Origin of the sequence: Micromonospora sp. NPDC049903, from assembly GCF_044460945.1 — a bacterium.
Taxonomy (GTDB): domain Bacteria; phylum Actinomycetota; class Actinomycetes; order Mycobacteriales; family Micromonosporaceae; genus Micromonospora.
The window spans coordinates 160983-217349 of the sequence record NZ_JBITKL010000002.1; the positions used below are offsets into that span (position 1 = coordinate 160983).

General features: G+C 72.1%; 53 protein-coding genes, 4 tRNA genes and 1 pseudogene (1 of these 58 cut by a window edge). 16 read left to right on the top strand and 42 right to left on the bottom strand.

Features of this window, described 5'->3' with window-relative positions; all coding sequences use genetic code 11:
- Positions 1–138: 138 nt before the first annotated feature.
- The 10 genes from nusG to ACIBO1_RS05545 all read right to left on the bottom strand — a co-directional run bounded on the left by nusG (position 139) and on the right by ACIBO1_RS05545 (position 6433).
- On the bottom strand, positions 139–861 hold the full coding sequence (nusG, locus tag ACIBO1_RS05500) for a transcription termination/antitermination protein NusG (RefSeq protein WP_131052801.1): 723 nt from the start codon (positions 859–861) through the stop codon (positions 139–141).
- A gap of 38 nt (positions 862–899) precedes the next feature.
- Complete coding sequence (secE, locus tag ACIBO1_RS05505) at positions 900–1298, bottom strand: preprotein translocase subunit SecE (RefSeq protein ID WP_350692899.1); 399 nt, start codon at positions 1296–1298, stop codon at positions 900–902.
- A gap of 213 nt (positions 1299–1511) precedes the next feature.
- Positions 1512–1584, bottom strand: a tRNA-Trp gene (locus tag ACIBO1_RS05510).
- Positions 1585–1710: 126 nt separating this feature from the next.
- Positions 1711–2103, bottom strand: a complete 393-nt coding sequence (locus ACIBO1_RS05515) for a MaoC family dehydratase (protein WP_396741712.1) — start codon at positions 2101–2103, stop codon at positions 1711–1713.
- Position 2104: 1 nt separating this feature from the next.
- Positions 2105–2551, bottom strand: coding sequence for a MaoC family dehydratase N-terminal domain-containing protein (locus tag ACIBO1_RS05520; protein ID WP_396741714.1), 447 nt, complete (start codon positions 2549–2551; stop codon positions 2105–2107).
- A 123-nt stretch (positions 2552–2674) separates the two neighbouring features.
- The gene (rpmG, locus tag ACIBO1_RS05525; protein WP_007073056.1) at positions 2675–2842 is read right to left on the bottom strand and encodes a 50S ribosomal protein L33; all 168 of its coding nucleotides are present in this window, start codon (positions 2840–2842) and stop codon (positions 2675–2677) included.
- 131 nt (positions 2843–2973) lie between these two features.
- Positions 2974–3046 (bottom strand) — tRNA-Met (locus ACIBO1_RS05530).
- Positions 3047–3071: 25 nt separating this feature from the next.
- Positions 3072–3144 (bottom strand) — tRNA-Thr (locus ACIBO1_RS05535).
- Between the two features lie 92 nt (positions 3145–3236).
- A complete protein-coding gene (locus ACIBO1_RS05540; protein ID WP_396741716.1) occupies positions 3237–5768 on the bottom strand; it encodes a putative bifunctional diguanylate cyclase/phosphodiesterase in 2532 nt (843 codons plus the stop codon).
- A 515-nt stretch (positions 5769–6283) separates the two neighbouring features.
- The gene (locus ACIBO1_RS05545) at positions 6284–6433 is read right to left on the bottom strand and encodes a hypothetical protein (protein WP_396741718.1); all 150 of its coding nucleotides are present in this window, start codon (positions 6431–6433) and stop codon (positions 6284–6286) included.
- 320 nt (positions 6434–6753) lie between these two features.
- Here ACIBO1_RS05545 and ACIBO1_RS05550 point away from each other — a divergent pair, with 320 nt between their 5' ends.
- On the top strand, positions 6754–6900 hold the full coding sequence (locus ACIBO1_RS05550; RefSeq protein ID WP_396741720.1) for a hypothetical protein: 147 nt from the start codon (positions 6754–6756) through the stop codon (positions 6898–6900).
- A 690-nt stretch (positions 6901–7590) separates the two neighbouring features.
- Positions 7591–7812 carry a helix-turn-helix transcriptional regulator gene (locus ACIBO1_RS05555; protein WP_396741722.1) on the top strand — a complete coding sequence of 74 codons (222 nt, stop codon included), beginning with the start codon at positions 7591–7593 and terminating at the stop codon, positions 7810–7812.
- A 450-nt stretch (positions 7813–8262) separates the two neighbouring features.
- On the opposite strand, the gene ACIBO1_RS05560 is transcribed toward ACIBO1_RS05555, so the two are convergent.
- The 6 genes from ACIBO1_RS05560 to ACIBO1_RS05585 form a co-directional block, all read right to left on the bottom strand.
- Complete coding sequence (locus tag ACIBO1_RS05560; protein ID WP_396741724.1) at positions 8263–8595, bottom strand: hypothetical protein; 333 nt, start codon at positions 8593–8595, stop codon at positions 8263–8265.
- 245 nt (positions 8596–8840) lie between these two features.
- Positions 8841–9467 carry a hypothetical protein gene (locus ACIBO1_RS05565; RefSeq protein ID WP_396741726.1) on the bottom strand — a complete coding sequence of 209 codons (627 nt, stop codon included), beginning with the start codon at positions 9465–9467 and terminating at the stop codon, positions 8841–8843.
- A complete protein-coding gene (locus ACIBO1_RS05570; RefSeq protein WP_396741728.1) occupies positions 9464–9802 on the bottom strand; it encodes a hypothetical protein in 339 nt (112 codons plus the stop codon). Before ACIBO1_RS05570 ends, ACIBO1_RS05565 begins: the two co-directional genes overlap by 4 nt.
- 388 nt (positions 9803–10190) lie before the next feature.
- Positions 10191–11117: a tyrosine-type recombinase/integrase gene (locus ACIBO1_RS05575; RefSeq protein ID WP_396741730.1), complete on the bottom strand. Its 927-nt coding sequence runs from the start codon at positions 11115–11117 to the stop codon at positions 10191–10193.
- A gap of 154 nt (positions 11118–11271) precedes the next feature.
- Positions 11272–11511, bottom strand: coding sequence for a hypothetical protein (locus ACIBO1_RS05580; protein WP_396741732.1), 240 nt, complete (start codon positions 11509–11511; stop codon positions 11272–11274).
- Between the two features lie 420 nt (positions 11512–11931).
- Positions 11932–12015 (bottom strand) — tRNA-Tyr (locus tag ACIBO1_RS05585).
- A gap of 148 nt (positions 12016–12163) precedes the next feature.
- Here ACIBO1_RS05585 and ACIBO1_RS05590 point away from each other — a divergent pair.
- The gene (locus ACIBO1_RS05590) at positions 12164–12658 is read left to right on the top strand and encodes a YajQ family cyclic di-GMP-binding protein (RefSeq protein WP_161594942.1); all 495 of its coding nucleotides are present in this window, start codon (positions 12164–12166) and stop codon (positions 12656–12658) included.
- A gap of 205 nt (positions 12659–12863) precedes the next feature.
- Here ACIBO1_RS05590 and ACIBO1_RS05595 read toward each other — a convergent pair whose 3' ends face one another.
- Positions 12864–13685, bottom strand: coding sequence for an SDR family NAD(P)-dependent oxidoreductase (locus tag ACIBO1_RS05595; RefSeq protein WP_396741734.1), 822 nt, complete (start codon positions 13683–13685; stop codon positions 12864–12866).
- Between the two features lie 124 nt (positions 13686–13809).
- Here ACIBO1_RS05595 and ACIBO1_RS05600 point away from each other — a divergent pair, with 124 nt between their 5' ends.
- Positions 13810–14439, top strand: coding sequence for a TetR/AcrR family transcriptional regulator (locus ACIBO1_RS05600; protein WP_396741736.1), 630 nt, complete (start codon positions 13810–13812; stop codon positions 14437–14439).
- 25 nt (positions 14440–14464) lie between these two features.
- Here ACIBO1_RS05600 and ACIBO1_RS05605 read toward each other — a convergent pair whose 3' ends face one another.
- From ACIBO1_RS05605 to ACIBO1_RS05640, 8 genes are all read right to left on the bottom strand, one after another.
- Positions 14465–15724, bottom strand: coding sequence for an MFS transporter (locus ACIBO1_RS05605; protein WP_396741738.1), 1260 nt, complete (start codon positions 15722–15724; stop codon positions 14465–14467).
- 156 nt (positions 15725–15880) lie between these two features.
- On the bottom strand, positions 15881–16756 hold the full coding sequence (gene htpX, locus ACIBO1_RS05610; protein WP_396741740.1) for a zinc metalloprotease HtpX: 876 nt from the start codon (positions 16754–16756) through the stop codon (positions 15881–15883).
- 126 nt (positions 16757–16882) lie between these two features.
- Positions 16883–18343: an NADH-quinone oxidoreductase subunit N gene (locus ACIBO1_RS05615; RefSeq protein WP_396741742.1), complete on the bottom strand. Its 1461-nt coding sequence runs from the start codon at positions 18341–18343 to the stop codon at positions 16883–16885.
- 13 nt (positions 18344–18356) lie between these two features.
- Positions 18357–19895 carry a NuoM family protein gene (locus ACIBO1_RS05620; protein ID WP_396741744.1) on the bottom strand — a complete coding sequence of 513 codons (1539 nt, stop codon included), beginning with the start codon at positions 19893–19895 and terminating at the stop codon, positions 18357–18359.
- Positions 19892–21811: an NADH-quinone oxidoreductase subunit L gene (locus ACIBO1_RS05625; protein WP_396741746.1), complete on the bottom strand. Its 1920-nt coding sequence runs from the start codon at positions 21809–21811 to the stop codon at positions 19892–19894. Before ACIBO1_RS05625 ends, ACIBO1_RS05620 begins: the two co-directional genes overlap by 4 nt.
- Positions 21808–22176, bottom strand: coding sequence for an NADH-quinone oxidoreductase subunit NuoK (gene nuoK / locus ACIBO1_RS05630; RefSeq protein WP_396741748.1), 369 nt, complete (start codon positions 22174–22176; stop codon positions 21808–21810). Before nuoK ends, ACIBO1_RS05625 begins: the two co-directional genes overlap by 4 nt.
- Positions 22173–22742 (bottom strand): NADH-quinone oxidoreductase subunit J, encoded by a 570-nt coding sequence (locus ACIBO1_RS05635; RefSeq protein WP_396741750.1) that lies wholly within the window; start codon positions 22740–22742, stop codon positions 22173–22175. The genes nuoK and ACIBO1_RS05635 overlap by 4 nt, the downstream gene beginning before the upstream one ends.
- Entirely contained in the window at positions 22739–23404 is a 666-nt protein-coding gene (locus ACIBO1_RS05640) for a NuoI/complex I 23 kDa subunit family protein (protein ID WP_396741752.1), read from the bottom strand. Before ACIBO1_RS05640 ends, ACIBO1_RS05635 begins: the two co-directional genes overlap by 4 nt.
- 159 nt (positions 23405–23563) lie before the next feature.
- On the opposite strand from ACIBO1_RS05640, the gene ACIBO1_RS05645 reads away from it, so the two are divergent.
- Positions 23564–24595, top strand: coding sequence for a glutathione S-transferase family protein (locus ACIBO1_RS05645; protein WP_396741754.1), 1032 nt, complete (start codon positions 23564–23566; stop codon positions 24593–24595).
- A 150-nt stretch (positions 24596–24745) separates the two neighbouring features.
- Here ACIBO1_RS05645 and ACIBO1_RS05650 read toward each other — a convergent pair whose 3' ends face one another.
- Complete coding sequence (locus ACIBO1_RS05650; RefSeq protein ID WP_131057418.1) at positions 24746–25708, bottom strand: complex I subunit 1 family protein; 963 nt, start codon at positions 25706–25708, stop codon at positions 24746–24748.
- The gene (locus tag ACIBO1_RS05655) at positions 25708–26517 is read right to left on the bottom strand and encodes an NADH-quinone oxidoreductase subunit C (protein ID WP_396741757.1); all 810 of its coding nucleotides are present in this window, start codon (positions 26515–26517) and stop codon (positions 25708–25710) included. Before ACIBO1_RS05655 ends, ACIBO1_RS05650 begins: the two co-directional genes overlap by 1 nt.
- Positions 26518–26673: 156 nt before the next feature.
- On the opposite strand from ACIBO1_RS05655, the gene ACIBO1_RS05660 reads away from it, so the two are divergent.
- A complete protein-coding gene (locus tag ACIBO1_RS05660) occupies positions 26674–27720 on the top strand; it encodes a glucose 1-dehydrogenase (RefSeq protein ID WP_396741759.1) in 1047 nt (348 codons plus the stop codon).
- A gap of 15 nt (positions 27721–27735) precedes the next feature.
- Here ACIBO1_RS05660 and ACIBO1_RS05665 read toward each other — a convergent pair whose 3' ends face one another.
- Positions 27736–29049: a DUF2252 domain-containing protein gene (locus ACIBO1_RS05665; protein WP_396741761.1), complete on the bottom strand. Its 1314-nt coding sequence runs from the start codon at positions 29047–29049 to the stop codon at positions 27736–27738.
- A gap of 91 nt (positions 29050–29140) precedes the next feature.
- The gene (locus ACIBO1_RS05670) at positions 29141–29785 is read right to left on the bottom strand and encodes an NADH-quinone oxidoreductase subunit B (RefSeq protein ID WP_396741763.1); all 645 of its coding nucleotides are present in this window, start codon (positions 29783–29785) and stop codon (positions 29141–29143) included.
- Between the two features lie 134 nt (positions 29786–29919).
- Here ACIBO1_RS05670 and ACIBO1_RS05675 point away from each other — a divergent pair, with 134 nt between their 5' ends.
- Positions 29920–30474, top strand: coding sequence for a SigE family RNA polymerase sigma factor (locus ACIBO1_RS05675; RefSeq protein ID WP_396741765.1), 555 nt, complete (start codon positions 29920–29922; stop codon positions 30472–30474).
- On the top strand, positions 30471–31667 hold the full coding sequence (locus ACIBO1_RS05680) for a hypothetical protein (RefSeq protein WP_396741767.1): 1197 nt from the start codon (positions 30471–30473) through the stop codon (positions 31665–31667). Before ACIBO1_RS05675 ends, ACIBO1_RS05680 begins: the two co-directional genes overlap by 4 nt.
- Positions 31668–31725: 58 nt before the next feature.
- On the opposite strand, the gene ACIBO1_RS05685 is transcribed toward ACIBO1_RS05680, so the two are convergent.
- Genes ACIBO1_RS05685 through ACIBO1_RS05695 form a run of 3 tightly spaced genes read right to left on the bottom strand, consistent with a single transcriptional unit; the run spans position 31726 to position 35008 of the window.
- On the bottom strand, positions 31726–33201 hold the full coding sequence (locus ACIBO1_RS05685) for a pyridoxal phosphate-dependent decarboxylase family protein (protein WP_396741769.1): 1476 nt from the start codon (positions 33199–33201) through the stop codon (positions 31726–31728).
- Complete coding sequence (locus tag ACIBO1_RS05690; protein WP_396741771.1) at positions 33198–34661, bottom strand: MFS transporter; 1464 nt, start codon at positions 34659–34661, stop codon at positions 33198–33200. The genes ACIBO1_RS05685 and ACIBO1_RS05690 overlap by 4 nt, the downstream gene beginning before the upstream one ends.
- 32 nt (positions 34662–34693) lie before the next feature.
- Entirely contained in the window at positions 34694–35008 is a 315-nt protein-coding gene (locus tag ACIBO1_RS05695; RefSeq protein ID WP_396741773.1) for an MGMT family protein, read from the bottom strand.
- Between the two features lie 13 nt (positions 35009–35021).
- On the opposite strand from ACIBO1_RS05695, the gene proB reads away from it, so the two are divergent.
- Both proB and ACIBO1_RS05705 read left to right on the top strand, forming a co-directional pair.
- A complete protein-coding gene (proB, locus tag ACIBO1_RS05700; protein ID WP_396741775.1) occupies positions 35022–36179 on the top strand; it encodes a glutamate 5-kinase in 1158 nt (385 codons plus the stop codon).
- A gap of 94 nt (positions 36180–36273) precedes the next feature.
- Positions 36274–37518: a glutamate-5-semialdehyde dehydrogenase gene (locus tag ACIBO1_RS05705; RefSeq protein WP_396741778.1), complete on the top strand. Its 1245-nt coding sequence runs from the start codon at positions 36274–36276 to the stop codon at positions 37516–37518.
- 69 nt (positions 37519–37587) lie between these two features.
- Here the strand turns inward: ACIBO1_RS05705 and ACIBO1_RS05710 are convergent, their stop codons facing one another.
- The 6 genes and pseudogenes from ACIBO1_RS05710 to ACIBO1_RS05735 all read right to left on the bottom strand — a co-directional run bounded on the left by ACIBO1_RS05710 (position 37588) and on the right by ACIBO1_RS05735 (position 44597).
- The gene (locus ACIBO1_RS05710) at positions 37588–38460 is read right to left on the bottom strand and encodes a prenyltransferase/squalene oxidase repeat-containing protein (RefSeq protein ID WP_396742447.1); all 873 of its coding nucleotides are present in this window, start codon (positions 38458–38460) and stop codon (positions 37588–37590) included.
- Positions 38461–38562: 102 nt separating this feature from the next.
- Positions 38563–39814, bottom strand: a pseudogene (gene moeZ, locus ACIBO1_RS05715) (adenylyltransferase/sulfurtransferase MoeZ).
- A gap of 63 nt (positions 39815–39877) precedes the next feature.
- A complete protein-coding gene (locus ACIBO1_RS05720; protein ID WP_396741780.1) occupies positions 39878–40696 on the bottom strand; it encodes a DUF3152 domain-containing protein in 819 nt (272 codons plus the stop codon).
- 60 nt (positions 40697–40756) lie between these two features.
- Positions 40757–41671 carry a DUF3152 domain-containing protein gene (locus ACIBO1_RS05725; RefSeq protein WP_396741782.1) on the bottom strand — a complete coding sequence of 305 codons (915 nt, stop codon included), beginning with the start codon at positions 41669–41671 and terminating at the stop codon, positions 40757–40759.
- Positions 41672–41676: 5 nt separating this feature from the next.
- Positions 41677–42651 carry an alpha/beta fold hydrolase gene (locus ACIBO1_RS05730; RefSeq protein ID WP_396741784.1) on the bottom strand — a complete coding sequence of 325 codons (975 nt, stop codon included), beginning with the start codon at positions 42649–42651 and terminating at the stop codon, positions 41677–41679.
- Positions 42652–42674: 23 nt separating this feature from the next.
- Positions 42675–44597 (bottom strand): hypothetical protein, encoded by a 1923-nt coding sequence (locus tag ACIBO1_RS05735; RefSeq protein ID WP_396742449.1) that lies wholly within the window; start codon positions 44595–44597, stop codon positions 42675–42677.
- Between the two features lie 1066 nt (positions 44598–45663).
- Between ACIBO1_RS05735 and ACIBO1_RS05740 the strand changes: the two genes are divergently transcribed.
- Positions 45664–46302, top strand: coding sequence for a TetR/AcrR family transcriptional regulator (locus ACIBO1_RS05740; RefSeq protein WP_350692955.1), 639 nt, complete (start codon positions 45664–45666; stop codon positions 46300–46302).
- Positions 46303–46365: 63 nt separating this feature from the next.
- Positions 46366–46596, top strand: a complete 231-nt coding sequence (locus ACIBO1_RS05745) for a DUF3107 domain-containing protein (protein ID WP_350692957.1) — start codon at positions 46366–46368, stop codon at positions 46594–46596.
- 3 nt (positions 46597–46599) lie between these two features.
- On the opposite strand, the gene ACIBO1_RS05750 is transcribed toward ACIBO1_RS05745, so the two are convergent.
- Positions 46600–47253, bottom strand: coding sequence for a ferritin-like fold-containing protein (locus tag ACIBO1_RS05750; RefSeq protein ID WP_396741787.1), 654 nt, complete (start codon positions 47251–47253; stop codon positions 46600–46602).
- A 358-nt stretch (positions 47254–47611) separates the two neighbouring features.
- On the opposite strand from ACIBO1_RS05750, the gene ACIBO1_RS05755 reads away from it, so the two are divergent.
- The 3 genes from ACIBO1_RS05755 (at position 47612) to ACIBO1_RS05765 (ending at position 51161) form a co-directional block, all read left to right on the top strand.
- Positions 47612–49327, top strand: a complete 1716-nt coding sequence (locus ACIBO1_RS05755; RefSeq protein ID WP_396741789.1) for a DEAD/DEAH box helicase — start codon at positions 47612–47614, stop codon at positions 49325–49327.
- A 144-nt stretch (positions 49328–49471) separates the two neighbouring features.
- Positions 49472–50626, top strand: a complete 1155-nt coding sequence (locus ACIBO1_RS05760; protein WP_396741791.1) for a class I SAM-dependent methyltransferase — start codon at positions 49472–49474, stop codon at positions 50624–50626.
- A 118-nt stretch (positions 50627–50744) separates the two neighbouring features.
- Positions 50745–51161, top strand: a complete 417-nt coding sequence (locus ACIBO1_RS05765; protein ID WP_350692964.1) for a helix-turn-helix domain-containing protein — start codon at positions 50745–50747, stop codon at positions 51159–51161.
- Here ACIBO1_RS05765 and ACIBO1_RS05770 read toward each other — a convergent pair.
- The gene (locus ACIBO1_RS05770; RefSeq protein ID WP_396741793.1) at positions 51158–52159 is read right to left on the bottom strand and encodes a hypothetical protein; all 1002 of its coding nucleotides are present in this window, start codon (positions 52157–52159) and stop codon (positions 51158–51160) included. The genes ACIBO1_RS05765 and ACIBO1_RS05770 overlap by 4 nt on opposite strands.
- 131 nt (positions 52160–52290) lie before the next feature.
- A complete protein-coding gene (locus tag ACIBO1_RS05775; protein ID WP_396741795.1) occupies positions 52291–54450 on the bottom strand; it encodes a DEAD/DEAH box helicase in 2160 nt (719 codons plus the stop codon).
- 345 nt (positions 54451–54795) lie between these two features.
- Here ACIBO1_RS05775 and ACIBO1_RS05780 point away from each other — a divergent pair, with 345 nt between their 5' ends.
- A complete protein-coding gene (locus ACIBO1_RS05780; RefSeq protein WP_396741797.1) occupies positions 54796–55584 on the top strand; it encodes a hypothetical protein in 789 nt (262 codons plus the stop codon).
- Positions 55585–55665: 81 nt separating this feature from the next.
- Here ACIBO1_RS05780 and ACIBO1_RS05785 read toward each other — a convergent pair whose 3' ends face one another.
- Positions 55666–56367, bottom strand: partial view of an LPXTG cell wall anchor domain-containing protein gene (locus tag ACIBO1_RS05785; protein WP_396741799.1) — the 3' portion only. Its footprint extends 573 nt past the window's final position; 702 of the gene's 1275 nt are visible here — the last part of the coding sequence; its start codon lies off the right edge, out of view; its stop codon occupies positions 55666–55668.

The following is a 56367-nucleotide window of genomic DNA, read 5'->3' on the forward strand; positions in this document are numbered from 1 at the left end:
TGGCGGCTTATCCGGGGCCGCCGCGGGCCACGCCCCCGCCTTACCCCCGGCCCCCCCCGGGGGGCGCGCCCCCCCCCCCGCCCCCCCCCCGGGGGGGGCCCCCCCCGCGGGGGGCCCCCCCCCCACGCCTCGACGCGATCAGATCTTGGCGACCTGGTTGAAGTTCAGCTCCACCGGCGTCTCCCGGCCGAAGATCGACACCAGCACCTTGAGCTTCTGCTGGTCGGCGTTGATCTCGCTGATCGTGGCCGGCAACGACGCGAAGGCGCCGTCGGTGACCGTCACCGAGTCGCCGACCTCGAAGTCGAGGACCTTGATCTCCGGCTTGGCCTTCTTCTGCTCGGTCTCGACGGACGGCGCCAGCCACTTCAGCACCTCGTCGAGGCTCAGCGGGGCCGGACGGTCGGCCCGGTCCGTGGCACCCACGAAGCCGGTCACCCCGGGCGTGTTGCGCACGCAGGAGTAGGACTCGGCGGTCAGCTCCATCCGGACCAGGATGTAACCCGGGAAGACCTTCGCCTGGACCTGGGACCGCTTGCCGTTCTTGACCTCGACCTCTTCCCGGGTCGGCACCTCGACCTGGTAGATGTAGTCCTCCATGTCGAGGGACGTGATCCGGGTCTCGAGGTTGGTCTTGACCTTGTTCTCATAGCCGGCGTACGAGTGCACCACGTACCAGTCGCCCGGCGCGTAGCGCAGCTTCTGCCGCAGCTCCGCAACCGGGTCGTAGTCCTCGTCGGGTGCGGGCTCCGTGGTCGCGAACTCCGGCTCGCTGGCGGCCTCGACCGACTCGTCGTTCGCCGCCGTCGCCACCGTGGACTGCTCGTCCGGGGTCTCGGCGGTCTCGTCGTACTCAGGCACGCTTGCTCACTTCCGTCACTATCGGCACAGTCAGCCGGTCAGCTGGGGTTGCCGAAGACCCACAACACGCCCTTCGCGAAGGCGTAGTCAAGGCCGGCCACGATCGTCAGCATCATCGCGACGAATGCGACCACCACGGCCGTGTAGGTCAGCAGCTCCTTGCGCGTCGGCCAGATGACCTTACGCAGTTCGGCCACGACCTCGCGGATGAAACGCGCGACGCGGCCGAACAGGCCCACCTTCTCGGCATCGGCCCGCGTCTTGGACCGGCTGTCGGCGGAATCCGCCTTGGCCCGCTCACGGGTGGCGGTGCCGCCCCGCGATACCGGCTCGTCCGCGTCGGTGGCGTCGTCGTCGGCACCGTCACCGTCGTTGACCACCTCGTCGTTCAGGCGGTCGTCGTCGGCGTCCTCGCCGCGCCGCTTGTTGTCGGCCACTTCGCCCTCCGTCGCGGGATGTCGGGGTCGCACGCGGTACGCGCGTACGCGGCGCTGGTCACGCCGGCCGGACCAACCGTCCCGGGACGGGCCGCGGCCGGCGGATCAACCGGAGGGGCCCCGATGCCTCGGAACCTCTCCGCCGATGCCACCACCACGGGCCGCACGCCACCGGTTGATGACGCGACCCACGGAACGGTCAGGCCTGAGGCGCAGGGGTGACAGGACTTGAACCTGCAGCCTGCGGTTTTGGAGACCGCTGCTCTGCCAATTGAGCTACACCCCTGTGCGGCAACGCTCGTCCCACCAGGTCACACGACCAGGCAGGAGTCACTTGCCCCACGGCGGACCAGTGTACGGGTACCGACCCGACTTTCCCAACCGGTCTGCCGATCGTGGTGGACGGTGCCGGTCAGCCGGCCGTCCGCACGATGGCCCGGGCCTGCGACAACACCTTCTCGCCCTGACAGGTGGCGGTGATGTCGAGCCTGGTCAGGCCCTCCTCGGTGACCTCACGGACCACCGCGGACACCACGATCTCGGTGCCCTGCTCATCGTCCGGCACCACCACCGGGCGGGTGAACCGGACGTTGTAGTCGACCACCGCGTCGGGCCCACCGGCCCAGGCGGTGACGGCCCGGCCGACCAGCGCCATGGTGAACATGCCGTGCGCGATCACTCCCGGCAGACCCACCTTGGTGGCGAACCGGTCGTTCCAGTGGATCGGATTGAAGTCGCCCGAGGCGCCGGCGTAGCGGACCAGGTCCGCCCGGGTCACTCGGAACGTCTGGTTGGTCAGCTCCATGTCAGGCCTCCCCGCGTACGACGAGCTTGGACCAGACCGTGACCACCGGCTCGCCGGTGGTCGTGCTGACCTCGGTCCGGGTGGTCAGGAACTCGTGGCCACCCCGGCTGGTGATGTCCTCCACGAAGTTGACGCAGACCAGCTCGTCGCCGGCCACCACCGGGCGGGTGTACGCGAAGCGCTGGTCGCCGTGGACGACCCGGCTGTAGTCGACGCCGAGGGCCGGGTCCTCGACGATCTGGCGGCTGGCGGCCATGGTGATCACCACGGGGAAGGTCGGTGGCGCGACCACGTCGGGATGGCCGAGGGCTCGGGCCGCCTCCGGGTCGTGGTAGGCGGGATCGGTGGCCCCGATCGCCGTCGCGAACTCACGGATCTTCTCGCGGCCCACCTGGTAGGGGGCGGTCGGCGGGAAACTGCGGCCGACGAAGGAGTGGTCCAGGGACATGCCGCGAACCTACACGCAACGCACGATCGCCGATCCGAGCGGTCGACGTCGGCCCAGGGCCGCGCCGCCGCACGAACCGGCGATCGTGGTACGCGTCGATCCGGGCCGAGTAGCCCGGACGGATCAGCGGGTCTCGCGGTGGACGGTGTGCCGACCGTCCCGGGGGCAGAACTTCTTCAGCTCGATGCGGTCCGGGTCGTTACGGCGGTTCTTGCGCGTGATGTAGTTGCGCTCCTTGCACTCCACACACGCCAAAGTGATCTTCGGCCGGACATCGGTCGCCTTCGCCACGGCGGAGTGCCTTCCTCGCTAACGGATACAACTACAGCGCTACAGCGTACGCACCACCAGGGCGGACACGCAAAGCGGGCGCCTATGGCGCCCGTCCCACCGACCGCCGGAATGCTCCGGACGGACGAGAGTAGCGGTGGCCGGACTTGAACCGGCGACACAGCGATTATGAGCCGCTTGCTCTACCATCTGAGCTACACCGCCGTGGTGGGCCCAGCCGGACCCTCTGAGCCCCCTTACGGAATCGAACCGTAGACCTTCTCCTTACCATGGAGACGCTCTGCCGACTGAGCTAAGGGGGCCTGCGCGATCACTCGGTGGCCGCGCAGAGGTAAGAGTACACGGCCCCACCGCGCTGGTGAAATCGGATCCCCCGGGACGTCGTACGCCCAGCTCAGGGGACCACCCGCAGGCGCGGCAGCTCGTTGTCGGTGATCGATTCCGGATCGACCTGGGCACCGAACCAGGCCTCCAACCGCTCGTACGGCAACGGGCGGCTGAACAGGAACCCCTGGCCGATCTCGCAGCCGATGTCCTGGAGCAGTTCCAGGGTCAGCTCGCTCTCCACCCCCTCGGCCACCACGGTCAGGCCGAACTGCTGGGAGAGGGTCACCACGGCGTTGACGATCGCCAGGTCGCCGGGATCGGTCGCCATGCCCTGGACGAAGGAGTGGTCCACCTTCACCTCGTGCACCGGCAGGCGGCGCAGGTGGGCCAACGAGGAACTGCCGGTGCCGAAGTCGTCCACCGAGAGCCGAACGCCGAGGTCCCGCAGGCGGCGCAGGGTCGGGATGGGCCGGTCGGTGCCGTCCAGCACCCCGGCCTCCTCGATCTCCAGGGTCAGCAGCTGCGCCGGTACGTCGTACTCGGCCAGCAACTCGCGGACCCGCTCCGGGAAGTGCTGGTCGTTGAGCGTACGCGCGGAGATGTTGACCGCGACGGCGAGCGACTGGCCGCCGTGCGCCCAGTCGCGGCTGTGGCGCAGCCCCTCCCGCAGCACGAACTCGGTGAGCCGGCCGAGCTGGCCGGTGTGCTCGGCCACCGCGACGAAGTCCTGCGGGGCGACCGTGCCGTGGGTGGGGTGTTCCCACCGGGCCAGGCACTCCACCCCCACCAAGCGCCGGTCGCGCAACGTCACCTTCGGCTGGTAGTAGATCTCCAGCTCGCCGTTGTCCAGGGCGCTGCGCAGGTCACCGGCGAGACCCAGCCGGTGCAGCGCACGCGACTCCAGGGCCGGCGTGTAGAGCTGCACGCTGCCCGGGACCGACTTCGCGGCCGACGCGGCCACGTCCACCCGTTGCAGCAGCGTCGCCGGGTCGCTGCCGTGATCCGGATGCACCACCACGCCGACGGCGGTGTCCACGTCCAGCGTGAGGGCGTCGAAGACCATCTCGTCCCGGATCTGCTCGCGCAGTTGGCCGGCGAGTTCCACCGCCGCCTCGGCGCTTTCCAGACGCAGCGTCACCAGGAACTCGTCGCCGCCGGCCCGCCCGACCAGGGCCGCCGAGGGTACGCATCCACGCAGCCGGTCGGCGACCTCGACCAGGACCTTGTCCCCCGCGGCGTGCCCGAGGGACTCGTTGACCTGCCGCAGGCGGTCGACGTCGAAGAGCAGCAGCGCCACCACCTCGCCGGGCGCCCGGATCCGGACCGCCTCGGTCAGCGCGCCGAGGATCCGGCGACGGTTGGGCAGCTTGGTGAGCCCGTCGTGGTACGCGTCGTGCCGCAGCCGGTCGACCAGGCGCGAGTTCTCCAGCGCGACCGCCGCGTGCGCGGCGACCGTCTCGAAGACCGTCACGTCCGCACCCCGGAACGAGTTGGTGTCGCCGAGCCGGTTGGTCACCTCAAGGGTGCCGATGACCGCCTTGCCGGAGCGCAGCGGCACCACGATCACGTCCTTGACCGAGGTCGACTCCAGCGTGTCGCGCAGCTCCGGGTCGTCGCCACCCAGTCGACTGCTGACCGCCACGGTCTCCTGCCGGGCCACCGCGACGTCCCGCAACGCGGCCGGGCTGTGCGTGGAGTCCAGCAGGCCGGGCTTGCCCTCCTGGGCGGTCAGCAGCACCTCCGGGTGGCGGCCCTGGGCCGGCAACCAGAGGGTGGCGGACTCCGCCTGCATCAGGCTGCGGATCCGGACCAGCAGGGCGTCGATGAGGTTCCCGTCCGGACCGCTCTCGGTGATCCCCTTGGTGAACTCGTACATCTCGGCGACCGTGCGGTGCTGCCGGAAGAACTGCGCGTACGAGCCGTAGACCAGGGCGAAGGCGATGCCCAGACCGGCGAAGAGGAACACCGCCCAGGGTGTGCCCTCCAGCGCGATGATGATCACCAGGCCGATGGCGAGGTTGATCGTGACCGCGAGCAGCATCGGCGGCGCCGCCCGCAGCATCTCCCGCCCGGCCTGCCAGCCCTGCACCACGGAGACCACCGCGACCACGGCGGCCAGCGCGACGAGGGTGTGCGTACCCACGGCGGCGGTCAGCACCGCCCAGGTACCCGGGCCGACGCCACCCGGCTGCGGCAACACGTGGTAGACCACGGTCGCCAACGATGTCGCTATCGCCGCGAGCGCGACGTTGAACCAGAACTTCGCCGGCAGCAGCTTGCGCCGGATCTGCACCACGATGGCGGCGGCCGTGTACGCCAGCACCACCGACAGCGGTGGCAGCAGATAGAGGGCGACGACCAGCGGGATCTCGGTCGGCGTGGCGGCGAGCGCCTGACGCCGCACCACGACGTTGATGGTCGGCAGCGCGGCGGCCACCATCGCCGCCGTGAGCAGCAACGTCATCGGCCAGTCCCCCAGGGCGGGGGACGTCGTCAGCCCGAGGATCAGCGAGAAGACGACAGCACCGAGCGCCAACGGCCCGGTGACCAGCCAGGCGTACTCCGTCCGCCGTCGGATGGGGCGGGGGCGAGGCGTCATGGCTCCCCTAGCGGCCTGAACTCAGCGGAACCCGGAGGTGCCCGGACGCGGGAAGTCCCGTCAGGGGATCAGCGACCCTAGCGTCGGCATGTTCCACTCGAGACCATTCGCCCTGACATCGAACTCCGCGACCGTGCTCGTCGCGAGAACCAGGCCGGTAACCAGCAAGAGGGAGCCGAGTAGCCGGCCCAAACGTCGAGCAGACATCTGTGCTCCTGAGTGGGGTGATGGGAACGCGATGGAGGTCCCACGATGGTGCCACAGCGAGTCCGCCGGTGGAAAGTTCACAGACCTGATGTTGGTCCGGTTGTCGTCCGGCACGGCACGTACGTACCCGTGCCGTACAACGTCCGGGCAGGTCAGCGCTGGCAGGGCCGTTGCCACTAGAGAAGAAGACACCAACCACCCATTCCCTACTTAGGCGGCGTAGCGGATCTAGCGGACAATGGCGAAGAATACTTTTGACCGGATAATGCGGAATGGCGGAAGACCTCCTATCACGCCATCGTGAGCGATCAGTCACCCCGCGTCTGTGACCGCTCTTCCGCCCTGCGCCGGTCCGCGTCCTCCATCGCGTGCCGAACAGCCAGCCGGATCACCAGGTAGAGCACCGCCAGCCCGGCGCCCCACCCGGCGAGGGCGGACGGCACGCTGTCGAGCTGCACGAACCCAGAGTAGGCCGAACACACCATCGCAGTCACCCCCATGGATGGCCGAATCGTGCCAACCTGCACGAAGGTGCTGCTCACGGGTGCGGCGAAGAGAGATGTCGGGTATCCGCTCCCGCTGTCGAGGACATTCGGCGTCCTCACTGACCTGCCAGCGGACGGAAAATTCCGCCTGCCCCTGACACCGCCAACCGACCCTGGTCCGGCGGACTCGGGGCCCATTGAACGACTCCTGCACTATTGAGCGGATTCGGTGCGCCTATTCCGTACTTCGATAAGGCGTGGACTCGCGTACGGGTCGGCACGACCATGGAGCGATGCGCGCCGAGAACGCACGTGCCAACCTCCAGGAGGCCGCCACCTTCTGGATCGTCGGATCCCGCACCGCAGCCGACGTGATCGAGGCCGCCTGCGACTGTCTCGTGGCAGGCGTGGACAGCCCGACCCCCTCCGGAACCAGGTAGGACTCGCATCGAGCTGATGGCGGTGCCGAGTTTTCACTGATGGCTGTCGCGGGTGGTTGGCGGGCTGCCCAGACTGAGCGGCAGAGGCAACAGCGGGCTCATCGACGAGGCGCTAGCTGTGCGACTCTGCGGGCCAATGCGGCTTAGCCCAGCATGGTGATCGGGTTGACGCGGCTCCGGGCCAGCCGGATGCCACCACGCGTTCGGCTGAGACTTCTTCATGCTCAACACCGGTCCGAAGTTGACCCCGTCAGGGAATTTGATCACCCGCAGTCCCGGGCTTCCGAATCCAGCCGATGAACCGCACATAGAAGTACAGCGGGTCAGGTGGCGCGCCGAGGCGAGTTAGGTCGGCTGTTGCTTCTTGGAGCAAGTCGGCCATGTCCAGCCCGAGCAGCCTCCCGATGCCATAGTCCGCCAGCAGATCGATCCGAGCCTGCCGGCAGGGCCAGCCGTGAGCGCACGCGGCACTAAGCCAGAGGGGCCGTACGGGTGCATGTCGTTGCAGGTACATCGAGGTTCCTCCCGGGGCGCGAGACGGATGGCACCCCTGGCAGCCGGGCACGGCCTCCAACAGCCAGGGGGCCCGGCCTGATCCCACCCCGACACAGATCTGGTTGTCAACCGATCGGGGACCCCCTTTCGGGGACCCCTGCCCGGGGAGCCCAACGCGCACATACCTTCGGCTCTATGGGTGCTGGGAATGGACCGGGCGAACTGGTCGGCCCGTGGGAGATCGCCAAGATGCTCGGCGTGACCAGGTCGCGTTTCCAGCAGATCGCGCTGCGACCCACCTTCCCCAAGCCGTACCAGGAACTACGGGCCACCAAGGTCTGGCTCAAGGTCGACGTGGAAGCCTGGATCGCCGAGTACCGACAGCCACGTCCGGCGGATGACGACGCGGAGGCATAGCCGAAGGGCGGCCCCGTGCAACAGGACAAGCCAAAGGATCCTGACCTGACGCCTGCGAGTCCCGCATTCGTTGAGAAGCCCGCGCCTCGACTCGCACAGGCGGTACGAAAGCCGACCAACTCGGCCCGGCAAGCCGCTCTGGGCAACCGTCTGCCGCGCCAGCCCAAACCCCGGACTGGCTTGCCATCGGCCCGCCTCCCGCAGTCACCGACCGCCTCAGCCGTCCAGACAGCGCCGTCCGCAACGCCAGCGCCGAGCCATGGCACGGCTTGATCAATCCGCCTACGATGTGCCCACGGCGAGCCGCAACGGGCTCGACTCAGCGGGACCAAGCCAGCTCAACGGGAACCGCCCCCGATCGGCATTTCTGCTGTTCAAGGGCGTGAATCAACAGGCGCAAGCCGTCGGAAGATCGTTCATCGGAGCGGTAGCCGGGGTGCGTGCTGCCGGCTACAGGTACCTGATGCCTGCCTCGGTGATGTGAGCCGCCAGCACGCCGTTGGCCGAGCCATCGAACCATACTTCGACGCGCCCGATCTCCCGCAGAAGATCGTCACCGGCTACCGGGACACCTCGTTCCCAACGCGCTGGCCAGCCGTCGAAGCGGCGCACCTCGATGAAGCCGCGGGCCACCAACGAGACCAGGCCCGGCCCGAGGACCGCAGCCACCCGCTGCCGTGACGGCGCCTCAGCCCAGCCGAGTTCCCACAGGGGTAGCGGTGCATCTTCCAGAGGACAGAGGACCAGTTCCTCTGCGAGGTCCAGCCCTTCGTCATCGTCCATGGCATCCCGCCCTCGACGGATCCTGTGGGAGCATCACGACGAAAGCCCCTGATCTGCGTTTCAGCAGTTCAGGGGCTTTGCCGTTGCCTGGTGGCGGGTAGAGGATTCGAACCTCTGAAGCTTTCGCGACGGACTTACAGGGCGTCCGCGATCTTGGCTGGCCCAGGACCTGCTACCTGCCGATACGCCCCGCTGAGCAGGTGCCATACAGAACCCCGCCCACCATCTGCCCACGCCCCACCGGGTCAGGGTGAGGCAGTATCGAGCGGCACCGGCCCGTTCTCGTCCTCGTGCTGGCATTGCACGCTCGCGGGCGCGCAGACCGCCATGTAGCTGGGCAAGAAGACTTTGCGCTCCTTACCATCGATCTCGTAGGTGACGTTCATGCCACGACGGACCGTGCGGCCCTCACCAACGAACTCGTAGCCGAGCAGGATCTCGATGTGCACCGTGCCGTCCGGATGATCCACCGGATCAACGGCACCAGGGTCGGGAAGAACGAGCCCGACCGGATCTTGCGCGCCATCAAGGTCAGGATGGCTCGGCGGCCAGCCCTCGGAGTCGACCACCGGTGCTCCACGGGCCGCAGTGAGCACCCGCACCTGAGCACCAAGAAGACGGGCCGAGTCGCCATCCATGACCGGTTCGACGCTCTTGATCGTTACCGGCCCCTTGCTGATCCGGACGATCGTGACACCGTCGGTGAGCCGGTACCCGACATCGAAGGAGTTTCCCCAGCCATAGCTACTCGGCTGGGTAAACACGTCGTCACCCGGCTGATCAGAGGACGAGAACGAGGCATCGCAGCCGGTAACGGCGAGGACCCCCGCAAGGGCCCCCGCCATTGCCGCTCGGACGAGCCGAGTGGTCACGCAACCTCCTTGACCTTGTCGACCTCGGTGGGATATCCACCTTGGCCACACAGCTTGTAGGTTCCACTCACCGGTAGATAGCTCTTCTTGTGACTCGCGGTGTTCTTCTGTGACGAGTCGAGGAAGAAAGTCCAAGCAGCGTTCGCCGCAGGAGTGCCGCTCTCGTCGACAACAGTTCCAGTCAAGGTGAACGACGACGTGTTCCGAGCTGGGTCGGCATCAGTCGTCAGACGGTCCAGCATCGGCGACCTAGCGAGCGCCTCGGAATCAACGTTGCCAGCGTGGGCGGATGGTGCCGCGCCAACTGTCGTTGCGGACACCGTCAGCACCGTCAACGCGATGGCTGTAGCCAGTCGCCGACGTCTATCGACAAGCAGACTCGTCTCCCCCTGATGAGTAGCGCGGTCCAGGCCCCCCGTGGACCCAGTTCCGCGAGGTGCATTCGTCTTTCGGTGGCGGGAGGAGACGTTAGAGGACAACCTGCAGGACGGCTGCCCCGGTCGATGTCTTGAATCCGACAGGAGATCGTCTACCCGTGGCCAAATCATCGTGCTGCAAAGCGAAGCCGACGGGCATGACTGTGCGACGGGGATTCACGACACGGTCACCCGCCTTCGCGTAGCCGTCAGCCTGGAATATCGAAGTCTGCGCGCGACACCGACATGATCGACAAGGCCGATGGGAGTCCCGAGCAGCAGGCGTGGGAACGATTGACCGCGCCGTTCATCCGAGCGCGTCGCCGATCTTGTCGTTCATGGTGTCGTCGCCGCCGTCGATGCAGTTGGCGTAGACGCGGAGCAGGACGGCTACGCCGTGGCCCAGGCGGCGGGCTACCTCGGTCGGCGGGACGCCAGCGTTCAGCCAGAGTGAGGCCGCCGCGTGGCGGAGGTCGTACGGGCGACGGGCCAGCGGCGAGGCGGTCTGGGCCTCGGTCAGGGCCTTGTCTCGGGCGAGCTTCCACCACCGGTCGTAGACCGACTCGGAGAGCGGGCCGCCGTGCAGACCTCGGAAGAAGCGACCATCCGGACCAACGCCGTGATTCTCGACGTGCGCGCAGAGCAGCTCGACGAGGCGAGGCGGGATCGGGACCGTACGAGTTTCGGCCCTCACCCGGTGCTTGAGGCCGCGCCGCTCGTGGGAGCCGCCGTCATCGGTCCAGTGGGAGCCGGCGCGCGGGGAGGTACCGACGAGGACCAGGCGGCCCCTGCGATATTCGATCTTAGGGTGATCGCAGGATCGGGAGGGCTTGACGGACGCCAGGTCGTCGAAGTCGGTGCCGCAGCCGGCGCAGCGGCCGGAGAGGTCGCAGTCGTCGCGCCGGAGGTCGGCGGCCTCGGAGGGGCGCATGCCCGCGTAGTAGAGGCAGCCGAAGAAGGCGGTGACCTTGTCGGCGCGTTTGCCGAGAGATTTGACCGCCTCCAGCAGCGCGGCAACCTGGGCGGGGCTTGCCACCACCCGGCGGTCGATGGACTGCGCGACCTCGGGGGCGGTCCACTGGACGCGGTCGACAGGGTTGGAGTCGATCAGCCCCAGCTCGACGGCGTACCCGAGGGCGTTGTAGAAGGTCGCGCGCTTGCGCTGGTCGGTGGAGGCAACAGCGGGTTTGCCGTCGAGGCGTACGCAGTGGCTGTCGAGGTCGCGGCGGACCACGGCGGATGAGTCCAGCTCGACGACGGGGAGGGAGGCGGTGTCAAGAGCGCCGCGCGCTGCGCGGCGCGGGCGCGGTCGACCGCCCGGCGGTGAGCCGCCGGACAGCCGCGCCCGCCCTGAGTGCTGACCGGCATCGGGCCTCACCTCCTGGACGTCACCGCAGCCAGAGCTTGCCCTCGCGCATCCTGTCGACCATCCACCGGCTGTAGCCGCTTGCCCGTACGACGGGCTCGATCTTCGAGGCAGGCGCGTGCGACGGCAGGAGTTGCGTAACGAGTCGGGCGATCGCGTCCCGCGTGTCCGCCAGCTCAGTGGTCATCCGGCGCTCGGCATCGCCCAGCCGCCGCAGCTCGTCGTAGCGCCAGTCTTCAGGCGGCTCGGGAGAGTCAGACACGGAACAAACCGTAAATGAGGGAACAGCAGGGAGTCCTCTCATTTGCCGCCCGGTGCCCCGACGCCAGGCGGTACGGAAGCCGGCGCGGCTGGCCGTCGTCGAGGTCTGGGCTTCCGACTGCCGTGCCAGGCCAAGAACGGGACTGGCTTGCCCCCGAGCGTCCCGCTGACGGCCCGTACCGCCGCGCCCCACCATCGACCCGCCCCGCGCCCGTACGCCGTCCGTAGCCGCCCAGGACCAACCCGCCCGACCCCCGGAAGCCCGCGCCCAGGCCCCGCCGTCGACCGCCAGGACCAAGACCGACCCGCCCACTATCTGCCCACTGGGAGCTGTAGACGGCCGGATCTTGCTGGACTGAGTGAGACTCAACGAGATCAGCCCCTGACCCAGGAATCCCAGGTCAGGGGCTGATCTCGCACCTGGTGGCGGGTAGAGGATTCGAACCTCTGAAGCTTTCGCGACGGATTTACAGTCCGCTCCCATTGGCCGCTCGGGCAACCCGCCAGGGCGTGCCACCGCGCCGTGGCGCAGCAGCGGAAGCAAGGATAGCGGCTACCCCCGGCTCGGCCGCAACCGGGTACCGTCAGGGAGTCGTACCCCTGGGCATCGGGGGCAAAGGATCCCAAACCAGCCAGACAGCAGGAGCATGAGCATGGCAGCGAACCCGTCGTTCGACATCGTGAGCAAGGTCGACCGCCAGGAGGTCGACAACGCCCTTCGCCAGGCGGAGAAGGAGCTCGCGACGCGGTTCGACTTTCGGGGGACCGGCGCGGAGATCTCCTGGTCGGGCGAGGAGGCGATCAGCCTTCAGGCGGAGACCGAGGAGCGGGTGAAGGCCGCGCTGGACGTCTTCAAGGAGAAGTTGGTCAAGCGCAACATCTCGATGAAGTCGTTGGACGCGGGCGACCCGCGCCCGTCGGGCAAGATCTTCAAGATCGATGCCAAGGTGATTCAGGGCATCGACCAGGAGAAGGCCAAGGCGATCAGCAAGAAGATCCGCGACGAGGGCCCCAAGGGGGTCCAGGCGCAGATTCAGGGTGACCAGCTTCGGGTCACCGGCAAGAAGAAGGACGACCTGCAGGCCGTCATCACGCTGCTCAAGGGCGAGGACTTCGGCGTCGCCCTGCAGTTCAACAACTACCGCTGAGGCAGCGGCCCGCGCTGTCGGCCGCCCCCGAGGAAGACCCGGGGGCGGCCGGCGGGGCCTGTTCCGCCGAGCTGGTGCCGCGCCCACACCGCCGCCGCCCAGCCGGTCGGGCCGGCGAGGTCGGCGTCGACTGTCCCGCCTCGCACCGCACCGCCGACCTGGCCGGACGCGAGGCGTCGCCGTGGGGTCAGGTGTACGCGGCGGGTCAGCCGGGTGCCTGGCGGCTGAGAGTCTCCCAGGCTCGGTACTCGTCGACTCTGGCCTGCTCCATCTGCCTGACGATGTCGTACGAGCTGCTGCCGACGATGAGGCGTAGCGGCGGCTCGGGCAGGTCGACCAGCTTCATGATGACCGGTGCGGCGGTCTCGGGCGGTGGGCCGGCGTCGTCGCCCCAGAGTTCGGCCAGCTCCGCCCGCAACGGCGCGTACGCCGGTCGGGGCTCGGTCGTGGTGGTTCCCGTCGTGTAGAGGCCGGTGTCGTAGCCGCCCGGCTGCACGATGCTGACCGTGATGCCGAAGGGCGCGAGTTCCATCGCCAGAGATTGGCTGAGCGCGTCGAGTGCGGCTTTGCCGGCCGCGTAGAAGCCGACGGAGGCCACGCCGCCGCCGCTGCCCATCGAGGTGACCTGGAGCAGGCGACCGCCGCCCTGGGCGCGCAGGTGCGGGACGACGGCCTGGGTGACCCAGACGGCGCCGAAGAAGTTGACGTCGAAGTGCTGGCGGATCTGTTCCTCGGTGGCTTCCTCCAGCATGCCCAGCAGCATCCCGCCGGCGTTGTTGAGGACGACGTCGAGCCGGCCGTACGTCTCGGCCGCGCGGTCCACCGCCCCCGTGACGGCGGACCGGTCGGCGACGTCCAGGCACAGCGTGGCCAGCCGGTCGGGGTGGCGCACGACCAGCTCGGCCAGCGGCCCGACGTCGCGAGCCGCCCCGACGACCCGGTCCCCTGCGGCCAGGGCGGCTTCGGTGACCGCCCGGCCGAGGCCACGGGTGGCCCCGGTGATGAACCACACGCGAGAATCCGCCACCTCGCACCTCCCCTGATCAGATGAGACGAGACGGATCGTCTCGCTTGATGGTTCGAGTGTGCTCGGCCAAAACCAATCCGTCAAGACGGACCGTCTCGTCTCACTGTCGATATACTCCGACCCCATGTCCCCGGCCCCGAGAAACACCGACCCGGCACCCGAGACGGCCTCGAAGCGCCCGGACCCGGCGCGCCGCAGTGAACGGTCCCGACAGGCCGTGCTGACGGCCACCCGGGAGCTGGTCTCCGAGGTCGGGTACGCGAAGCTCTCCATCGAGGCCATCGCGGCGCGGGCGAGGGTCGGCAAGCAGACGATCTATCGGTGGTGGCGGTCCAAGGGGGCGGTGGTCTTCGACGCGTTCCTGGCGTTGAGCGAGGAGGCCGGCAGTGTGGTGCTGCCGGACACCGGTGACATCGAGGCCGACCTGAGAACGGTGCTGCGGGCGACCGTCGCGGAGTTCGCCGACCCGGCGTTCGAGGCGCCGATCCGGGCGCTCAACCTGGAGGTCGCGGCCGATCCGGAGTTGGCCGCGCAGTACCGGGAACGGCTGGCGGCTCCGGTGGACGAGGCCAAGCGGGAGCGGCTGCGCAGCGCGCAGCGGGCCGGGCAGATCCGCGCCGACGCCGACCTGGACCTGGCGCTCGAACTGCTCTACGCGCCGTTGTACCAGCGGTGGCTGCTCCGCCTCGGGCCGCTCACGGACGAGTACGCCGAAGCGCTGGTCACGCACGCGCTCCGTGCGTTGCGCCCCTGACCGTGAGCGAGTGCCCGGGACAGGGTCAGACGGCGGCCGGGGCTTCCAGGCGTACCGTGTCGGCTTCGGCGCGGGCGATGGGGCCGGCGGGCAGGGCCGCGACCCCGGCCCCGACGGCGACCGCCGCACCGGCGAACAGGAAGGCCCAGGGCACTCCACCTGCCTGGTCGACGATCAGGCCGGCGACCGCACCGCCGGCCGCGCTCGCGCCGACCGACATGGTCACCACCCAGGTGTACGCCTCGTTCAGCATGCCCAGCGGGGAGATCCGCCCGACCAGAGTGTTCTCCAGGGTCAGCGCGGGTGCGATGGCGGCACCACCGATCACCAGGGCGACGCCCAGCGCGCCCGCCGTGGGCATCAGGGCGAACACCACGAAGCTGCTCGCCACCCCGCCCAGCAGCCAGGCGAACTGGCGGGTCATGTTGAGGGCCGGACGGCGCAGGCCGAACCAGAACCCGCCGATCGCGCTGCCGATCCCCCAGACGGCCAGCAGCACACCGGCGAGGCTGTCCGGATCGTCGGCGGCGTAGCGGGTGGCGAACGCCGGCACGGTCACGCCGGTCGCGCCGAACGCGATGCCGAGGCTGGCCACGCAGAGCAGCAGCGCCGGGAAGCCGGGGACCCGCAGCGGGCCGAGTCCTCGGGTGCGGTGCTCACGGGAGTGCGGCTGCCAGCCCCGCATGGTGCTGCCGAGTGCCACCGCCACGGTGCCGACGAGGGTGACCACCGCCGCGCCGATCAGTGCCGCCCCGGCGTCGGCGAACAGGATGAAGCCGGCGACGAGCAGTGGGCCGAGCACGAAGACGATCTCGAACAGCGTCGTCTCCGCGGCGAGGGCCGTGTTGCGCAGGTGGTAGCGACCCGAGGAGACGCTGGTCAGGTCGTTCCAGGCGCCCCGGATGGCGGCGGTCAGCGGCGGGTACGACCCACCGGCCAGCGCCGAGGCCACCAGCACCCACGCGAAGGGCGCAGTGTCGGAGCGGGCCGACAGGAGCAGCCCGATCAGCGCCAGCGGGTGGGCGATCGCGGTGCCGACCAGGACCGGGGTGGGGCCGATCCGGTCGGCGATCCGTCCGGCGACCGGACTGAGCGCGGCACCGGTGAGGGCGTAGCAGCCGCCGGCCAGGGCGGCCAGCGAGTACCGGCCGGTGACCTGCTCCACGACGAGCAGCAGCGCCAGCGGCGTCATGCCGATCCCGAGTCGCCCGAGGATGCCGGTGACCAGCAGGGTCGGTGCCCCTGGGATCTGCCAGACGCTCAGATACCGGCGCAGCCCGACCACCCTTAACCCCCACCGCAGATGTAATGAGCCAGATTCGTTTAGACCCTAACGCCCCGACAGCGCCGGGCAACATGGTTATCGCGCTCACACGGGCGTACCCAAGCGCCGCCCGCGCCAGGTGACCCGGCGCGGGCGGCGAAGGGGTTGGGTGGTGCGTCAGCGCTGGTAGCGGACCGGGCCGGTCTGGGCGGCCATCCGCTCCAGTCGGGCCACGCGCTCCTCCATCCGGGGGTGCGTGGCGAACAGGGCGGAGATGCCGCCGCCCTTGAACGGGTTGTCGATCATCAGGTGGGCGGTGCTGGTGAGCTGACCCTCGGCCGACAACGGCCGACGCTGGGTGCCCATGTGGATCTTCCGCAGCGCGCTGGCCAGGGCCAGCGGGTCGCGTGTCAGCTCGGCGCCGGAGGCGTCCGCCTGGAACTCCCGGTTGCGGCTGATCGCGAGCTGGATGACGGTCGCGGCGAGCGGGCCCAGAATGATGGTGAGCAGCAGCACGACCGGGTTCGGGCCGTCCTCGTCGCTGTTGCCGCCGAGCGGGATGAACAGGGCGAGGTTCGCCAGCATGGTGATGATGCCGGCCAGCCCGGCCGCCACGCTGGAGATGAGGATGTCCCGGTTGTAGACGTGGGACAGTTCGTGGCCGATCACGCCCCGCAGTTCGCGGTAGTCGAGGATCTCGACGATCCCCTGCGTCACGCAGACCGCCGCGTTCTGCGGGTTACGGCCGGTGGCGAACGCGTTGGGCTGGGTGGTCGGGCTCACGTAGAGGCGGGGCATCGGCTGCCGCGCCTCGGCGGCCAGTTCCCGCACCATGTGGTACAGCTCGGGGAACTGTGCCTCGGTGACCGGCTGCGCCCGCATCGAGCGCAACGCCAGCTTGTCCGAGTAGAAGTAGGTGAAACCGTTCATCGCCAGCGAGACGAGGACGGCGACGACCAGTCCGCCACTGCCGCCGAACCAGTAGCCCACCGCCAGGATCAGCGAGGTGAGCAGGCCGAGCAACGCGGCGGTCTTCAGACGGTTGTGGTGCACGATCACTCCTTCGGTGCACGGATGCCGGGATCCGCTGACCGGTACAACAACCCGGTACCCGTAAACCATCCGCTTCATGACTGAGAGTTACCTGAACGGCAGTCATGACCAGGAGTGCGGTCGCGGTCAACCTCCGGCGAGATCCAGCACGACCTGCGGTGCGAACCCGACCACCACGGCGAGGAGCGTCGCCACCGCCAGCGCGGCGATCACCGCCCGTCCCGGCCGGACGGCGGGCGCGGCGGTGTCCCCGGGCGGGCCGTAGAGCGACGCCGCGACGCGCAGGTAGTAGGCCAGGCCGATGACCGCGTTCACCGCCACCACCAGGGCGAGCCAGTTCGCCTCGCCGCCGAGCAGCGAACGGACCACGGTCACCTTGGCGAACAGCCCGGCCAGCGCCGGCGGCAGGCCCGCCAACCCGACCAGCGCGAACGCCAGGCCACCGCCGATCCACGGGTGCCGGCGGGCCGCACCCCGCAGGTCGTCCAGGGTGCCGCCGTCCGCGCCAGCCGGGCGCAGCGCCACCACCCCGGCGAAGGCGGCCAACTCCAGCAGCACGAAGAAGACCGCGTACGCCAGGGCGGCCGCGTACGCGCCGGTGCGCGCGTCCGGATCGGCCAGGGCCAGCGCGCCGAGCGGAGCGAGGATGTAGCCGGCCTGCGCCACCGAGGACCAGGCCAGCAACCGCACCGTACGCCGCTGACGCAGCGCCACCAGGTTGCCCACCGTCATGGTCAGCACCGCGACCGTGGCCAGCACCGGGCCGGTCACCTCGGCCGGCAACGCGTGCTGCACGACGGCGAGCAGGGCCACCACCCCACCGAGCTTCGAAGCCGTCGACAGGTACGCGGCCACCGGCAGCGGCGCACCGTCGTAGGTGGCCGGCGCCCAGACGTGGAACGGCACCGCCGCCACCTTGAACGCCAGTCCCGCCACCACGAGCGTCACCGCCACCGTGGTCAGCGGCACGTCGAGCAGCGCCCCGTCGGCGAGCAGCCCGCCCAGCCGTTCCAGGTGCAGCGCGCCGCTGACCGCGTAGAGCAGCGCGGCACCGAGCAGCGTCAGCGTGGTGGCCACCACGCTCACCACGAAGAAGGTCACCGCCGCCTCGGCGCTGGCCAGGCTGCCCCGACGCAGCCCCACCAGCACGTACAGCGGCAGGGTGAGCACCTCCACCGCCACGATCAGGGTGATCAGGTCGCCGGCCGCGCCGAGCACCACGCCGCCGGTCATCGAGCAGGCGAGCAGGAAGCAGTACTCCCCCACCGGAGTCCGCCCGTCGCGCAGCAACGACCCGGACAGCGCCAGCACGCCGACCATCAGCAGCGCCACCAGCGCCGCGACCAGGGCGGCCCGGCCACCGAAGACGTACGAGCAGTCGGCGCCGACGCAGAACGTACGCCGGTCCGGCAGCGTACCGACCGCCGCCGCTCCCACGGCGGTGGCGACCGCACCGGTGACCGCCGAGGCCACCGTCGCCGCCGGACGGGCCAGCAGCAGATCCACCAGGAGCACCAGGACGGCCGTCCCGGCGGCCAGGTACGCCGGCAGCAACGCGACGTGGTCCAGACTCTGCACTTCGCTCATGCCGGCACTCCGCTCATGGCAGCACTCCCACCAGGGCGGCCACCGGTGCTTCGGCGACGCCCAGCACCAGGGTCGGGGCCAGCCCGACGGCGAGGGTCAGCAGGACCAGCGGCACCCAGGCCGCCAGTTCGGGCCCGGCGATCCCCAGGCCGAGGGCGCGCACCGTCGGTGTCGGTCGGCCGTGGGTGACCCGGCGCAACAGCCGCAGCAGGTACGCGGCGGTCAACGCCCCGCCGAGCGCCGCCAGCACGGCCAGCGTGATCCAGAGTGCGCCGCCCACCTGGATCGCGGCGACCACGGCGAACGCCTCGCCCCAGAAGCCGGCCAGGCCGGGCAGCCCGAGCGAGGCGACCGCCGCGAAGGCGAGCAGCCCGGACAGCCGGGGGGCGGTCTCCCGCAGCCCGGACAGTTCGCTCAGCGCCCCGGTGTGGGTCCGGTCCTTGATGGCACCGGCCAGGAAGAAGAGCAGGCCGGTGATGATGCCGTGCGCCACGTTGCCGATCAGCGCCGCCTGGATGCCGGTGGCGGTGAGGGTGGCGATCCCCAGCAGCACGAAGCCCATGTGCCCCACGCTGGAGTACGCGATCAGTCGTTTCAGCTCGGTCTGTGCCAGGCAGACCAGCGAGCCGACCAGGATGGCGGCGACGGCGAGCACGCCGAGCACCGGTGCCGCCCAGCGGGCACCCTCCGGGGCCACCCCGACGGCGACCCGGATCAGGCCGTACGTGCCCATCTTGAGCAGCACACCGGCGAGCAGCACGCTGCCGACCGTCGGCGCCTGGGTGTGCGCGTCGGGCAGCCAGGAGTGCAGCGGCCAGAGCGGGCTCTTCACCGCGAAGGCCACCGCGAGCAGGGTGAACGCGGTGAGCTGGGTGGTCCTGGACAGTTCCGTGCCGCCGGTCAGCGTCACGATGTCGGCGGTGCCGGCGGCGGCCACCACGACGTACACGCCGACCAGCAGCAGCACCGAGCCGAACAGGGTGTAGAGGGCGAACTTCCGGGCCGCCCGCCGCCGCGCGTCGACCGCCGCCAGGTCGGTGCTGTCGCCGCCCCAGCCGACGATGATCGCGTACATCGGCAGCAGGACGACCTCGAAGAAGAGGAAGAAGAGGACCAGGTCGAGGGCGAGGAAGGTGCCGAGGATGCCGACCTCGACCACCAGCAGCAGCGCCACCAGCGCCTTCCCACTGCCGCCGGTCGGCACCCGCCAGAGGCTGTAGCCGCAGCAGAGCAGCGTGAGCAGGGCGGTGAGCACCACCAGCGGCCAGGAGATGCCGTCCACGCCGAGGTGGAAACGCAGGTCCAGGCCGGGTACCCAGGGCACGTCGACGGTGTGCCAGGGCAGCACCGCACCGGCGTTGCCGTCCGGCAGGTACGCCGACCAGCCGGCGTCCCGGCCGGCGAGCAGCGCGACGGCCGCGGCCAGGGTCAGCGCGGCGACGACGGTGCCGAGAACGCGCGCGCCCCGGTCGTGCGGCGTGGCCGCCACCGCCAGGGCACCGAGGGCCGGCAGCGCGAGCACCGCCACCAGCAGGACTTCCCCGGACGTCATGCCGCTCCTCCGATCAGGACGGCGGCCAGGCCGAGCAGCAGCGCACCGGCGAGCACCGCGACGACCGCCCGGGGCAGGGCCGACCGGTGCAGGGTGCCCAGCCCACCGCCGAGCGCCCGGGCCGCCCGACCGGTGCCGGTGACCGCGCCGTCCACCACCCGCTCGTCGGCGGTACGGGCCAGCCGACCCAACGCGGTCGTCGGGCGTACCACCAGGGCGTGCTGGACGTCGTCGAGCCGGAACGCGCGGGCGAGGACCGGCCGCAGCGGACCCAGCGTGGTGGCCGGGTCGACCGCCGGGTCACGCCGCCGGGCCAGGGCGACCCCGACCAGCAGCAGCGCCAGTGGCAGCAGCATCAGCGGCCCGACGTGCACCAGTTCCGGTACGCCCAGCGCGCCGGGAGCGCTGGACAGCAGCCGGTCGGTGAACCAGGACGAGAACCCGGCCAGGCCCAGCAGGACCGCCGGCACCGCGAGCAGCAGCAGCGGCCAGCACAGGGCGGCGGGCGGGTCGTGCGGATGGAGCTGCGGGGTGCGCAGCGTGCCGAAGAAGGTCCGCAGCAGCAGCCGGGTGGCGTACCAGGCGGTGATCGCCACCCCGACCAGCCCGGAGACCAGCACCAGCCACCCCACCCAGGTCGGAGCCGGCCCGCTCTCGGAGGTGGCGTCGGCGGCGGCGGCCAGCACGCCCTCCTTGCTCCAGAACCCGGAGAGCGGCGGTACGCCGGCCAGCGCGCCCAGCCCGATCAGCATGCACCAGAAGGTGACCGGCATGGTGTGCCGCAGCCCGCCCATCCGGGACATCAGCGCGGTGCCGAGAGCGTGGATCACCGCACCGGCGGCGAGGAAGAGCAGCGCCTTGAAGGCGGCATGGGTGAGCAGGTGGAACAGGGCGGCGGATGGCGAACCGACGGCGAGCGCACCGGTCATGTAGCCGAGCTGGGAGACCGTGGACCAGGCCAGCACCCGCTTGATGTCGTCCTGCGCGGTGGCGGCCAGCGCGCCGAGCAGCAGCGTCACCGACGCCATCACGCCGAGCACGGCCAACGCGACCGGCGTGGCCTCGAACAGCGGCCACAGTCGGGTGACCGCGTACACGCCGGCGGCGACCATGGTGGCGGCGTGGATCAACGCGGAGATCGGAGTCGGGCCCGCCATCGCGTCGGGCAGCCAGGTGTGCAACGGGAACTGGGCGCTCTTGCCGGCCACCCCGGCGAGCAGCAGCAGGCAGGCGGCGGTGAGCGTGGCGGTGCTGTGCGAGTGGACGAGCACGTCGTGGATCCGGAAGCTGCCCGCCGAGACGCCGAGCAGCGCGATGCCGAGCAGGAAGCCCACGTCGCCGACCCGGGTCACCAGGAACGCCTTCGTCGCGGCGGCCGGGGCCTCCGGCAGCCGCCGGTCGTGCGCGATGAGCAGGTACGAGCAGAGGCCCATCACCTCCCAGCCGACCAGCAGCAGGATCAGGTCCCCGGAGACCACCACCAGCAGCATCGCGGCGGTGAAGAGGCTGATCTGGGCCGCGTACGGCGGATAGCGGTGGTCGACGTCCCCGTCCTCGCGCGGGCCACCGGTCAGGTAACCGGTCGAGTAGACCTGCACGGCCAGGGCCACGGCGGTGACCGCGACGGCGACCAGCGCGGCGGCGCCGTCGAGGCGTACCCCGAGGGTGACGGCGAGACCGCCGAGGTCGATCCAGGTGGTCGACGCCTCCACCGGGTCGTCCAGCGTGACCAGCAGAGCCACCGCCAGGGCGAGAGCACCGGCGGCACCGGTCACGCCGAGCGCGACGGCCGCCCGGCGGGCCGGGTCCGCACCGAGGGCGGAGCCGCGCGGCGAGGGCGGCAGCAGCAGACCGGTCAGGCCGGCGACCAGCGGGACGACCGGCAGCAGCACACCCAACAGCGTCGCGGTGCTCACCGCTCCCCCTCCGCGACCACGGCCGGACCGGCCGTCACCGGCGTCGGCTCGTCAGGGGGGCGCTCGGCCAGCGGGATCTCGTCCACCGCCACGCTGGCCCGCATCCGATAGAGCTGGAGCACGATCGCCAGGCCCACGCCGATCTCGGCGGCGGCCAGCACGATCACGAAGAGGGCGAAGACCTGCCCGCCGTGCGGCAGCAGCGCCTTCGCCGTGGTGTCGGCGGTGATCAGGATCAGGTTCACCGCGTTGAGCATCAGCTCCACGGCCATCAGCACCAGCACCGCGTTACGCCGCCGCAGAACGCCGTACACGCCGAGGCCGAACAGCAGGGCGGCGGTGACGTACGGGATGACCGGTCTCACCGCGACCGCCCCTGGGCCGTGCCGCCCTGCGACGCCCCGCCGTCGGGCGTCTCGGCCGGGTCGCGTCGCACCCGGCCGATCTCCGGGCGGGACAGCACGATCGCGCCGACCAGCGCGGACAGCAGCAGCACGGAGAGCACCTCGAACGGCAGCACCCAGCTCCCGAAGACCTGCTCACCGATGCGCTCGGCGTTGCCCGGCTCGGGCAGTTCCACCGCGGTCCAGCGGTACGCGTCGACGAGCAGGGCCGACAGCCCCAGCCCGACTCCGCCGCCGATCAACGCGGCGGGCCAGCCGGGACGGTCCAGGTCGTCGGAGGCGCCGATCGGCGCCCGGGTCAGCATCACCGCGAACAGCAGCAGCACCACCACCGCGCCGACATAGATCAGCACCTGCACCCAGGCCACCATCTCGGCGGAGAGCACCAGGTACATCCCGGCCAGCGCGCCGAGGCAGACCACCAGATAGAGCCCGGCCCGGACCAGGTGACTGGTCGCCACCACCAGCACCCCCGACCCGACCGCCACCGCACCGAGGGCGAGCAGCAGGGCGTCCACCCCGGTCACGCGGGAGTGCCTTCCCCGGCATCGGTCTCGGGCGTACCCGCACCTGCGGCACCGGGCTCGGCGGCGGGTGGGCGGGCGGCGGGGCGGCGCTCGGGGCGTACCGCCGGGGCGGTCGGCCGGGCGGCGGACGCGGCGGGGACCGCGGCCTTGCGCGCGGCGGCGGTCTCCTCCTTGGCCGGCTCACCCTGCGGGTCGTGCGCGGGTGGTGGTGGCACGGTCGCCATCCACTCGCCCAGGTGTTCCTTGTCGTGCAGCAGGTCCTTGATGTCGTACTCGGAGTACTCGAACTCGGGCGACCAGTAGAGCGCGTCGAAGGGGCAGACCTCGATGCAGATGCCGCAGTACATGCAGAGCGAGAAGTCGATGTCGAACCGGTCGAGGACGTTGCGTTGGCGGGGCCGGGCCGTGCCGGGCACCGCCACCTCCTCCTTGTGCGAGTCGATGTAGATGCACCAGTCCGGACACTCGCGGGCGCAGAGCATGCAGACCGTGCAGTTCTCCTCCATCAGCGCGATCACCCCGCGCGAGCGGGGCGGCAGATCGGGCGCGACGTCCGGGTACTGCTGGGTGGTGGAGCGCTTCGTCATCGTCTTGAGCGTGACCGCCAGCCCCTTCACCAGGCCGCTGCCGGGTACGCCGGCCGACTCGCTTCGCTCGCTCATGCGCAACATCCTGCCCTGTGGCCACGGCGCGCGCGACCACCACCCGAAGGATCTCCACCGTCCGGCCCGGACCGTGGCGTCCGGCGGCTCCCCGCGCCGGCCCGCGCATGATCGGCCATGATGGGAGCCAGGACGACGTGGCGACACCTTGGGGGCGGCATGGGCGCGGGCGGTACGAGCAGCGGCGGGAAGTACGTCGAGCAGGGCGAGTTCAACCGGGACCAGAACTACATCACCACCCGGATCACGGTCGACGGCCGGGACGGCTACCCGGTCGAGCCGGGCCGCTACCGGCTCGCGGTCAGCCGGGCCTGCCCCTGGGCGAACCGGCTGATCATCGTCCGGCGGCTGCTCGGGCTGGAGGACGCGATCTCGATGGCCGTCGCCGGGCCGACCCACGACGCACGGAGCTGGACCTTCGACCTCGACCCCGAGGGGCGCGACCCGGTGCTCGGCATCGAGCGACTCCAGCAGGCGTACTTCGCCCGCTACCCGGACTACCCGCGCGGCATCACCGTGCCGGCGATCGTCGACGTCCCGACCGGTCAGGTGGTGACCAATGACTACAGCCGGATGAGCCTGGACCTCTCCATCGAGTGGACCGCACACCACCGTCCGGGCGCGCCGCAGCTCTATCCCGAGCACCTGCGCGACGAGATCGACGAGGTCAACGCGCTGGTCTTCAGCGACGTCAACAACGGGGTGTACCGGTGCGGCTTCGCCGGCAGCCAGGAGGGATACGAGAAGGCGTACCACCGGTTGTTCGACCGGCTCGACTGGCTCAGCGAGCGCCTGACCGGGCAGCGGTATCTGGTCGGGGACACCATCACCGAGGCCGACGTGCGGCTGTTCACCACGCTGGTCCGCTTCGACCCGGTCTACCACGGGCACTTCAAGTGCAACCGGCAGAAGCTGAGCGAGATGCCGGTGCTGTGGGCGTACGCGCGGGACCTGTTCACCACGCCCGGCTTCGGCGACACCATCGACTTCGACCACATCAAGCGGCACTACTACGAGGTGCACCGGGACATCAACCCGACAGGGGTGGTGCCGGTCGGCCCCGACCTGTCGAACTGGCTCACGCCGCACGACCGGGAGTCGCTGGGCGGTCGCCCGTTCGGCGACGGCACTCCCCCGCCGCCTCCGGCGCCCGCCGAGCGGGTCGACCCCGCTCACACCCCGCTGCGCTGACCGCCCGCCCGCACGGCGGCGGCGTGCCGTCGGGCAGCGACGGTGCGGAGGTGCGGCGGACCGTGCGGCGGCGTGCCGTCGGGCGGCGACGGTGAGAGGTGTTAGGAAGGGACCCCTGCTATACCGGAGACGGTAGTAGGGGTCCCTTCCTTACAGCGCCACCCGTACGGCGGCGGTCAGCACGAGCTGGGCCAGTGCGGTCGGCACCAGCACCAGCCAGCAGAGCCGCTGCAACTGGTCCTCGCGCAGCCGGGGGTAGGAGACCCGCAGCCAGATGATCACGAAGCTGACGGCGGCCACCTTGAGCAGGGTCCAGAGCCAGCCGAGCTGGTCGTCGGCGAACGGCCCCTGCCAACCGCCGAGGAACAGCACGGTGGTCAGCGCGGCGATCACCACGATCCCGACGTACTCGGCCAGCAGCAGAAACGCGAACCGCAGGCCGGTGTACTCGGTCATGTACCCGAACACCAGCTCGGAGTCGGCCACCGGCATGTCGAACGGCGGCCGGCGGATCTCGGCCAGGCCGGCCACGAAGAACACCACCATCGCCGGGGCCTGCCAGATCAGCCACCAGGGCTGCCACGCCTCGACGATGCCGGAGAGACTCAACGTGCCGGCGGCCATCGCCACCGATGCGGCGGCCAGCACCAGCGGCAGTTCGTAGCCGAGCAACTGGGCCGCGCCGCGCAGCCCGCCGAGCAGGCTGAACTTGTTGGCCGAGGCCCAGGCGGACATCAGCACGGCCAGCACACCGACGCCGACCACCGCCAGCACGAAGAACAGACCCACGTCGAGCGGCTGACCGACCAGGTCGTTCGGGCCGAGCGGGATCACCAGCAGGGCGAGCAGGTACGGCACCAGCGCCACCGCCGGAGCGAGCCGGAACACCGGCCGGTCCGCCGCACGCGGGGTGACGTCCTCCTTCTGCACGAACTTCACGCCGTCGGCGACGAGCTGCGCCCAGCCGTGGAACGCGCCCGCGTACATCGGGCCGAGCCGGCCCTGCATGTGCGCCATCACCTTGTGCTCGGCCTGACCCACCAGCAGCGGCAGGACGAGGAAGGCGGCCACCACCCCACCGATGCGGATCACCAGTTCCAGCCAGAGCGGCATCAGGGCGTACCCTCCTCGCCGGCCCGGGGCTCCGCCGGGTCCGCGGCGGGGCCGGCTCCAGGCGCCGCCGGGCCCGGGGCAGGACCGGCTCCGGGGCCTGCGGCGGGGCCGGCCGAGCGGGGGGTACGCGGTGGACGCGTACCCGGTGCCGGTCGAGCCGGACGCTCCCGGGCGGGCCGCGCCGGGGTCCCGCCGCGCGGCCCCTCCCCGGCACCCCCGGCTCCGGCCGGGGTCGGCACCACGCCCCACTCGCCCGGTGCGGGTACGCCCGGTGGCCGGATCGGCCGCCGACCGCCACCGGCCTCGGACTCGCCCGGTTCCTTCGCCCCCGGCCAGGGCTTGGCTACCCGCGAGGCGAGGACGAACTCCTTGCGCAGCGGGTGGCCCTCGAACTCCGGCGGCAGCAGCAACGGCCGCAGGTCGGCGTGTCCGGCGAAGTCGATGCCGAACATCTCGTGGGTCTCCCGCTCGTGCCAGGCGGCACCCGGGTAGACCGACACCACCGAGTCGACCGTGGGCGTGGCCCGGGGCACCCGGGTACGCAGCAGCACCCCGTGCCGGTGCGTGGTCGACCACAGGTGGGCCACCACGTCGAAGCCGTCGGCCAGTTCGTCGACCGCGGAGAGCCAGTCGAAGTAGTCGCAGGCCATCTCCGGGTCGTCGCGGGCGGCGAGCAACGCCGCCCGCCACTGCTGCGGGGGTACGTCGACGGTGGCCCGGGAGTGCGCCTGACCCCCGGAGACCGTCGCGGTGGCCTCGACGGGGGCGAGCAGCGTGACGAGCCGCCGGCCGACCTCTTCCGGTGTCATGCCGCTGATCCTAGGGCGTGTCCGGCCGCCCGTGCCCGGCTGCGAGCCCGGTCCTGCGGTCGGCGACCCGGCCCACCGCCCGGCTGGTGGTGCGCGACCGGGTGGAGATCCCGGCTTTGCCGGCGGGGGCCCGTCGACGCCCGACAGGATGGGCCCGTGCGCGCTGTGACCGTGACCCCGGGAGTGCCCGGCTCGCTGCGACTGCTCGACGACTACCCGGAACCGGCCACCGAGGAGGGGGCGGTCCTGGTCGAGGCCGTCGCGGTCGGCGTCTGCGGCACCGACATCGAGATCATCGAAGGGCAGTACGGCGAGGCGCCGCCCGGTGCCGAGCACCTGGTGCTCGGGCACGAGTCGCTGGGTCGGGTGCTGGAGGACCCGACCGGCACCCTGCAGACCGGCGACCTGGTCGCCGGGATCGTCCGGCACCCGGACCCGCTGCCCTGCCCGAACTGCGCGGTGGACGAGTGGGACATGTGCCGCAACGGCATGTTCACCGAGCACGGCATCAAGGGGCTGCCCGGGTTCGCCCGCGAACGCTGGCGGCTGCAACCCCGGTTCGCCGTCGGTCTCGACCCGGACCTGGGCGAGGTGGGCGTCCTGCTCGAACCGACGAGCGTGGTGGTCAAGGCGTGGGACCACATCGACCGGATCGGCCGGCGGGCGGAGTGGCAGCCGCGTACCGCCCTGATCACCGGGGCCGGGCCGATCGGCCTGCTGGCCGCCCTGTTGGCCAGCCAGCGTGGGTTGTCCGTGCACGTGCTGGACCTGGCCACCGACGGGCCGAAGCCGGCGTTGGCCGGTGCACTCGGTGCCACGTACCACTCCGGGCCGGTCGAGGAACTCGACTTCGAGCCGGACGTGATCGTCGAGTGCACCGGCGCGCCGGTGGTCGTCCTGGAGGCCATGTGCAAGGTCGCGCCGACCGGGATCGTCTGCCTCGCCGGGGTCTCCAGCGGTGGCCGGATCATCGATTTCGACGCGGGTGCGCTCAACCGCACCCTGGTGCTGGAGAACAACGTCGTCTTCGGGTCGGTGAACGCCAACCGGCGGCACTGGGACGCCGCCGCCGAGGCGCTGGCCCGCGCCGACCGGGACTGGCTCGGCGCGCTGATCACCCGCCGGGTGCCGCTGTCGGAGTACGCCTCGGCCTACTCCCCCGGCCCTGAGGACATCAAGGTCGTCATCGACTTCACCGCCTGACCCTGATCGCGGTTCCTACACGCCCGGCAGTTCGCCGTTGCGGAACAGGTCCACGAAGAGCTGATGGTCCTGCCGGGCCCGTACGCCGTACGCGTGGGCGAAGTCGACCAGGTGCGCGACGAAGCCGGCGGGGTCCGCGTCGACGGCCGCGACGATCGCCTCCTCGGTGGAGTAGTCGACCAGGTCGTGACTGGACTCGTCGTCGGCGACCGAGTGCATCCGGGCGACCGCCCGACCCAGGTCGGCCAGCACCCCGGCCAGTTCCTCGGGTTCGTTGACGTCCGCCCAGTCGAGATCGGCGGCGTACGGGGAGACCTCGGCGACGAGTTGGCCCACGCCGTCCAGCTCGGTGAAGCCCACCCACGGGTCGGCGTGTGCCTGGAGGGCGCGCTGCGACTCGGCCGTCCGGTGGCCCTGGTGGCGGAAGTAGCCCCGGACGCGCTCGTCGTCGATGTGGCGGGCGACCGCCGGGACCTGGGCCTGCTTCATGTAGATCAGGACGTCGTTCTCCAGCGCCTGGGTGTGTCCCTCCAGCAGGAGGTTGTACGACGGCAGCCCGGCCGACCCGATCCCCACGCCCTTGCGCAGCACCACGTCCTTGATCTGCGCCGCCACCGGACGGGTCCGGGTGCTGGCGGGCAGCGTGTCCAGGTAGTCCTGGAAGGCGGCGCAGACCCGGTCCCGGACGTCGCCGTCGACCTCGTACACGCCGTCGCGCAGCGAGAACCGCCGCTCGTACTTGTCGACGGTGGTCTGCTCGCGCAGCAGGTCGACCCGGGTGTTGAGGCGGGCCTGCTGGAGCACCCGGCGCAGTACGCCGTCGGCGTTGTCCAGCGTGATCGACCCGATCGCGTCGTCGCCACCGGCGGCGATGGCCCGCAACTCGGTCAGGTAGTGCTCGGCGAAGGTGGTGACCATGTCGCTGATCACCCGGTCGGAGAGCGCCTTGGTGTAGCCGATCAGGGCCACGCTGGCGACGAAGCGCCGCAGGTCCCAGGTGAAGGGCCCGACGTACGCCTCGTCGAAGTCGTTGACGTTGAAGACGAGCTGGCCGGAGCCGTTCATGTAGGTGCCGAAGTTCTCCGCGTGCAGGTCGCCGTGGATCCACACCCGGCTGGTCTGCTCGTCGAGGAAACGCTCGTCGGCGAAGTCGCCGCGCTGGTCGGCGTAGAAGAGGCTGGCACTGCCCCGGTAGAACGCGAACGGCGACGCGGCCATCTTGCGGAACTTGCGCCGGAAGGCGGCCGGGTCGAGCGCCATCAGGGTGCCGAACTCCTCGGTCAGCACCTTGACGATGAAGGCGGAGCGCGGCTCCGCTGAGTCGGTCATGACCGGCACGCTAGCGCCCGGACGCCACCGCGGCGGCGACCGCGCCGAGCGGGGTGCCGCGTCGACCCCGATCGGTCGTCGACGCGAAGTTTCAGGAGGTCGGAGGCCGTACCGGCGGGGCGGTGAGGGAAGCCGCGTCGCGCGGTGGCGCGCCCTCGGCGGGCCGCGCGTCGGCCGATGGCGCGTCGTCGGCGGGCGGCGCGTCGGCCGATGGCGCGTCGTCGGCGCGCGGCGCGTCGGTCGGCGGGGCGAGCAGGTCGGGACGGGGTACGCCGCCGATGCCGGACTGCTCGGCGGCGATCTTCTCCTGTAGGCGGAGGATGCCGTGCAGCAGCGCCTCCGGCCGGGGCGGGCAGCCCGGCACGTAGACGTCGACCGGGATGAGCTGGTCGACACCCTTGGTCACCGAGTACGAGTCCCAGTACGGACCGCCGCAGTTGGAACAGGCACCGAACGAGATGACGTACTTGGGCTCGGGCATCTGGTCGTAGAGCCGCTTGATCGCCGGGGCCATCTTGTCGGTGACCGTGCCGGAGACCACCATCAGGTCGGCCTGGCGGGGCCCGTGCGCGAACGGGATCACGCCGAGGCGCATGAAGTCGTGCCGGGACATGCTGGTGGCGATGAACTCGATGGCGCAGCAGGCCAGCCCGAAGTTGAAGACCCAGAGCGAGTAGCGCCGACCCCAGTTCAGCACGAACCGGATCGGCTCGCCGAGCACCGCTGGTAGCTGCACCTCGGCCTCCCTCGTCTGTCCCCGATGTGACAGTCAATCACAGCACCGAAGCCGCCGACCTCCGCAACCCTCGCCCGTGCCGCAGCGTGTGATCGGACATCGAGCGCCGACACTGGTCCGGACGGGGAGGAAGCATGATGGTGAGCAGGAAGCCTCGGCTCGGGGAGCCGCCTCCGGACGAGGCGGAGGAGCCGCCGCCACCGGCCGAGGGGATCGGTTTCGACGAGCTCTACCACAATCACTTCCGGTCCCTGACCCTCCAGCTCGCCGCGTACTGCGGTGACCTTCCGCAGGCGCAGGACCTGGTCCAGGAGGCGTTCTGTCGGGCGTACGCCCGCTGGTCGCGGGTGTCCCGGTACGACGATCCGGTGGGTTGGGTACGCCGGGTCGCCTGGAACCTCGCCACCAGCCGCTGGCGGCGGGTACGGACCGCGCAGTCCTGGTTGCGCCGGCAACGGCCGGAACACGTGGCGGGACCGGGGCCGGACCGGGTGGCGCTGATCGCCGCCCTGGCCCAACTGCCTGCCGCCCAACGCCGCGCGATGGTGCAGCACTATCTGGCGGATCTCAGCCTCGCGCAGATCGCGGAGCAGGAGGGGGTGCCCGTGGGCACCGTCAAGTCCTGGCTGCACCGGGGACGGGCGGCACTGGCCGCGCAACTCAACGACAACAGGGCGGTGAGCTCATGACCGAGTCCGAGGAGATCCTGGTCAGCAACGAGTTCGACGCGTTCCGTTCGGAATACGGCCCGGTGGTGCGGCCGGCGGGGACGGACGCGGTTCGGCGCACGGTGCGTCGGCGGCGGCGGGTGGCGGTGGCCGTCGCGGCGGCGGCGGTGCTCTCCGTCGTGCTGCCGGTCGGCGCGTACGCGGGATTGAACCGCACCGGCCCGGCTCCGACGCCGGGGCAGACCGGCCAGCCGTCCGCCCCGCCGACCCCGTCGGGGTCGCCGACGCCGTCGGCGACCCCGAGTTCGGCACCGACCACCACCGGTTCCCGCACCGACTTGCCGGACGGCCGGATCAGCCGGGCCCAGCTCCTCGCGGCCCGTGTCGACCTGCCCGACTGGTCGTCGTCCGTGCCGCCGACCTGCACCACGGACGGCGTCCGGCTACGCGAGCCGGACCAGGAGAGCCGGCCGGAACTCGGGGACGGCATCCACCACGGCGACGTCGACGGTGACGGCAGCACCGACACCGTCGCCCTGGTCGCCTGCCGGCTCGGGGAGGCGCTGGACAAGCAGGTGGTCGCGTTCTCCCGGGACGACGCCGGCCGGATCGTCACCCTGGGCCAGGTGGTGGGCACCCGGGAGGGGCTGGACGACATCACGGCTGTCGCGCTCACCGCCGACGGCAGGGTCCGGGTGGAGGTGGCCGACATCCAGCCCTGCTGCGGGGTGCCCGACTGGTGGCCGCAGAAGCAGTGGCGGACGTACACCTGGAGTGGTGGAGGCTTCGACCAGACGGCGGGGCCGACGAGGTTCGAGGTCGACCCCCGGCTGACCGATCTCGCCATGAGCGCGGACGACCTGGTGCTCGGCTCGATCGACGCCGACGGCGACCGGTACGTCTCGGTCACCGTCAAGGTGACCAACAAGGGGCCGGTGGACGTGCCCCGACTCGGTTTCCACAACCTCTCCACCATCGGCGAGCCGGCCGGCGGTGACCTGTCGGAGTGCCGGACGGTGCAGGCGTACGAGTCCTGCTCGCTGGACGGGCTCGCCGCAGGCGAGCAGCGGAGCTTCACCTTCCGGTTCCGGCTCGACTCGACGTGGGGGGAGGTGACGCCGAGCCTGCTGGTCGAGCACCTCGACGAGCAGGACCGGAACTGGCCGGACCGGGAGCGGTCGGACAACTCCGTCATATTGCGGGCGAGCCGCTGAGCGCGGGCGTGGCGGCTCCGGCCGTCACGCCCACCGCCCTCGCAGCGCGACGCCCGGCCTACCAGGTCGGGCGTTGCAGCAGCCCGACGAACTCCACGAGCAGCCGCTCCCGCAGCCGCACCGGGGCGGCGTCGAGCAGAGTGTTCACCACCGCCATCCGGTCCGGCGGGCCGGCCCGCCCGGCCAGGCCGAGCCCCTCGGCCAGCCCGGCGACCAACTCCGGGGTGAGCGCCTGCGGGGTGAGGCTGCCGGCGAGCGCCAGCAACTCCGGTGGCAGCACCACCGGGCCGGCGGCTCGGGCGGCGACCGCCGCCTCGGCCAGGGCCGGTCCGAACTCCGCCACCCGGGGTGCCACCGCCGCGGTCACCGTCAGGTGCACGCTGCGCGGCAGTCCGGCGTACGCGAGCTGCGGCTGGGTGTGCCAACCACGCGCGGTCAACTCGTCGACCAGGACGAACAGGTCGAGCGCCGGGTCGGTCGAGGTGAGGCAGACGACGGTCGACTCCGGCTCGGCGACCAGCCTGAGCCCGTCGACGCCGCGTACCGCGTCGGCCAGGACCCGGACCGCGTCCCGGGTCCGGCGGGCCAACTCCAGGTAGCCGTCGTCGCCGAGGTGCCGCAGGGTGGCGTACGCGGCGGCGATCGGGCCGCCCGACCGGGTGGAGGAGATCACCGGGTTGACCATCGTGTACCCGGGCCAGTCGGCGTACGCGAAGTACTGCGGCGCGCGCAGCCCGGCATCGCGGTGCAGCAGCACCGAGACGCCCTTCGGCGCGTACGCGTACTTGTGCAGGTCCACCGAGATCGAGGTGACCCCGGCGACGGCGAAGTCGAACGCGGGCACGTCGACGCCGAGACGACGCAGGTACGGCAGGGTCCAGCCGCCGAAGCAGGCGTCCACGTGGCAGCGCACCCCGGCGGCGGCCGCCGTCTCGGCGATCTCGGCCACCGGGTCCACCACGCCGTGCGCGTACGAGGGGGCGGAGCAGACCACCAGCACGGTCTCCGGCCCGATCGCGGCGGCCACGTCGGCGACCGAGGGCCGGAGCGTGGCCGGGTCGACGGGGACGGTGTCGAGCGCCACCCGCAGGTAGTGGGCGGCCTTGGCGAAGGCGGCGTGGGCGCTGGACGGCACCACGATCCGGGCAGCGGTGATCTCGGGCCGGGCGTCACGGGCCGCCTTGACGGCCAGGATCAGCGACTCGGTGCCGCCGCTGGTGACGCTGCCGACCACCTCCGGCGCGCTCGTGCCGGGCCCGCCGCCGAGCACCCGTGCCGCCGCGCCGACCAGCGCGTTCTCCATCGCCAGCAGCGAGGGGAAGGCAGTCGGGTCGAGCCCGTTGACGTGCGCGCTCTCGGCGTACGCGGCGGCGGTCAACTCGTCCAGTCCGGCGACGGCGGGGTCGTACACGTACGCGAACAGCCGCCCGCCGTGCGTCGGCCGGTCGGCCTCCCGCAGGCTGCGGATCTCCGCCAATACCTGTTCCGCCGGTACGCCGTTCGCCGGCAGCGCCGACCCGCTCTCGTCGATCATGGAGTAGTGGTGCCCTTTCCGTGGTTCTCGACGGCATTCGTCCCCACCACAACTCCATGATCGGCGCCGGAGTCGCGGGGGACCTCGGGGGCGTCGGGGACGTGGGAGGGGTGGAGGGTGGCTAGGAGGGTGGGGGTCAGGTCGTAGGGGCGGAGCAGCAGGGTGGCCAGGCCGATCAGCAGGGCCGGGAGGATGGTGAAGCCGAGCAGGACACCCAGTCGGGCGGTGTCGGACTGGACGGCGGCGGTGCCGGTGGTGGAGGAGACGTAACCGGTGAGCGCGAGCACCAGACCGAAGACGCCCGGGCCGAGCGCCAGGCCGAAGGTCTCGCCGGCCGTCCAGAGGCCGGTGAAGACGCCCGCCTGCCGCCGGCCGGTGCGCGCCGTGTCGTACGCGATGCAGTCCGGGAGCATGGCCAGCGCGAACACCTGCTGACCGGCGTACCCGACGCCGAGCACCGCCACCAGCAGATAGACCACGACGGCGGGCAGCACCGGGGAGGCGACCAGCGCCAGTCCACCGGTGGCCAGGATCAGCGAGGCGGCCACCAGCGCGGCCAGCTTGCCCAGCCGGGCGCCCACCCGCGACCACAGCGGCATCACCACCAGCGCCGGCCCGACGAAGCAGAGGAAGAGCAGCGTCGGACCGGTCGTCGGGTCGCGCAGAATCTGGTCGGCGAAGTACTGCACCCCGGCGAGGATCGTGGCCACCCCGGCGGACTGCACCACGAAGCAGAGCAGCAACGCCCGGAACGGCCGGTTGCGACCGGCGACGGCGAGCTGGGCCCGCAGACTCGGCTCGCTCTCCCCGACCGAGCCCTGCGGAGCCGACCGGGTGCCGAGGAACGCGCCGACGGCGCCCACCGCGATCAGCGCGGCCACGAACACACCCATCCAGCGGTGCCCCGGCACGCCGCCACCGGCCGCGTCGCGCACCAGCGGGGCCACCGCACCGGCGACCAGGATGGCCAGCGCCAGCACCGCGATCCGCCAGGTCATCATCCGGGTACGTTCGGCGTAGTCGTCGGTCAGCTCGGCCGGCATCGCCACGTACGGCACCTGGAAGAAGGCGAACGCGGTGGCCGTGGCCAGGAAGGCGATGGCCACGTACGCACCGGCGGCCGGTCCGGCGCCGAACGGCGCGGCGAAGATCGACCCGAACAGCACGGCCAGCGCCAACCCGCCGACGAGCAGGTACGGCCGGCGGGCACCCCATCGCGACCGGGTCCGGTCGGAGATGCGCCCGGCCACCGGGTTGACCAGCACGTCCCACGCCTTCGGCAGCAGCACCAGCAGGGCCGCCACCCCGGCGGCCACGCCGAGCGTGTCGGTGAGGTACGGCAACAGCAGCAGCCCCGGCACGGTGCCGAAGGCTCCCGTGGCCAGCGAACCGAGCGCGTACCCGGCGTGCACCTTGCGCGGCAACCCGGCCGCCCCTGCCCCACCCGGCGACGCGTTCATGGCGCCGAATGTTACTCACGTTATGGCGCGGGTCACATCCCCTCTCCGGGCTGCCACTGCGCCGCGCGCATGTCGACCCGGCCCGCGCGCAGCGGCGTACCCTCGCTCAGCCAACGGGACCGCGCCTCGGCGACGAGGCGGGGCGGCATCGTGCCGGTGGCGTTGACCACGCGGTGCCAACCGACGGCCCCACCGTGCCGAGCCATGATCGATCCGACCAGTCGGGCGGAGGCCCGCCCGGAGCGCTCGGCGAGCGCGTCGGCCACCCCGCCGTACGACATCACCCGGCCCGGCGGTATCCGGTCGACGAGTTCCAGTACCGCCTCGACGTACTCGTCTGGTGTCACAAGCGGCCAGACTATGGGAAGGCCGCCGGGCCGTACCGCGCCGACCACGCAGAATAGGCGGGTGCGAGACGCGGTAACGGCGGCCCGGCGGGTCGTTGTCAAGATCGGTTCCTCCTCGTTGACGACCGCCACGGGCGGTCTGGACGACGGGCGGGTGGACGCGTTGGTCGACGCCCTCGGGTCACGGACGGCCGACGGACGTGAGGTCGTGCTGGTCTCCTCCGGCGCGATCGCCGCCGGCCTGGCCCCGCTCGGGCTCTCCCGGCGACCACGTGACCTGGCCACCCAGCAGGCCGCCGCGAGCGTCGGCCAGGGCCTGCTGATCGGGCGGTACGCCGCCGCCTTCGCCCGGCACGGCCGGACCGTCGGGCAGGTGCTGCTCACCGTCGACGACGTGACCCGACGGGCGCACTACCGCAACGCGTACCGCACCCTACGCAAGCTGTTGGATCTGCGGGCGGTGCCGATCGTCAACGAGAACGACACGGTGGCCACCGAGGAGATCCGTTTCGGCGACAACGACCGGCTGGCCGCGCTGGTGGCCGCGCTCGTCGACGCCGACCTGCTGGTGCTCCTCTCCGACGTCGACGCGCTCTGGACCGGCAACCCGTCGCGTCCCGGCGCCCGCCGGATCGCCGAGGTACGCGACGAGTCCGACCTGGTCGGAGTCGACATCGGCGGTGCCGGGCGGGCCGGAGTCGGCACCGGTGGCATGGTGACCAAGGTCGAGGCGGCCCGGATCGCCACCGGATTCGGCATCCCGGTGGTGCTCACCTCCGCGCCGCAGGCCCTCGCAGCGCTGGCCGGTGAGCCGGTCGGCACGTTCTTCCACCCCAGTCTCAGCCGCCCGGCCGCGCGGCTGTTCTGGCTGGCGCACGCCACCGCGCCCCGGGGACGGCTGCACCTCGACCCGGGCGCGGTCGCCGCGGTGGTGGGCCGCCGCAAGTCGCTGTTGCCGGCCGGGATCACCGCCGTGGACGGGGCGTTCACCGCCGGTGACCCGGTCGACCTGGTCGACACCACCGGTGCGCCGGTCGCCCGGGGACTGGTCAACTACGACGCGGTCGAACTGCCCGGTCTGCTCGGCCGGTCCACCTCGGACCTTGCCGCGGCGCTCGGTCCGGCGTACGAACGGGAGGTCGTCCACCGCGACGACCTGGTGTTGCTGTGAGCGGACGATCCGCTGGCTTGAAGTGATTGCAGGGGGCCCTTCCTATGCACGAGGCGTTAACAGGGGGCCCTTCCTTACATCGAAGGAGCGTGTCATGAGCGTGAGCGAGCAGGCCCGGCGGGCGCGTACGGCGGCGGAGGCGCTGGCCGTGGCGACGCGTACGGCCAAGGACGCGGCGCTGCACGCGATGGCCGACGCGCTGGTCGCGCGTACGCCGGAGATCCTCACCGCGAACGAGGCGGACCTGGCGGCCGGGCGGGAGGCCGGGCTGAGCGCGGCCGTGCTGGACCGGCTCGCCCTCGACGAGTCCCGGGTGGCCGGCATCGCCGACGCGCTGCGCCAGATGGCCGGGCTGCCCGACCCGGTGGGTGAGGTGGTCCGTGGCTCCACCCTGCCCAACGGTCTGGAGCTGCGGCAGATCCGGGTGCCGTTCGGCGTGGTCGGGATCATCTACGAGGCCCGGCCGAACGTGACCGTGGACGCCGCCGGCATCTGCCTCAAGTCGGGCAACGCGGCGCTGCTACGCGGTTCCTCGTCCGCCGCGCACTCGAACGCGGCGCTGGTGACGGTGCTGCGGGACGCCATCGACGGCGCCGGGCTGCCCGCCGACACGGTGCAGTTGCTCGACGCCGCCTCGCGCGACTCGGTCAAGGAGCTGATGCGGGCCCGGGGGCTGGTGGACGTGCTGATCCCGCGCGGCGGCGCGTCGCTGATCCGGACCGTGGTCGAGGAGTCGACGGTGCCGGTGATCGAGACCGGGGTGGGCAACTGCCACGTCTACGTGGACGCCGCCGCCGACCCGGTCAAGGCCGTCTCGATCGCGCTGAACGCGAAGACGCAGCGGCTGTCCACCTGCAACACCGCCGAGTCGCTGCTGGTGCACCGGGAGGTGGCGGACGCCGTACTGCCCCCGATGCTGGCGGCGTTCGCCGAGGCCGGGGTGACGGTGCACGGTGACGCCGGGACGGCGGCGTACTCCGACGCGGTGGTCGCCGCGACCGACGAGGACTTCGCCACCGAATACCTGTCGGCCGACATCTCGGTGGCCGTGGTCGACTCGCTCGACGCGGCGGTGGCGCACATCCGGCGGTACGGCAGCGGACACACCGAGGCGATCGTCACCGACTCGCAGTCGGCCGCCCGGGAGTTCGTGGCCCGGGTGGACTCGGCGGCCGTGATGGTCAACGCGTCGACCCGGTTCACCGACGGCGGCGAGTTCGGCTTTGGCGCCGAGATCGGCATCTCCACCCAGAAGCTGCACGCCCGTGGACCGATGGGTCTGCCGGAGCTGACCAGCACGAAGTACGTGGTCACCGGGGACGGTCACCTGCGGAGCTGACGGCGGCCGGCGGTCGGCGGTCGTGCCCGGCACGGCCAGCGGCACCAGGACGGCCAGCGCCAGGCCGGATCAGCGGAAGGCGCGGATCACCGCCAGGGTGGCGTGCACGTCGAACTGGTGCCCGTCGTCGCTGCTCCAGCCGCCGTCGCTGCGTTGCGTCTCGGTGAGCCGGCGACGGGCCGCCACCATGGTCCACTCCTGCTCGTCGACCTCGACCCGACGCAGGGTCGAGGCGAGCCAGGCGGCGTCGGCCGGGGACGCCTCCGGCATCCGCTCGGCGAGCAGGGCCTTGATCCGCGCGGACTCGTAGAACATCTGCTGCCGGTGCAGGACCGCCGCGCTCAGCCAACCGGCGGCCAGGAAGGACGGCCAGCTCCCGTCGGGGCGTAGCTGCGCGGCGAGCGCCTGCCCGGCGGCGTGCACCACCCCCGCGTACGCGCCGCCGACCCGGTGGTCCAGCGGCCCGGCGGCGCGGGCGTCCAGCCCGGCCACGGTGAGCCAGAAGGCGGCGTTGGCGGTCAGGTAGAGCCGCGCTTCCGGGCTGCCCGGCCGGGCCCACTCGGGGGCGGTCTCGGCCAGCGCCGGATCCTCCTCCCAGCAGCCGTCACGCTGCTGGCCGGCGGCGAGCCAGTCGAGCGCGCGACGGGCGGCCGGGCGACCCAGCGCACCGAGGTCGTCCAACTCGGCGAGACGGAAGCAGGTGGCGTCGACCGAGGCGACCGGGTCGCCCCAGGAGGCGGGCCAGCCGCCGCCCGAGGTCTGGCCGACCTCGGCACTGTCCAGCGTCTCCGGTGGCGGCGGCGTGCCGGTGCGCAGCCAGGAGAGGCGGGCACGTTCGACCGTGTCCCCGTGTGCCACCACGAACCCGATCGCGGCGTCGATGTCGACCACGGCGGTCACGCTACCGGCGGAAACATGATCCCGCCTCGGTACAACGGGCAGGTGGGACCGGCCGTCGGCCGGGTGGCGTGACCGGCCGTCGACCGGGTGTTAGGAGGGGTCCCCTTCTATACCTGAGGCGTTAGCAGGGGACCCTTCCTTACGTCAGTAGGCGGGCAGGGAGGGATCGATCTGCTTGATCCAGGAGAGCACGCCGCCCTGGACGTGCACGGCGTCCCGGAAACCGGCCGCCTTCACCGCGGCGAGCGCCTCGGCGGAGCGGACCCCGGACTTGCAGTGCAGCACGATCTGCCGGTCCTGCGGGAGCTTGGAGAGCGCCTCGCCGGAGAGGAACTCCCCCTTGGGGATCAGCGTCGCACCGGGGATGCGGACGATCTCGTACTCGGCCGGCTCCCGGACGTCGACCAGGAAGATGTCCTTGCCGGCGTCCTGCCACTCCTTGAGCTCGGCGGCGGTGATCGTCGCGTCGACGGTCGCCTCCTGTGCCTCCTCGGAGACCGCCCCGCAGAAGTCCTCGTAGTCCTCCATCAGGTCGGTCAGGGTGGCGTTCTCGCCGCAGAGCACGCAGTTCGGGTCCTTGCGAACCTTGATCTTGCGGTAGCTCATCTCCAGGGCGTCGTAGACCATCAGCCGGCCGACCAGCGGCTCACCGATGCCGGCGAGCAGCTTGATCGCCTCGTTGACCTGGATCGAGCCGATCGAGGCGCAGAGCACGCCGAGCACGCCGCCCTCGGCGCAGGAGGGGACCATGCCGGGCGGCGGGGGCTCCGGGTAGAGGCAGCGGTAGCAGGGGCCGTGCTCGGCCCAGAACACCGACGCCTGGCCGTCGAACCGGTAGATCGACCCCCAGACGTACGGCTTTCCGAGCAGCACCGCCGCGTCGTTGACCATGTACCGGGTGGCGAAGTTGTCCGTCCCGTCGACGATCAGGTCGTACTGGGCGAAGATGTCCCGGACGTTGTCCCGGTCCAGCGCGGTGTTGTGGATCTCGACGTTGACCAGCGGGTTGATCTCGCGGATGCTCGCCGCGGCGGACTCGGCCTTGGACCGGCCGATGTCGGAGACCCCGTGGATAATCTGCCGCTGCAGGTTGGACTCGTCGACGGTGTCGAAGTCGATGATGCCGAGCGTGCCGACACCGGCGGCGGCCAGGTACATCAGCGCGGGCGAGCCGAGACCACCGGCGCCCACACAGAGCACCCGGGCGTTCTTCAGCCGCTTCTGCCCGGTGACTCCCACGTCGGGGATGATCAGGTGACGGGAGTAGCGGCGGATCTCGTCAACGGTCAGCTCGGCGGCAGGCTCGACGAGCGGGGGCAACGACACGGTGGACTCCCCGGGATCGATGTGGCGGTCAACCGGGCCATTGTTGCTCGCCGGCCCACCCGCCGACCATGAGCAGTGACACGTCGCCCGGCATGCGGGAGCGGGAATAACCCGGATCGGGTGACGACCGAGGTCAGGTGGCCGGGTCGCCGACGTACCGGACGCCGTCGAGGAAGGGCCAGGCGTACGCCAGGCAGCCGTCCAGGCCGTACGTCTGCTGCTGCATCACCGGTGCCGGTCGGCCCGGGCCGGGGCACGTCTGGTGTCCCTCGCCGAACTCGTGGCCCACCTCGTGGTTGATCACATAGGCCCGGTACACCGCCAGCGGCGCCCCGTAGTCGGGTACCGCCTCCGCCCAGCGCGCCAGGTTGATGATCACCTGTCCGGGCAGCCGGCACGAGGTGTAGCCCTCGGTGGTCAGGCCACCGGTCGCGCACATCGCCTCGGAGGTGGCCGGGGTGGCCAGGTAGACGGTGAAGTCGGCGTACTCCGGGTCGTCGATCCGGCGTACCCGCAGCTTCCCCGAGCCGATCCAGCTGCGCGGATCGCCGAGCACCGCGTCGACCTCGGCGGCGAAGGCGTCCGGGTCCTGGCCGGTGCCCTGCTCGACAGCCACCCGGTAGTACACGATCGGGCCGTCCAGGCCGTGTACCGGGGACTGGCCGCCGGCCGCCGCGAAGCTGCCCGCGCCCACCATCGGGTACGTGGCTCCCGGTTGCGCGGTCGTCGTGTCGTACGTCCGGCCGGCCGGCGCCGTGCCGGTCGAGCGGTCCTCGGCCGGGGCGATCCGCAGCACGAGCGTGACCGCCAGGGCCAGCACCACCGAGAGGGTCACGGCCAGTCGACGTCGACGCCGCCGGGCCGCCGGACGGTGCCGTGGCGGCCCTTCCGGCCGGGATTCCGGCGGATCGTCCGGCAGCCCGGGGCGGCCGTTGAGGGGCGAAGGCGGCATGACGCCATCGTCGCACCATACACGGGCATATCAGCGCATTACCGTGCGGTCGGTTCACTTTTACAGTGGCGGACCGGCGTACCGCTTCCCGTCCAGGTACGGCCAGGGATTCGCCACGCACCCCTTGAGGAAGAGCGTCTGCTGCATCATCACCGGGGCCGGTTCACCCCGCCCCGGGCAGCGCTCGTGCCGGTGGCCCAACTCGTGCCCGACCTCATGGTTGATCACGTACGCGCGATAGACCGAGAGCGGCACCTCGGCCTCGACGTAGTGCGGCACCGACTGCCACCACCGGTCCAGGTTGATGATCACCTTCCCGGGTGCGCGGCACGAGGTGTAGGGACGGCCCCCGACCCGGATGTCGACCCCACCGGCGGCACACATCCGCCCCGCCGTGGTGGCCGTGGCCAGATAGACGGTGAAGTCGTACCGGGACCCGGTCTCCACCTGCCGCAACCGCAGTCGCCCACTGTCCACCCAGCTCCCGGGCCCGGCCAGTGCCGTCCGCACCGCCAGGGCGAACTCACCCGCGTCCACGCCCGCACCGGACTCCACCGCCACCCGGTACCGCCGGGCGTCACCGGCCGTACCCAGCACCGGCCCGGTCCGGTCGTCGTAGTCGAACCGGCCCGGCCCGGCCGACGGAACCGGCCCGGACTCCCGCAACACCGGCTCGGGCGACGGGACGACCGCCGACGGCGACACGGGTGCGGGCGACACCGAGGGCGACACGTATCCGGGTGACGGCGAGGGCGGCACCACCGGCGGGGACGTCACCGCCGCCACCTCGTCGGCGGAACCGGCCGAGGGCCCGGTCACGCCGGTCACCAGCGCCGCGCCCGCCCCGAGCGCGACCACCAGCACGGTCAGCCGGCGCACCACCGCGCGCCGCGACGTGGTGGTCGTGACCGGCTCCGGCGAGCGGCTGTGTCGGCCGGTGGAGTGAGACGGTCGACGACCACCAGGACTGCGCATTCGCGTCATCCTGCCAGGTCCGACCGCCCGGACCCATTGACCGACTCGGTAAGAAGCCCGACCACGGCCCGCGCCACCACACGCGGCACCTCCAACTGCGCGACGTGACCGACGCCGTCGAGCATCAGCAGCCGACTGTCCGGGATCACCCGCGCGGTCTGCGGTGCCACGCGTACGTCGACCAGCCGGTCCTGCCGCCCGCCCACCACCAGCGTGCGGGCTTGCACCGAACGGGCCATCCGCCACAGCGACCCCGACCCCGGCAGGTACGACCGCAGGAAGCTGGAGACGATCCCCCGGAACGTCCGCACGTACGCGGCGGCGTAGTGGGTCGCCTCGTACCGCACCCGGATCTCCTCCACCGCCTCCTGCCGGCGCTGCTCGGAGATCCGGCTGAGGTCGGCCACGCACGCCTCCATCGTCTGCTGCGCCATCACCTCCGGCGCGAACTGGGCCAGCCGCCAGGCGGCCAGCCGCTCGGCGCGGGGGATCGCCAGCAGCGGCAGCATCCGGCCCTGCAACGACCGGCGGAAGTCGAGGAACGGCAGGGCCGGCGACACCAGGGTCAGCGTGCGCACCAGCTCCGGCCGCAGCGCGGCCACCCGGACCGAGATCGCCCCGCCCAGCGAGTTGCCGAACAGGTGCACCGGGCCCCGGTCGGAGTACTCGATCCAACGGATCACCCGGTCCGCGAAGGACGGCACGGTGTAGCGCAGGCCCGGCTCGCTGCGCCCGAACCCCGGCAGGTCGATCGCCTGGCCGTCGAGGCGGTCGGCGAGCAGGCCGGCCAGGTCCGTCCAGTTCTGCGAGGACCCGCCCAGGCCGTGCACGTACAACGCCGGCTCCGCGTCCGGGCCGGTGGCCGGCGTCTCCCGGACGTAGGTCACCGTGCCGTCCAGGCGTACCTGCCGACCCGGCCAGGGCGGCGGCATCGAGGGCGCGGGCAACAACCGATCGGGCCAGAGGGTGGCAGGCTTCACCACTCCAGTCTGCCCCGAACGGCTCAAGCCAGCAGAGCCTCCAGTCGCCGGTTCACCGCGGCCAGGCTGGCGCGTACCACCGCCTGCCGGGGGTCGCCGGCCACCAGCGCGGAGCCGGCCAACTGCTCGACCCATCCGTCGCAGACCAGCAACACCACGACGGTCGCCACCTCGCAGTTGCCGAACGGCACCACGGCGGCGTGCTCCACGAAACAGCGTCCCCGCTCGGCGGTGGGGTCGGCGCTGCGCAACAGCTCGTCGATGGCCGCCGCGGCGGCCACCGCGCACAGCCGCAGCACGTACCCGTCGACGGCCGGACCGGTGGCGTACCCGGCGGCGCTCTGGTCCCCGGCGAGCAGGCGGACCTCGACGGTCGCGTCGAGACCGAACGTGCTGACCTGGACGTGGTCGAGCACCACCCGGGGGCCGGGCACCCCGCCGGTGTCCAGCGGCCGGGACGGCGCGGACTCGGTCGTGGTGAGCTGGCCGCCCGAGTAGGAGGCGCCGAGCGTGGCGGGGCTGCCGGTCGGGCCGGGTTCCTCGACGACGGCCCGTCCCCTCGGCGGGGCGGGCGTCGGGCGTCGGCGGCGGGCGGGCTCCGGCTCGGTCCGGGCCGGTGGGGCCTCGGTCCGGACCCCTGCCGGACGGGCCACCGGGCGTCGGGGCTCGGCGGGCGGACGCGACTCGCCGCCGTCGCGGGTCTCGGGAGACCGGCGGCGCACCGGCGCGGCCGGTGGTCCCGGCACTCCGCTCGGCGCGGCGGCCAGCCCCATCCGCTCCTGGAGCAGGCGGGCGACGTGCCGGCTCACCTCGGCCGGGTCGGCGCCGTCGGCCAGGTCCAGACGCAGGCTGTGGGCACCGGCCGGAGTCCGCCGCAGGGCCGCGTCACGGACTCCCTCGACGCCCCGCACCGCGTCGAGGATCGCGTTGACGTCGAAGCCCTCGGGCCGCTCACGCAGCGGTGCCGGTTCGTCGTCACGACGCAGATGGGTGGCGATCCGGGCGAGTTCCGGAGTTTCGGCGGGTGGGTCCACGGCTGGCGGCTCCGGCACGACGGGCACGTCCGGCTCGGCGGGGACGCGCTGCGGCAACACCGCCGAGGTGCCGTCCGGCGACCGGTCGCCAGGCGTTTCGAGGTCGGGGGCGGATCGGCGGGCCGCGTAGGGGGCAGCGCTCGTCGGGGCGGGCGCGGACGGGGTGCGTTCACGGTGCGTGGGCACGTCGGACGCCCGGGCGCCGGACGCCGGCTCGGCCGGGGCCGGGGCGGCGGGCGGGCAGGGCGAGGCGGGCGGCGGAGCGGTCGGCCCCGGGTCGCTGGGCACCGGTCGGAGCCGGAACGGCCGGTAGGCCGGGCCGCCGCCGGAGGCGCTCGCGGCCTCGGTGACCGGCGGCGTGGACGGCTCGGGTGGAGTCGTCTCGCGTGGTCCGGCCGGTGTGGCCGCCGGAGGCGCGCTGGCCGGGCCGAGCGCCCAGGGCAGGCGGTCGTCGGCGGGCGGCGGGCCACCCACGCGCGCCCCCCAGGGCAGCCCCTCCTCGGTGCGGGCACCCCAGGGCAGACCCTCGTCGGTACGCGCGCCCCACGGCAGACCCTCGTCGGCCGGAGCAGCGCTGACCGGGCGGGCTCGCCAGGAGGCGCGCTCGTCGGCGGGGACACCGCTGACCGGCGAGGCCGACCAGGCGGGCCGCTCGTCGGCGGGCGCACCGCTGACCGGTGCCGTCGACCAGTGCGGCCGCTCGTCGGCCGCCCAGGATGGGCGCTCCCGCGGCGGTGGCGCGGCGGTGGGTTCGCCGGGCTCCCGCACGGGACGCTCGTCGACCGGTGGCGCACTGGTCGGCGCGGCGGCCCACGAGGGCCGGTCGGTGGACTCGGGCGGTTCGGCCGGGGTACGCGGCGCGACGGCCTCCGGCCGGGTCGGCTCGTACGGCCGGGGCCGCTCGACCGGCACCGGCTGGTAGGGACGGGTCGGCTCGGCCCGGACCGGCTCGTACGGTCGGCTCGGTTCGCTGGACCAGCTCTGCCCCGGGGTCTCTCGCCCGCGTCGGCCGCTCTCGTCCTCACCGCGTGCCCAGGACGGCGCCCAGTCGCTCGGCGGGCCGGATCGGGCCCAGCTCGGCCGCTCGTCGTCGGCGGGATCGGCGTCCGCCGTCCAGCCGCCGCGCCGACCGGTCCCCGGTGGCGGCCAGCCGGCGTGGTCGGCGCCGTACCCGTGGTCGCCGGACGGCCCGGAGGTGTCGGCGGGATGGGACGGACCGGTCGACTCGGCCGGGTACGGCTCGTCCCAGCCGTGCGACCGGCCCCCGGCGGACGGGTCGTCCCCGGCCCGCTCGGCGGTGGGCGCGTGCACGCCGGGCGGCATCTCGAAGCCGGAGGCGGCGGTGCCGACGGGCGGCACCTGGACGGCCGGCGGTGCCGAGGTGGGCAGGCCGGAGGTCGAGGTCACCGGCTGCTCACCGGCGGGGGTGGGACGCGGCGCGGGCACCACCAGCCGGTCGTGACCGGCGTCGCTGCCGGACTCGCGCAGGCCGGGCGGGGCGCTGACCGGGGTGTACCGACCGGCGGACGACTCGTCCTCGGGGTGCACGCCGTTGACGTGGTGTCCGTTCGTGCGCGTCGCGCGTTCCGGCTCCGGCTGGTCACCGGCGGGAGGCGGCAGGTCGGCGTAGCGTGGTGAGGCGGTCGCCCAACCGGAGGGCGACTCGGGGCGACGCCGAGGCGCGCCGAGGTCGCGGGGACCTTCCGCCCCCCACGACCAGTCGGCCGCCGACGGTGCCCACCCGTTGCCGGAACGGGCCAGGTCATCCCGCTGACCCGTCCCGTCGCCGTGCTCTCCCGGGGTGGCGGCACCGGGTTGCCCTACTTCACTCACCGCGCGCTCCTTGGTCGCCCCCGCTGAGGCTACCGTGTGGCGACAGTGGCGATAAGTTACAGCGGCGGGCCAATTCCGCACGGGGCCATGGCGGCCCTGAGCGGTTCGGGCGAAATGCGGCCCGTCTACAGACTCGGAGGTTCCCATGACCGCTGTGGGGAACGGCGCCCAGACCACCGGCAGGCCGACCCGCCTGCCCCGTTCGGCGCGCCGCAAGCAGCTACTCGCCGCTGCTCAGGAGGTGTTCGTCGCGCAGGGCTATCACGCCGCCGCCATGGACGACATCGCCGAGCGGGCCGGGGTCTCCAAGCCCGTGCTGTACCAGCACTTCCCCGGCAAGATGGAGCTGTACCTCGCCCTGCTCGACACGCACTGTGACGCAATCGTCGCCAAGGTGCACGACGCGATGGCGAGCACCGCCGACAACAAGGAGCGGGTCAGCGCGTCGGTGCGGGCGTACTTCGACTTCGTCGACCACGAGAGCGAGGCGTTCCGCCTGGTCTTCGAGTCGGACCTGCGCAACGACCCGGCCGTGCGGCAGCGCGTGGAGCGGGTCGAGCAGGGCTGCATCGCGGCGATCACCGACACCATCATCTCGGACACCGGGGTCAGCCGGGCACACGCGGAGCTGCTCGCCTCCGGCCTGGTCGGCGCCGCCGAGACGGCGGCGCAGTTCTGGCTGGCCCGAGGGCGGCAGGTGCCCAAGGCCGAGGCGGAGGCGTTGGTGGCCGCGCTGTCCTGGCGGGGCATCGCCAGCTTCCCGCTGCAAGGTGAGTCAGCCTGAACTCCCACCTTGTGATCGGATAGCCTTCGCACGGCGACCATTTCGCCCGACGGAGGAGGCACAGTGGAGGTCAAGATCGGGGTGCAGTACGCACCACGCGAGCTGGTCCTGGAGAGCGCGCAGTCGCCGGCCGAGATCGAGCAGATCGTGACCGAAGCGATGGCCAGGAGCGAGGGCGGCACGCTCTCCCTGACCGACGAGAAGGGCCGGCGGGTCATCGTGCCGGTCAGCAAGGTCGCTTACGTCGAGATCGCCGAGGCATCCCCTCGGGCGGTGGGCTTCACCGTCCGCTGACGATCAGTTGTTGAGGCCGGCGGCGGCCATCCGCGCAGTGTGCGCGGCGGTCAGCCGCCGGAACAATCCGGGTACGTCGGTCCGCCCGTCCGCGACGATCAGGGCGGTCAACGCCCCTTGGTCGGCGGCGACCACCCGGCCCGCCTGGGACAGCGCCTCGCCGACCAGCCGCCGGGCCCACATCGACAACCGACCGGCGACCTTCGGGTCCGCCGCGACGGCGTGCCGGATCTCGGCGGCGGCGAACTCCGCGTACCGCGACTCGTGCAGCACGTCCAGGACCAGTTGCCGGTCCGGCTCCCGCAGCGCCTCGGCGGTCTCACGGAGGAAGTCCTCGGTGATCCCGTCCCCCACGTACGCCTTGGTGACCGCCTCGGCCCAGTCCCGGGGCTCGGTCGAGTCGTGGTATCCCTGCAACGGCTCGACGTAGGCCGCCATCGCCTCCTCGACCGGTACGCCGAGCACCTCCAGCCGGTCGGCCAGCCGCCGGTAGTTCGCGATCTCGGCGGCGGCCATCTCGCCCAATGCGGCCCGACGGCGCAGATCCGGGGCGAACCGGGCATCGGCCGCCAGACGTTCGAAGGCGAGCAGTTCACCGAGGGCCACCAGGCCGAGCAGGTCGGCGACGGCATACTCGGGCGTGACGGGGGCGGACATCCGCGCAGGCTACCGCTCGCCGGCCCGCCCGGGAGCGCCCGTCAGGACGCCGTCGGGCAGGTCGACCAGGCAGGGCCGACCACGGACGTGTGATACAGCTCACACAGAAGCCCTCCCGATGACTCTTGCCGGACTGGAATCGGGACGGCCTCACGCCCGTTCAGGTAACATGGACGAGTTGCCGTAGGTGCCGATCCCGACCGGATTCAGATCCAACCCGGTCGAAGTCCGACCCACGGCGCGCGTGCGGCCCGGTCCGCCCGGCATCTCTGCCGCCGACCGTGTGGCCCGCGCCAAAACCGAACGCGCCCTGAGGACATGATGGGGCGCACCCACGAGAGGGCACCCCCAAATCCACATGAGTGAGCCGATTCAAGACCTCACAGACGGCCAGGAACTGGCCCCGACCGCCCCGGTCCGCCCGGAGGCACCGACCTTCGCCGAGCTGGGCGCACGCGCCGAGACGGTGGACGCGCTGGCTGCGGCCGGCATCACCCGCGCCTTCGCCATCCAGGAGTACGCGCTGCCGATCGCGCTGCGCGGCGCCGACCTGATCGGGCAGGCCCCGACCGGCACCGGCAAGACCCTCGGCTTCGGCGTACCGCTGCTGGAGCGGGTCTTCGCCCCGAACGAGGGCAGCGACGGCGTGCCGCAGGCGCTCGTCGTCGTACCCACCCGTGAACTGGGCATCCAGGTCGCCAAGGACATCGCCGCCGCAGGCCGCACCCGGGGCGTCCGGGTGCTCCCGATCTATGGCGGCGTCGCGTACGAGCCGCAGGTCGACGCTCTGCGCAAGGGCGTGGAGATCCTCGTCGGTACGCCGGGTCGCCTGCTCGACCTGGCGAAGCAGAAGCACCTGCGCCTGCACGGCGTACGCGCGCTGGTCCTTGACGAGGCCGACCGGATGCTCGACCTGGGCTTCCTCGACGACGTCGAGCGGATCCTGGCGATGCTGCCGGAGGATCGGCAGACCATGCTCTTCTCCGCGACCATGCCGGACCCGATCGTGACGCTGTCCCGCCGGTTCCTGCGTCACCCGATCACGATTCACGCCGGGCACACCGCCGAGACCGGTCCGTCCCCGCAGACCGAGCAGTTGGCCTACCGCACCCACTCGATGAACAAGATCGAGATCGTCGCCCGGATCCTCCAGGCCGAGAGCCGTGGCCTCACGATGATCTTCACGCGGACCAAGCGGGCCGCCGACCGGGTCGCCGAGGACCTCGACTTCCGTGGCTTCGCGGTCGCGGCCGTGCACGGCGACCTCGGCCAGGGCGCCCGCGAGCGCGCCCTGCGGGCCTTCCGCGCCGGCAAGATCGACACTCTGGTCGCCACCGACGTCGCGGCCCGGGGCATCGACGTCAGCGGCGTGACCCACGTCATCAACTACGACTGCCCCGAGGACCAGGACACCTACACCCACCGGATCGGCCGGACCGGCCGGGCCGGGGCGACCGGTGTGGCGGTGACGTTCGTCGACTGGGACGACATGCCCCGCTGGCGGATCATCGACAAGACGCTCGGGCTGGACATGCCCGACCCGCAGGAGACCTACCACACCTCCCCGCACCTCTACACCGACCTGCACATCTCGACCGAGGTGACCGGCACGCTGCCGACCGCCGAGCGGACCCGCGCCGGGTTGGCCGCCGAGGTCGAGGAGGACCTGGGCGGCGGTCGTTCCCGCCGGGGCAGCGAGCCGCGCGGCGCCGGACGGCGCCAGGGTCGCGGTCGCGGCGAGGGCGGTGGACGTGGCGAGGGTCGTGGTCGGGGCGAAGGCCGTGGCCGCGCCGAGAGCGGTCGCGGGCAGGGCGACGCCGGGCCGGAGTCGGCCGAGACCGGGGCCGAGCTGTCCGGCGAGGCCGGCGAGGGCACCCGCACGCCGCGTCGCCGTCGGCGCCGCCGCGCCGGTGAGGTCGTCGCCGCCGGTGTCGACCCGACCAACCCGACCGAGACGGGTACTCCCGCCGAGGCCGTGGCCGGCACCGAGGGTGGCGCGGAGACGCCCCGCCCGCGCCGCCGCCGACGTCGCCGGGCCACCGCCGGCAGCTCGACCGAGGCGAGCACCGACTGATCCCGCGCCGCCCACCGGGCGGCCACGGGAGACCAAGCACCGTCATCGCGCCGACGACCCACCCGGTCGTCGGCGCGATGCCGTCAGCACCAGCCAGGGACCGCCGATTGCGGCGTACCCACGGCCGACGTGGAAGATGGAGCGATGCCCGAACCGTTGGACTCCGCCCTCGCCGAGGTCCGCTCGATGCTGCTGGACCCCGCACTGACCCGGGCCGTGGCCGCCGGTCGCCGACGCGGCCAGCGTCCCTCCGTGGTCCGGGCCGAGTTGCGGCCGGTCGCGCTCAAGGCCGGCCCGAGGTTGCAGATCTCCACCTCCGACGGCGAGCGGCCGTACACCCGCAACGTGGCTCCCGGGCCGGAGGCGGACACGGCGGTCGAGGCGCTGCTGGCCGAGCCGTTCGGCAACTGGCACGTGGAGACCGCCGAGGCCACGCTGCAACTGCGGGTCACCAAGTCGGGCGAGGCGCAGGTGCACCGCAGCGCCAGCACCCGCCCGGCCACTGCTCCGGCCGGGCACGACCGGGCCAAGGAGTACCTGCTCGACCCCGGCGACCCGATCTTCGCCGAGATCGGCGGCTCGGCGGCCAAGCGTCGTCAGGTGGACGCGTTCCTGCGGGCGCTGGCGGCGACGCTGCCCGACGAGCCGGGTCCGCTCCGCGTGGTGGACCTGGGCTGCGGCAACGCGTACCTCAGCTTCGCCGCGTACCGCTATCTGTCCGGCCAGGGTTGGGACGTCGAGCTGGTCGGCGTCGACGTACGCGACGACCAGCGCCGCCGCAACACCGCGCTGGCGCAGCGGCTGGGCTGGGCCGACCGGGTGCGCTTCGTGGCCGGCACCATCGCCGACGCGGTCGTCGAACCGGCCCCGGACCTGGTGCTCGCCCTGCACGCCTGCGACACGGCCACCGACGAGGCGCTGGCCCGCGCGGTGCGTTGGGGCGCCCGGTGGGTGCTGGCCGCGCCCTGCTGCCACCACGACATCGCCGCGCAGCTCCGCACCCGCCCGGCACCGGCCCCCTACGAGCTGCTGACCCGGCAGGGGATCCTCCGGGAACGCTTCGCGGACGTGCTCACCGACGCGTTGCGGGCCGGTCTGCTGCGGCTGCACGGCTACCGGGCGGAGGTGGTCGAGTTCGTCGACTCGGCGCACACCCCCCGCAACCTGCTGATCCGGGCTCGGCAGAGCGGTGCCGAGCCGACCGAGGCCCAACGCGCGGAGTACCGCGAGCTGGTGACGCAGTGGCGGGTCTCACCACGACTGGAGACGCTGCTCGCGCCGCCGGCCGGGACGCGTTGACCTGACTCGGTTGCGCCGTCACTGTCGTCTGGTCGATCAGTCAGTTGTTTCCCTTCCTTCGCGTACTAGTCTCGAAGAACGCACCGTCGGGTGCCGGTCGGGAGGGCATACCCACCGGATGGGTTCGGCAGAGGTCTCGCCGCAGATGGCGTTCGCGCGCTTCGTGCGCCGTGCCATCGACGACGCCCGGGAGGAACGCGGCTGGACGGTCACCGACCTGGCCGGGCACACCGGGGTCGGTCGATCCACCGTCTTCCGCTGGCTGGCCGGTGACTGGCAGGACTACCCCGAGTTGGCGAAGGTACGCGGCTTCTGCGCCGCGCTGGACCTGCCGGTGGCGGCGGCCTTCCGCGCGCTCGGCCTGCCCGACGCCGGCCCCGGGCCGTGGCGGCGCGGCGACGAGGGCCCGGTCGAGGCCGACGTCCGGGTGATCCTGCAACGGCTGGCGGATCCGACCGTGCCGGCCGAGGAGAAGCACCACATCCGTGACCTGCTGCGGTACCTCGCCCGCCGACCGATCCGCCGGGCCGGCTAGCCGACGGTCACCGTGAACTCGGCGGTACGGACCTCCCCGCCGGTGGCGAAGTCCAGATAGAGGCGGTAGCGCCCCGGCCCCGGTGCGGTCAGCCAGAACCGGATCGTGCCGTCGACCAGCTCCGTCTCGGGGTGCACGTGCAGGTACCCGAGGTCACCCTCGCGCAACGCGACGAGGTGCCCGTACGCGCCGAGGTACCGCTCCAGCGACGGGACGGTGCCGTCCGCACCGGTGACCCGGAAGCTCAACGGCACCGTCAGCCCGGGTTCGGGGCTGCCCTGGTATCCGACGCTCCATCCGTCGACCGTGTTGGTGGTGGCCGGGGCGGGCAGGTCCCGAGGTTGGTAGGTGCCGGGGGCGACCAGGTCCACGCCGAGCGTGGTGGCGGTCTGCCGCCCGTCGTCGGCGAGCGCGGTGAAGTCGGCGTACGCCCGCCACAGGCCGGGCTGCGCCAGGGTGAGCGGTACCGACCAGGTGCCGTCCGACGCCATGGTCGGGTGCAGGTGCTGGTAGCCGCTCAGGTCACGTCGCACCACGATGACGTGCATCGGCTTGTCGTGCACGATCGCGAACCGGGTGACCGTGCGGCGCTGCCCGTCCTCGATCCGGAACCGCAGCTCGCTCTCCCGCCCGGCGGTGAACTCGGCGGACAGCGGGGCCAGGGTGTAGCCGTCCCGGCTGATCGCCAGCCCACCGGCCTCGGCGGCGGCGTCCTGGTCGGCGCCGTGCGAGTGCGCGCCGACACCGGGAGCGTGGCTGTGGTCGGCCAGCGCGCTGTCCCCCGTACCGCCGAGGGCCGCCGCCGGACCGCCGCCGTTGATCCGGCCGAGCCCGAAGCCGAGCAGCACGGCCAGCACCAGCCCGCCGACCACCAGGGCCAGCCGCAGCGTGGCCCGGTCCGGCGTCGCGGAGACCCCGTCCGGGTCGCCACCCGCCGCCGGTCGCTCGGCGACCCGCACCGACCCGAACGCGGGCGCGTCGGGTTCCTGGTCAGCCATGCGCCCACCGTACCGCCGGGTGCTCCGGCGTCCCGGTGGGTCCGCCCGGTCGTGGCTCCGGTCGCACCCGCAGCCGGTCACGGTCGGGCCCGGCACGCGCGCCAAGGTGTCAGCCGGCCGTGTGCCGAGTGTCAGCCGGCGACCGCGAGCGCCAACGGCAGGACGTCGGGGGCACCGGCGCGGCGCAGTTCCCGGGCGGCCATCGTCATCGTCCAGCCCGAGTCGACCAGGTCGTCGACGAGCAGCACCGGGCCGTCCAGCCCGCCGAGGGCGTCGGCGAGCGGGTCGGGCACGGTGAGCGCGCCGTGCAGGGTGCGTACGCGCTGAGCGCTGTTGCCGCGCGGACCGGCCGGCGGACCGGCGGAGACGACCCGGCCCAGCAGCGGCAGCCGCCCGACGGCGGAGATCCGCTCGGCCAGCGACCCGACCAGCACCGGGTGGGTCCGCGAGTCGACCGCGACCACGCCCGCCGGGCGGCGGGGCCACGGGTCGTCGCCGTGCGCCCACGCCTTGAGCACCTCGATGACGGCGGCGGCCAGGTCGTCCGGGAGCGGACCGTCCGGCGTGCCCGGCCCGACCAGACCGCGCAGCCGGCCACCCCAGCCGAGGTCGGAGAGCCGGCCCACGGCACGTCCGGCAAGCGCCTGCTCCGTCGGGGCGATCCGGCCCTTCAGCGGTACGCCGACCGCCTCCAGCCCGGTCGGCCAGAGCTTCTTGGGCGGCAGCGGCACGCCGGGGCGGCCCAGGAACGTCTGCGCGGTGGTCAGCGCGGCCGGTGACACCTCGGCCGTGAACAGGGGCGCGGCGCACCGGTCACAGCGCCCGCAGTCGGTCGCCTCCGCGTCGTCCAGGCAGTCGCGCAGGTATCGCATCCGGCAGTCGGTCGTCGCGGCGTACCCGAGCATGGCCTCTTGCTCGTCGGCGCGGGCGGCGGCGACGCGGCGCAACCGGGGCTCGTCATAGACCCAGGGTTCGCCGGTGGCCAGCCAACCACCGCGCACCCGACGGACCGCGCCGTCCACGTCGAGCACCTTGAGCATCAGTTCCAGCCGGGCCCGGCGCAGGTCCACCAGGGGTTCCAGGGCCTGGGTGGAGAGCGGCCGGTCGGTGTGCAGGGCGGCCAGCACCGCGCGGACCTGGTCCTCGGGCGGGAAGGCGAGCGACGCGAAATACCGCCAGATGGCCTGGTCCTCGACACCGGGCAGCAGCAGCACCTCGGCGTGCTCGACCGCGCGGCCGGCACGCCCGACCTGCTGGTAGTAGGCGATCGGCGACGGCGGTGCGCCCAGGTGCACCACGAAGCCGAGGTCCGGTTTGTCGAAGCCCATGCCGAGCGCGCTGGTGGCGACCAACGCCTTGATCTTGTTGTCGAGGAGGTCCTGCTCGGCGGCGCGACGGTCGGCGTCCTCGGCCTGCCCGGTGTACGCGGCCACCGTCCAGCCCCGCGTGCGCAGGAACTCGGCGGTCTCGGTCGCCGACGCCACGGTCAGCGTGTAGACGATGCCGGAGCCGGGCAGCCGGTCCAGGTGGTCGGCGAGCCAGCCGAGCCGGTGCGCCGGGCTCGGCAGGTCGAGCACGCCCAGCCGCAGCGACTCCCGGTCCAGGCTGCCGCGCAGCACGAGGACGTCCGGTCGCTGCTGCCCCCGTGTGACCGCCTCGGTGCCGAGCTGCTCGGCCACGTCCCGCGTCACCCGCTCGTTGGCGGTGGCGGTGGTGGCCAGCACCGGCGTCTGCTCGGGCAGGTTGCCGAGGAAGGTACGCAGCCGGCGGTAGTCCGGCCGGAAGTCGTGCCCCCAGTCCGACACGCAGTGCGCCTCGTCGACCACCAGCAGGCCGGTGGTGGCGGCCAACCTCGGCAGTACGCCGTCCCGGAAGTCCGGGTTGTTGAGCCGTTCCGGGCTGATCAGCAGCACGTCCACCGCCCCGGCGTGGATCTCGCCGGTGATCTCGTCCCACTCGTCGAGGTTGGCCGAGTTGATGGTGCGTGCCCGGATGCCGGCGCGGGCCGCCGACTCGACCTGGTTGCGCATCAACGCCAGCAGCGGCGACACGATCACGGTCGGCCCGGCCGGCTCCCGCCCCTCCACCTGCTGCCGCAACAGCGCGGTGGCCACGAAGTAGACCGCCGACTTGCCCCAACCGGTGCGCTGCACGCAGAGCACCCGCCGCCGGTCGACCACCAGCGCCTCGATCGCCCGCCACTGGTCCTCCCGGAGCCGGGCGTCCTCGCCCGCCAGCCGCCGCAGCACCGCCTCGGCCCGCTGCCGGATCGCCGTCCGTTCCTGGCTCATCCGGCCTTTCTACCAGCACCGTCGGACGATCGGCCCGTCACGGCGTGCGCTCGGCGGGCGGCTCGGCGGGCTCGGCGACAGGGTGCCCTGCTGCCGGCGGTCCGGTGTTGTCCCTCGGCGTCCTTTGCTCTGCTTCGACTGGCGCAACAGAATCCGGGCGTGTTCGGTGCGTGGGGTGAAGCAGAGCAAAGGACGCCCGGTGAGGTGACCGACGGCCCACGAGAGGCGCGGCGGACCGGTGGTGATGTGGGGGTGAGTGGGTGGCCGAGCGACGTGGTGGCGGGCCACGGTGGCCGGGAGTCTGGCATACGATTCCGTTCGATCCACGGGGGAGAGAGAGACGAGATGACTCAGCGAACCGGCACCACCGCCACGACTCGGCGCTTCGCGGTCGCGACGATCGCTTTGCTGGCCGCGACCCTGGTGGCCGGCTGCGACGACAAGGACGCGCCGGAGGCGGCCCCGCCGCCGCCCGACCCCAAGCAGGAACTGCTGAACGCCGTCCCCGGCGAGGAGGACCCGGCATTCCGCTTCACGACCTCGGGCGACGTGTCCGGGGTGGTCGACCCGGCGAACCGGGGCATGGACATCGACACGGTCACCAAGGACAAGGACTTCACCCTGGAGATGTCCTTCCGCATGGTCGAGTCGCGTACCTGGATGAAGGTCACCTTCAAGGGTGACAAGGACATCCAAGAGCTCATGAAGCTGCCCACCGAGTGGATGGAGCTGGACCCGACGAAGATCGAGGGGCCGGACGCCCTGCCCACCTACGAGGGCACCGACCCCGGCAACGCCGAGGTGATCATCCAAGCGGCCAGCGACATCCAGGCCGGCGAGGGCGGGACGTACACCGGAACGGTGGACCTGTCCGCCCAGCCCGAGCTGGCGGACGCCCTGGAGGGCGTGGCCACCCTCGGCGACGCCGTCACGCAGATCCCACTCACCGCCGTGGTGGGCGCGGACGGCAACCTCACCTCGCTCACCCTGGCCATCCCGGCCGCCGGGGAGCAGAAGGCGTCGGAGTACGTGGTCGAGTACTTCGACTTCGGCACGGCCCCGGCGATCGAGGCGTTCACCGACGACGATGCGCAGAAGGCGCCCAAGGCGGCGTACGACCTGCTCAACGGCTGATTCGTGACGGGGCGGCACGTCGCCGTGCCGCCCCGTCGTCCGCACCGGACAGTGGCGCCCGGAGGGTTGTCACCGTGCCGTTCAGATCTTGACGCCGGCCTTACGGCGCAACCGTGAGGTGCCGACCAGGAGGCCGCCCGCGGCCAGCAGGCCGCCACCCAGAGCGAGCGTGCCGGTGGTGTCGTCGCCTGTCACCGGAAGGTGCTTGCGGTGGTTCCAGTCGTGCTTCTTGTCGTCCTTGCGGTGGTCGTACTTGCCGTCCCGGATGCAGATCGTCACGACGGCCTGGTCGGAGACCACGGTCCGCTCACCGAACTTGCCGGTCGCCCGGGCCTTGTTGACCACCTTGCCCTTCTTGACGTCGGCCCAGGTCACCACGTACGGGTTCACGGCGTGGCAGTCGGTGCTGGTGCCCGGCGCCAGGGTGGTGCTGTTGCAGACCACCGGTCCGGCGGTCGGGTCGTCGACCCGCACGTCGGTGATCGTCACCGTGCCGGTGTTGGTCACCCGGTACGTGTAGAAGATCTTGTCGCCCTTGGCCGCGTAGCCGTCGTTCTCGCACTTGTTCCGGCAGTCCGACTCGACCCGGGCCTTCTTGTCGATCGACAGGCTGACCTGCGGCGTTCGGGTGGTGACGGTGAACGTCGCCTGGTTGGAGGGCACGGTCTGCTCGCCGAAGAATCCGATCGCCTGGGCGGTGTTGATGATCTTGCCCCTGGCCACGTCCTGCTCCGTGACCGTGTACGTACCCGTGCACGTGGTGCTCGCCCCCGGCGCCAGCGA

Coding starts and splice junctions, on each gene's coding strand:
- ACIBO1_RS05515 (WP_396741712.1), bottom strand. CDS start 2,103: ATGGAGCTGACCAACCAGACGTTCCGAGTGACCCGGGCGGACCTGGTC.
- ACIBO1_RS05520 (WP_396741714.1), bottom strand. CDS start 2,551: ATGTCCCTGGACCACTCCTTCGTCGGCCGCAGTTTCCCGCCGACCGCC.
- ACIBO1_RS05540 (WP_396741716.1), bottom strand. CDS start 5,768: ATGACGCCTCGCCCCCGCCCCATCCGACGGCGGACGGAGTACGCCTGG.
- ACIBO1_RS05550 (WP_396741720.1), top strand. CDS start 6,754: ATGCGCGCCGAGAACGCACGTGCCAACCTCCAGGAGGCCGCCACCTTC.
- ACIBO1_RS05555 (WP_396741722.1), top strand. CDS start 7,591: ATGGGTGCTGGGAATGGACCGGGCGAACTGGTCGGCCCGTGGGAGATC.
- ACIBO1_RS05560 (WP_396741724.1), bottom strand. CDS start 8,595: ATGGACGATGACGAAGGGCTGGACCTCGCAGAGGAACTGGTCCTCTGT.
- ACIBO1_RS05590 (WP_161594942.1), top strand. CDS start 12,164: ATGGCAGCGAACCCGTCGTTCGACATCGTGAGCAAGGTCGACCGCCAG.
- ACIBO1_RS05600 (WP_396741736.1), top strand. CDS start 13,810: ATGTCCCCGGCCCCGAGAAACACCGACCCGGCACCCGAGACGGCCTCG.
- ACIBO1_RS05615 (WP_396741742.1), bottom strand. CDS start 18,343: ATGAGCGAAGTGCAGAGTCTGGACCACGTCGCGTTGCTGCCGGCGTAC.
- ACIBO1_RS05620 (WP_396741744.1), bottom strand. CDS start 19,895: ATGACGTCCGGGGAAGTCCTGCTGGTGGCGGTGCTCGCGCTGCCGGCC.
- ACIBO1_RS05640 (WP_396741752.1), bottom strand. CDS start 23,404: ATGAGCGAGCGAAGCGAGTCGGCCGGCGTACCCGGCAGCGGCCTGGTG.
- ACIBO1_RS05645 (WP_396741754.1), top strand. CDS start 23,564: ATGGGCGCGGGCGGTACGAGCAGCGGCGGGAAGTACGTCGAGCAGGGC.
- ACIBO1_RS05650 (WP_131057418.1), bottom strand. CDS start 25,708: ATGCCGCTCTGGCTGGAACTGGTGATCCGCATCGGTGGGGTGGTGGCC.
- ACIBO1_RS05655 (WP_396741757.1), bottom strand. CDS start 26,517: ATGACACCGGAAGAGGTCGGCCGGCGGCTCGTCACGCTGCTCGCCCCC.
- ACIBO1_RS05665 (WP_396741761.1), bottom strand. CDS start 29,049: ATGACCGACTCAGCGGAGCCGCGCTCCGCCTTCATCGTCAAGGTGCTG.
- ACIBO1_RS05675 (WP_396741765.1), top strand. CDS start 29,920: ATGATGGTGAGCAGGAAGCCTCGGCTCGGGGAGCCGCCTCCGGACGAG.
- ACIBO1_RS05680 (WP_396741767.1), top strand. CDS start 30,471: ATGACCGAGTCCGAGGAGATCCTGGTCAGCAACGAGTTCGACGCGTTC.
- ACIBO1_RS05685 (WP_396741769.1), bottom strand. CDS start 33,201: ATGATCGACGAGAGCGGGTCGGCGCTGCCGGCGAACGGCGTACCGGCG.
- ACIBO1_RS05690 (WP_396741771.1), bottom strand. CDS start 34,661: ATGAACGCGTCGCCGGGTGGGGCAGGGGCGGCCGGGTTGCCGCGCAAG.
- proB (WP_396741775.1), top strand. CDS start 35,022: ATGGGAAGGCCGCCGGGCCGTACCGCGCCGACCACGCAGAATAGGCGG.
- ACIBO1_RS05705 (WP_396741778.1), top strand. CDS start 36,274: ATGAGCGTGAGCGAGCAGGCCCGGCGGGCGCGTACGGCGGCGGAGGCG.
- ACIBO1_RS05720 (WP_396741780.1), bottom strand. CDS start 40,696: ATGCCGCCTTCGCCCCTCAACGGCCGCCCCGGGCTGCCGGACGATCCG.
- ACIBO1_RS05725 (WP_396741782.1), bottom strand. CDS start 41,671: ATGCGCAGTCCTGGTGGTCGTCGACCGTCTCACTCCACCGGCCGACAC.
- ACIBO1_RS05740 (WP_350692955.1), top strand. CDS start 45,664: ATGACCGCTGTGGGGAACGGCGCCCAGACCACCGGCAGGCCGACCCGC.
- ACIBO1_RS05750 (WP_396741787.1), bottom strand. CDS start 47,253: ATGTCCGCCCCCGTCACGCCCGAGTATGCCGTCGCCGACCTGCTCGGC.
- ACIBO1_RS05755 (WP_396741789.1), top strand. CDS start 47,612: ATGAGTGAGCCGATTCAAGACCTCACAGACGGCCAGGAACTGGCCCCG.
- ACIBO1_RS05760 (WP_396741791.1), top strand. CDS start 49,472: ATGCCCGAACCGTTGGACTCCGCCCTCGCCGAGGTCCGCTCGATGCTG.
- ACIBO1_RS05765 (WP_350692964.1), top strand. CDS start 50,745: ATGGGTTCGGCAGAGGTCTCGCCGCAGATGGCGTTCGCGCGCTTCGTG.
- ACIBO1_RS05770 (WP_396741793.1), bottom strand. CDS start 52,159: ATGGCTGACCAGGAACCCGACGCGCCCGCGTTCGGGTCGGTGCGGGTC.
- ACIBO1_RS05775 (WP_396741795.1), bottom strand. CDS start 54,450: ATGAGCCAGGAACGGACGGCGATCCGGCAGCGGGCCGAGGCGGTGCTG.
- ACIBO1_RS05780 (WP_396741797.1), top strand. CDS start 54,796: ATGACTCAGCGAACCGGCACCACCGCCACGACTCGGCGCTTCGCGGTC.